This is a genomic window from Streptomyces sp. NPDC002701, assembly GCF_042889045.1.
GTDB lineage: Bacteria > Actinomycetota > Actinomycetes > Streptomycetales > Streptomycetaceae > Streptomyces.
On sequence record NZ_JBIAQL010000015.1, the window covers coordinates 134,344 to 188,080 of the forward strand.

Consider the following 53,737-nt stretch of genomic DNA (forward strand, 5'->3'; position numbering starts at 1 on the left):
CGCCCTCTACAAGGGCGGCCCCCACTGGACCTGGCTGAAGCAACGCGGCCTGCTCGGCGAACTGGCCCCGCTCCCGCCCCTGGAAGCCGCCCGCCTGCGCCTCCACCACCACGGCGCCCTCCGCCGCATCCCACCCCTCGCCATGCTCAGGATCCTCCGCCGGACACCTCAACAGGCGCCCGTCAACCAGGATTTCGCGTCCTGGGCCACGGCCGTCGCCGGCCCCGAGGGCGCCGCGGCGGCGGCGAACTATTCCGCCGTCGCCCTCTTCCACCACGACCCCGGCTCCCTCTCCGCCGCCTTCGTCCAGGAACGCCTGCGCCGCGCCACGAAGCTCCCCCCGGAGGCGCACTACCCGCGCGGCGGCTGGGCGGGCGTCGTCGACAGGATGGCGGCCCGGGCCTGGAACCTGGGCGTACGCGTGGAGACCCTGGCCCGCGTCGACGCGCTCCCCACCGGCCACGGCGAACGCGGCCCGGTCATCGTCGCCACCTCCCTCGACGCGGCCCGCGCCCTCCTCCGGGACAGCTCCCTGACCTGGCCGAGCGGCCGCACGGCCCTGCTCGACCTGGCCGTCCGCACCCGCAGGGGCGACGCGTTCGCCGTCTCCGACCTCGACGCCCCCGGCTGGATCGAGCGGTTCACGGCCCAGGACCGGACCCTCGCCCCGCCCGGCGAACAGCTGTTCCAGGGGCAGTTCCCGGTCGCCCCGCACGAGTCCCGGGCGGACGGGATCGCCCGGGCCGAAAAGCTCCTCGACCTCGCCGCCCCGGGCTGGCGCGACCGGACCACGTACCGGCGCGAGGCGCTGGCGAACGGCCGCACGGGCGCGGTGGACGTCCCCGGCACGAGCTGGCGCGACCGCCCGCGGGTGGACCGCGGCGACGGCGTCTATCTGGCGGGTGACCAGGTCGCGGCCCCGGGCGTGCTCTCCGAGGTGTCGTTCAACAGCGCGCTGGAAGCGGTGTCCCTGGCCCTTCGGATCCGCAGCAGGGCGGGCCTTGACCTCAAGCATGCTTGAGCTTGAAGACTGGGCCCGGTCCAGGCCACCGCACCACACGGCGGCCCCCCACTCCACCCCGAGGAAGCCGCATGCACGCCATCCGCCTCCACGCCTTCGGCCCGGCCGAGAACCTCACGTACGAGCAGGCGCCGTCCCCCCACCCCGCCCCCGGCCAGGTGCGTATCGCGGTCGCCGCGGCCGGCGTACACCTCCTGGACACCGCGATCCGGGAGGGCGTCAAGGGTCCGCTGCCGGAACTCCCCGCCCTGCCCACGATCCCCGGCCGCGAGGTGGCCGGCACGGTCGAGTCCCTCGGCGAGGGCGTCGCCGCCCTGTGGCTCGGCAGACGCGTCGTGGCCCATCTGGGCTTCGCGCCGGGAGGGTACGCCGAACTCGCGGTCACCGACGTGGACCGCCTCCACGAGATCCCCGCGAACCTGGACTTCGCACAGGCGGTCGCGATGATCGGCACGGGCCGTACGGCGATGGGAATCCTCCAGTTCGCCGACCTCACCCCCGACTCCGTGGCCGTGGTCCCGGCGGCCGCGGGCGGCATCGGCACCCTCCTCGTGCAGTACGCGAAGCACGCGGGCGCCACCGTGATCGGCCTGGCGGGCGGCCCGGACAAGGCCGCCCTCGTCGAGAAGAACGGCGCGGACCTCGCCGTCGACTACCGGGACCCGGGCTGGCCGGACCGGGTGCGGCGGTTCCTCGGCGACCGCCGGGCCACCGTCGTCTTCGACGGCGTGGGCGGCGACGCGGCCCGCGAGGCGGTCGCACTCCTCGCCCGCCCCGGCGGCAGGCACCTCGTCTTCGGCTGGTCGGCCGCGGGTCTGCGCGACGGCGCCCCGTACCTCGTGGACGGGGTGTCCGAGTCGGTCCTCGGCCCCGCGATGATGCGCAGGTCCGGCGGGCCCGACCCGATCCGCACCCTGGAACTGCGCGCCCTCACCGAAGCCGCCGAAGGCCGGTTGGTCCCGGCGGTCCACCGCTTCCCCCTCGCCGAAGCGGCCACCGCCCACCACGCACTGGAAACGAGGGCGACCACCGGCAAGGTGGTCCTGGAACCCTGACCTGACCTGGCCCGTCCTGACCGGCCCGCCCCGGCCCCCTCCCCCGGCGATGCTGCCCTCAGCCCTCAGCCGCCAGCTCTCCGTGCCTCCAGCCCTCCGGCCTTCGCGCCCAGCTCCGCCAGCGCCCCGTCCGTCAGCCGGTACACCGACCACTGGTCCTGCCGCCGCGCCCCCAGCGCCTCGTAGAAGTCGATCGACGGCTGGTTCCAGTTGAGCACCGCCCACTCCAGGCGCTCGTACCCCCGCTCCACGCAGATCCGTGCCAGCTCCCCGAGCAGCGCCTTCCCGTACCCGGCGCCGCGTGCCCCGGGCCGTACGTACAGGTCCTCCAGGTGGATGCCGTGCACCCCGCGCCAGGTCGAGAAGTTCAGGAACCACAGCGCGAAGCCGGCCGGCTCGCCCTCCGGGGACTCCGCGAGGTGCGCGAACGCGGCCGGCCGGTCCCCGAAGAGCGCGTCCCTCAGCTGCTCCTCGGTGGCCCGGGCCTCCGCCGGCACCTTCTCGTACGTGGCCAGTTCACGGATCATGGCGTGGATCACGGGCACATCAGCGGGAGTCGCCGTACGAATCATGCGGGCAGGCTACGACACCCGTACCCCGGCTCTCCGTGCGTCACCGCCCCAGCAGCATCCGCGCGACGGCCACCTGCTCGGCGTCCGGTTCCCCGCCCTCCTCGACCAACCACAGCGAGTTCTGCAGGACCCGCCCCAGCGTCCAGGCGCGCGCCCGCTCCCGGTCCAGGCCAAGCGTCTCCGTCAGCAGGTCGAAGCGGCGCGTCGACGCGCCCTCGCCGAACCGGCTCCAGAGCGCGGGCAGCAACTCGAAGCACGGGTCCCCGGCGAGCGGCTTCGGATCGATGACGAGCCAGGGTTCACGGTCGGCCGCGAGGATGTTCTCGAAGTGCAGGTCCCAGTGCAGCAGCCGGTCCCCCGGCTCGTCCGCGACCTCCCGCACGGCCGCCGCGCAGTCCGTCAGCAGCCGCCGGTCGTCGTCGGCCGCGAGTGAGGCGAGCACGGCGGGCAGCCGCTCGAACATGTCCGCCGTGATGTCGTCGAGACGCCGCAGTCCCGGCGGCGCCGGTACGGCCGTGATCCGTGCCAGCAGCCCGGCGAGGACCGCGGTCGCCTCCATCACGTCCGGCACGGCGGCCAACGGCCGGTTCTCGTCGAGCCGTTCCAGCAGCAGTGTGCCGGTCTCCGCGTCCTCCGCCAGCAGCCGTACGGTCCCGTCGCCGCCCCAGGTCCGCAGGGCGAGCCCCTCACCGGCCGTCTCGTCGTCGAGGTCCTGCAGTTTCAGCGCGGCCCGTGTGCCGTCGTCACGCACCACGGGCAGCACGACCGAGACCCGCCCGCTCATCGGCGGCCCTTCCTGCCACAACCCCCACCGTTCGAGAAATCGCCCGCCCCGCGCCGTCAGCCGCCCGTATCGCACCTTCGCCCTCACCCGTCCTTCCAGAACCACGGAATCCGAAGGAGACACCCACCACCCCGAGAAGCTAACGTCCCGCGCATGAGCAGCACCGAGAACGCGGACAGCGCGTCCGGCACGGACCACACGGCACACCCGCCCCACGCGCCCCGCACCGTGGTCAACGGCGGCATTTCGTTCTGGTACGCCCAGGAGGGCCTCCCCTCCCCCCGCGAACCCCTCCCGGGTGACGCGAGCGCCGACGTGGTCGTCGTCGGCGGCGGGTACACCGGCCTGTGGACCGCGTACTACCTGAAGAAGGCCGCACCCTTCCTGCGCATCACCGTCCTGGAGCAGAGGTTCTGCGGGTACGGCGCCTCCGGCCGCAACGGCGGCTGGCTCTACAACGGCATCGCGGGCCGCGACCGGTACGCGCGCCTGCACGGCCACGAGGCCGCCGTACGCCTTCAGGAGGCCATGAACGCCACGGTCGCCGAGGTCGTGCGGGTCGCCGCGGAGGAGGGGATCGAGGCGGACATCCACCGGGGAGGCGTACTGGAGGTCGCCTGCACGCCCGCCCAGCTGGCCCGGCTGAAGGCGTTCCACGAGACGGAGCTCTCGTACGGCGAGAAGGACCGCGAGCTCTACGGCGCCCGCGAGACCGCCGAGCGCGTTCGCGTCGCGGACGCGGTGGGCTCCACCTGGACCCCGCACGGCGCCCGCCTGCACCCGGTCAAGCTGCTCAAGGGCCTCGCGGCGGCCGTCGAGGCGCTCGGCGTCACGATTCACGAGTCGACGCCCGTCACCGAGATCAGGCCCAAGCACGCCGTCACCCCGTACGGCACGGTCCGCGCTCCGTACGTACTGCGCTGCACCGAGGGGTTCACGGCCTCCCTGAAGGGCCACAAGCGCACCTGGCTGCCCATGAACTCCTCGATGATCGCCACCGAACCCCTGACCGCCGCCCAGTGGGAGTCGGTCGGCTGGGAGGGCCGGGAGACCCTCGGCGACATGGCCCACGCCTACCTGTACGCCCAGCGCACCGCCGACGACCGCATCGCCCTCGGCGGCCGCGGCGTCCCGTACCGCTTCGGCTCGCGCACGGACAACGACGGCCGTACGCAGCCGGCGACGGTCGAAGCCCTGCGCGAACTCCTCGTCCGCCTCTTCCCCCAGCTCTCCGGCGTCGCCGTGGCGCACGCCTGGTCGGGCGTGCTCGGCGTACCGCGCGACTGGTGCGCGTCGGTCACCCTCGACCGCGCCACCGGCCTCGGCTGGGCGGGCGGCTATGTGGGCTCCGGGGTGGCCACGGCCAATCTCGCCGCACGTACACTCCGGGACCTGATCCAGCGGGACTCGGGCCAGTCCGGCGAAACGGACCTCACCCATCTCCCCTGGGTCGAACACAAGGTCCGCAAGTGGGAACCCGAACCTTTCCGCTGGCTCGGGGTACACGGCATGTACGCGACGTACCGAGCGGCCGACCGCCGCGAACTCACCACCCGTGCCGCACAGTCGTCCCGGATCGCGCGTATCGCCGACCGGGTCGCGGGCCGCTGAGACAAGGGGAACACCATGAGCACCGCAGTCATGGACACCGTCCGTTACTCCTCCGACGGTCAGCTCCTCGACATCCATCGCGCCGCCGCCCCGGACGCCCCGACGGTCCTGCTCTGGCACGGCCGCGGCCCGGCCGAGCGGGACGTCCTCGGCGCACTGGCGGCCGAGGTGGCGCGCCTGGGCGCCACCGTCATAGTCCCCGACTGGCACCCGGACGCCCCCGACGGCGGCCGCCCCCAGCTCGCCGCGTCCCTCCGCTTCACCTGGGACTTCGTACGGGACCCGGCGGAGGTCGTCCTCGTCGGCTGGTCCCTCGGCGGCCGAGCGGCGATGGCCACGGCGCTGCGCCCCGACCCGCCGGAGGGCTGGCGTCCGGCCGCCGTGGTGGGTATCGCCGCCCGCTACAACCAGCCCGAACCACTGCTCGGCCTGCCGTCCCCGATGGACGTCTGCGCCACCGCCCCGCCGCTGCCGATCCACCTCGTGCACGGTACGGAGGACACGGTGTGCGACTTCGCCAACGCGGGCGAGTTCCAGCGCGTCCTGGCCGAGTGCGGCCGCAGGGCCCAGCTGACGGAACTCGCGACGGACCATCCGGGCGCGGTGATGGCCGAGTACTCCCCCGAATGGGGCCGCTGCCGTCCCGCGCACACGGGCTCCGCCCACCGGGAGGGCCTGCGCACGGCCCGCGTCATCGCCCACGCGGCGGGCATCCTCCCCACGCAAAAGGCCCAGGCCACAAAGTGACCTGAGCCTTCCGACACCGCTTCCGGAGCCCCCTGTCGGATTCGAACCGACGACCTACGCATTACAAGTGCGTTGCTCTGGCCGGACTGAGCTAAGGAGGCATGCACGCGGGCGTGCTGTGCGTGCACGCGGGCACGCCCGATGCAGTGTACCCACGTCACAGCGGTGCCCCGGCGAGAATTTCCTCGAACTTCATTCCCCGCCGAGTACTGACAGAACGCGTGAACGCGGGGTAGCGTCCTGACCCAGTCCGCTCGTGTGGACTACACCACTACGGAACGTTCCGTGGTGGCACACCACCTTTACAACGGATCGTCCGGCACGTTCCTGCCGGTGAAGGGGGCCCCTCACCATGGCCACTGTCTCGTTCAACAAGGCGACCCGCATCTACCCGGGTGGCGACAAGCCCGCCGTCGACCAGCTCGAGCTCGACGTCGCGGACGGCGAGTTCCTCGTCCTCGTCGGTCCCTCCGGCTGCGGAAAGTCCACCTCCCTGCGCATGCTCGCGGGTCTTGAGGACGTCAACGGCGGTTCGATCCACATCGGTGACCGCGACGTCACGCACCTGCCGCCCAAGGACCGGGACATCGCCATGGTGTTCCAGAACTACGCGCTGTACCCGCACATGACGGTCGCGGACAACATGGGCTTCGCGCTCAAGATCGCCGGCGTCAACAAGGCCGAGATCCGCCAGAAGGTCGAGGACGCGGCGAAGATCCTCGACCTCACCGAGTACCTCGGCCGCAAGCCGAAGGCGCTCTCCGGCGGTCAGCGCCAGCGTGTCGCCATGGGCCGTGCCATCGTGCGTGAGCCCCAGGTGTTCCTCATGGACGAGCCGCTGTCGAACCTCGACGCCAAGCTCCGGGTCTCGACCCGTACGCAGATCGCGTCGCTGCAGCGCCGCCTCGGCATCACCACGGTGTACGTCACCCACGACCAGGTCGAGGCCATGACGATGGGCGACCGCGTGGCGGTCCTCAAGGACGGTCTGCTCCAGCAGGTCGACTCGCCGCGCAACATGTACGACCGCCCGGCGAACCTCTTCGTGGCCGGCTTCATCGGCTCCCCGGCGATGAACCTCGTCGAGGTCCCGATCACCGACGGCGGCGTGAAGTTCGGCAACAGCGTGGTGCCCGTCAACCGCGAGGCCCTCAAGGCCGCCTCCGACAAGGGTGACCGTACGGTCACCGTCGGCGTCCGTCCCGAGCACTTCGACATCGTCGAGCAGAACGGCGGCGCCGCGGCGAGCCTGACGAAGGAGGCCGCGGACGCCCCGGCCGGTCTCGCCGTCACCGTGAACGTCGTCGAGGAGCTCGGCGCCGACGGCTACGTCTACGGCAGCGCCAAGGTCGGCGACGACCTCAAGGACCTGGTCGTCCGCGTCAGCGGCCGCGCGGTCCCGGAGAAGGGCGCGACGCTGCACGTCGTGCCGCGCGCGGGCGAGACCCACGTGTTCTCGACCTCCACCGGTGAGCGCCTCACCGACTGATCCCGCAACTCTCCCGTTCTGCCGGGGGGATGTCGGAGAATTCACCCGAGGTGACGAAGAAGGCCCCGCAAGCTGCTGCGGGGCCTTTTCCGTTGTCGACAAATACCCCGGCAGACCGGTCATTTCGACCGCTGTTCGTCAACATCAAACTCGAAAACGAGCACATCCCCGTCCCCCGAACTGATTACTAAATGTCGCCAAATCATTACCCCGCGCTACCCTCTCTCGCGTGAAGCACTCCACTAACCACCCGACGCGACACGGCCGCGGCTCCGCCGACCGACCGACACGACACGGCCGCGGTCCGGCCCGCCGGATCGGCCGTACCCTCGCCCTCGTTCTGCCCGTCGTCCTGGTGCTCTCCGGGACGCTCGCGGTCACCCGGGTCAACTGGTCGGGGGACGACTCCTCGACCTCGGCACTCGCCGCCTCCTCCGAGGACGTCTCCCGACGCGCCTCGCCCCGCGCCCCGCAGGACGTGCTGCGCGACAAGCTCCTGCTGGAGCTGGAGGAGAAGAACCCGGGGGTCGCCCTCACCAGCCTCCAGGAGGCCGTGAACGGCCGCCCGTCCCTCGGCAGGCACTGCGCCTCCATCGCCCGCGCCCTGGGCCGCGCGGCGGTACTCGCGTACGGCCCGACCCGGGCCCAGTCGTTCGCCCGCCCGGTCTGCGACACATCCTTCGCAACGGGCGTAGCAGCCCAGAACAACTGAGCCCATGTGGGGGCGCAGGGCCGGGCCCCGGTCTCTTCAGGGGCGCGGGGAACTGCGCGCCCAGCCCCCACCGACCTGCAGCTCCCCCTCCCCCGCGCCCCGCACAAACCCCGGCGGCCGATCCCGCGGAGCGCGACGTACAGTTCGGGCATGACCGATCCGAACGCAGCGTCGCGCCCCGTTCAAGCCGTCGTCCTGGCCGGCGGCCAGGGCTCCCGACTGCGTCCCTACACCGACGACCGCCCCAAGCCGATGGTCGAGATCCCCGGCACCGGGACCCCGATCATCGGCCACCAGCTGGCCTGGCTCGCGGAGGAGGGCGTCACCGACGTCGTCGTCTCCTGCGGTCATCTCGCCGAGGTCCTCCAGGACTGGCTGGACTCCGCCGACCTGCCCGTCTCCGTGACCACCGTGGTCGAGTCGGAGCCCCTGGGCCGTGGCGGCGGCCTCAAGTACGCCGCCAAGCACCTGCCGCACCCCGACCGCCCCTGGTACGCGACGAACGGTGACATCTGGACCCGTTTCTCGCTGCGTGAGATGGCGGACTTCCACACCGAGCGCGACGCGGTGGCCACCCTCGCGCTGGCCCGCCCCCGCATCCCGTGGGGCGCCGTCGAGACCGACGACTTCGGCCACATCACGGACTTCATCGAGTCCCCGCCGACCGCGTACGGCATCAACGCGGGCGTGTACGTCTTCTCCCCCGAGTTCGCGGACCTGCTGCCCGCCCTCGGTGACCACGAGCGCTCCACGTTCCCGCGCCTCGCCCGTGAACGCCGGCTGGCCGGCTACCCGATCCCGCAGGGCGCCTACTGGCGTGCCATCGACACCGCCAAGGACCTCACGGAGGCGGCCAAGGAGCTGGCGGCGCTGGGTCGTTGACACCCCGCCCGCGCGCGGTCCGCCCCGCGCACGGACCACGCTGGGCACGGCCGCCCCGCGCACGGCCCAACCCACCCGGCCTGGCTCACACACGGCCCGGCCCACACCCGGCCTGGCTCACACACGAGCCGGCCCGCACGACCCGGCTCACACGCCGATGGGGCCCCGCACCTGAGTGGTGCGGGGCCCCATCGGCGTCGTACGGGCTCCTCAGCGCAGCAGGCCGCCCACGAGCCCGGAGCCGCCGCCGGACCCTCCGGAGCCGCCCGACCCGCCTGAGCCACCCGAGCCGCCGCTGCCGCCCGTGCCGCCGCCCGAGCTCGTACCGCCACCGGAACCGCTGCCGCCGCCGCTGCCGGTGCCCGCGCCGCCACCGCCCGTGGTGCCGCCCGTGGTGGCCGGTCCCGCGGTGGTGCTGGGCGCCTGCGGCGGCGCCGACTGCTGCGGGGGTGCCTGGCCGGAACCCTGTGTCTGGCTGGGCAGGCCCGCGCCCGCGCCGGCCGTCTCACGGGCGCTCGCACCGGGCGAGGCCGCGGCGTCCGAGGGGTCGGCCGACGTCGCGTCACGGCTGGGCGCGTCGGAGGCCGACGGGCTCTGCCGGTCGCGGCGCGCGTCGGGGTCCTCCGGCAGCGCGGAGCCGGGCAGTTCGTTGCGCGGGGCCTCGCCGGGGCCGGGGACGACCACGCGGTCGGAGTCGCGGACGGCGCCACCGAGCAGCGACCCGATGAGCAGCGTGAGTCCGACGACGACGGTCGCGACGAGCGCGCCACGGCGCAGGACGCGCCGGCGCAGCTCCCAGATCTCGGTGCGCGGCCCGAGCGTGCGCCATGCCTCGCCCGCGAGGCGGCCGTCGATGGAGTAGACGGGGGCGCCGGCGATGATCAGCGGCGACCAGGCCGCCAGGTAGATGATGTCTGGCGCGTCGTAGACGGGGACGGACTTCCAGCTGACGGTGAGCAGCAGCGCCGCCGACAGCAGGACTCCGACGACCGCCGCGACCCGCTGCCACAGCCCGAGGACGGTCAGGACGCCGACGATCACCTGGAAGAAGGCGATGAGGAGTCCGGCGCCGACGGGGTGCTGGAGCGCGAACTCGCGCAGGGGCTCGGCGAGTTCCCAGGGGTGCAGCGAGTTCAGCCACTTGACCATGGAGCCGCGCTCGCCGCCGTCGAAGTAGACGGGGTCACAGAGCTTGCCCATGCCGGCGTAGATCGAGATGAAGCCGAGGAAGACGCGCAGCGGGAGCAGGACGACGCCGAGGTTCATCCGGCGGCCGGGGTAGTAGCCGTGCCGGACGGGGGCGGCTCCGTGCCGCTTGCGCACCCCGTCGTCCTCGTCCCGGTACTCGTCGTCGTAGGAGTCGTCGTCGAACCCGCCCTCGGCGTACGCGCGTTCGTCGAGCTCCTCGTACGCGCTGCCCGCGCTGCGCATCTGCTGGGGCAGGAGGCGGGTCTCGGGGCCGCGGACGGTGGGGGTCTCGACGGTGGCGTCGATGTCGTACTCCGGGCCGCCGCCGTCGACACGCGGGATGACCTGGGTCGAACCGCCGTCGCCCACCGGTTCCTCGGCGCCGTGCCGAAGACTCGTGCTCCGTGCGGCCTGCAACAGCCGGGTGGCGCCGGTGTCGTCGGGGGCGGACCTCCCGCTCCAGACGACGGGCGCCTGGCGGCGGGTGCCTGAGGTGGTTCCGACGACGGGGCCGCGCGCGCCGCCGGCGCCCGAGCCCAAGTGCCGCTCGGCGTGCGGCGACTGGGCCCGGGGCGCGGCGCCCCACTGCACGCGGAAGCTCGCATGGTTGACGATGACCTGCGCCGGATCGCTCGGCACCTTCACCATGTTCAGTGCGGGAACGTCGTCGAACCCCGACGGGTGGTCCCCCGTGGGTGTGCGGGGTGTTCTGGTGTCCACACTCATCTAACCGAGTGATGTGTGTTTAGGACACTGCCTTGACTGCCCGGATCTGTCCGGACCCCGTCAAGATCAACGGGCCGCCCCGGGAGGCAGCCGATCCCGGCTCAGGCCCGTCGCCGCGAAGCCTCGTACAGCACAACTCCCGCTGCCACGCCCGCGTTCAGCGACTCCGTGCCGCCCGGCATCGGAATGCGGACCCGGAAGTCACAGGTCTCGCCCACGAGTCGGGACAGCCCCTTGCCCTCACTGCCGACCACGATGACCACGGGCCCGCCGAGGGCCTCCAAATCACCGACCTCGGCCTCGCCGTCCGCGGCGAGACCGACCACGACGAGCCCGGCCTTCTTGTACGCCTCCAACGCGCGCGTCAGATTGGCCGCGCGGGCGACGGGCGTACGGGCCGCGGCCCCTGCGGACGTCTTCCAGGCACCGGCGCTCATGCCGGCCGCGCGCCGCTCGGGGACGACCACACCGTGACCGCCGAAGGCGGAGACGGACCGGACGACGGCACCGAGGTTGCGCGGGTCCGTCACCCCGTCGAGGGCGACGATCAGCGGGTCGGCACCCTCGTCGTACGCGGCGGCCGCGAGGTCCTCCGGGTGCGCGTACTCGTACGGCGGGACCTGGAGCACGAGCCCTTGGTGGTTGAGCCCGTTGGTCATGCGGTCCAGCTCGGGGCGGGGGGCCTCCATGAGGTGGATGCCACCGCGGTCCGCGGCGAGCTGGAGCGCCTCGCGCACCCGCTCGTCGTTGTCGATGAACTGCTGGACGTACAGCATCGTCGCGGGTACGCCCTCGCGCAGCGCCTCGACGACGGAGTTGCGCCCGACGACCATCTCGGACGTGCCCTTGCCGCCCCGGCCGCCGCGCGGCGAGGGCTTGCGCACGATCTGCTTGGCCTTCGCGCCGGCGATGCGGTTCTTCTTGTGTCCCTTGCGCGCCTCGGCGGGCGGGGTGGGGCCCTTGCCTTCGAGGCCCCGGCGCCGCTGGCCGCCACTGCCGACCTGCGCGCCCTTCTTGCCGGACATGCGGCGGTTGTTAGCGGCCATGACCTACCTGTCTGTGTGAACGCGCACGGATGGCGCGTACGGGTGTACGTCTATGCAGTGTGCCGTCCGGAGACCCGGACGGCACAATCGATCAAGGATCGACGGTGGATCGGACAGCGGGACTCAGCGCGGGCCGAGGGTCCAGCGCGGTCCCTGGGGACCGTCCTCGATGACGAGCCCGGACTGGTTGAGCTGGTCACGGATGGCGTCGGCGGAGGCCCAGTCCTTACGGGCCCGGGCGGCCTCGCGCTGCTGCAGCACCAGCCGTACGAGCGTGTCGACGACCCCGTGGAGGTCCTCGCCGCGGTCGCTCTCACCGGCCCAGTGCGGGTCGAGCGGGTCGAGACCGAGGACGGCGAGCATGGCCCTGACCTCGGCGAGCCGGGCGACGGCCGCCTCCTTGTCGTCGGCCGCCAGCGCGGAGTTGCCCTGCCGGACCGTGGTGTGCACGACGGCGAGGGCCTGGGGTACGCCCAGGTCGTCGTCCATCGCCTCGGCGAACGCCGGCGGCACCTCGGCCGCGGGGTCGACCACGCCGCCCGCCTTCTCCACCACGCGCTGCACGAAGCCCTCGATCCGCGCGAACGCCGACTCCGCCTCGCGCAGTGCCTCTTCGCTGTACTCGATGGTGGAGCGGTAGTGCGGGGTGCCCAGGTAGTAGCGCAGCACGATGGGGCGCCACGCCTTGACCATCTCGCTCACGAGCACGCTGTTGCCGAGCGACTTCGACATCTTCTCGCCGCTCATGGTGACCCAGGAGTTGTGCACCCAGTAGTGCGCGAACTCGTCGCCGTAGGCCACGGCCTGGGCGATCTCGTTCTCGTGGTGCGGGAAGATCAGGTCGATGCCGCCGCCGTGGATGTCGAAGGCGGAGCCCAGGTACTTGTGCGCCATGGCACTGCACTCCAGGTGCCAGCCCGGCCGGCCGCGTCCCCAGGGCGTCTCCCAGGACGGCTCGCCCGGCTTGGCCGCCTTCCACATGGCGAAGTCCCGCGGGTCCCGCTTGCCGGTCTCGCCCTCTCCCGAGGGCTGCCGCAGCTCGTCCAGGTCCTGGTTGGAGAGGGAGAGGTAGCCGGGCAGGGACCGTACGTCGAAGTAGACGTTCCCCTCGGCCTCGTACGCGTGCCCGCGCTCGATGAGTCCGCGCATCATCTCGACCATCTCGGTCACGTGTCCGGTGGCCCGCGGCTCGTACGTCGGCGGCAGGCAGCCCAGTGCCGTGTAGCCGTCGTCGAACGCGCGCTCGTTCTCGTAGCCGATCGACCACCAGGGCCTGTCCTGCTCCGCGGACTTCCCGATGATCTTGTCGTCGATGTCCGTCACGTTGCGGATGAACGTGACGTCGTAGCCGCGGTACTCGAACCAGCGGCGCATGATGTCGAAGTTGAGTCCGGACCGGATGTGGCCGATGTGCGGGGCCGCCTGCACCGTGGCGCCACACAGGTAGATCGAGACACAACCCGGCGTGATCGGGGTGAAGTCGCGAATCTGCCGGGCGCTGGTGTCGTACAGGCGAATAGTCACCACACCAGGGTAGTGGCCGACGACCAGTGCCCCGCGACCCTTGTCCCCCATGGGACACGTATTCGTGACATCAGCCCCCCGTCCTGCCCTGGGGGCTGCGCCCCCGGACCCCCGCATCGCGCTTGCGCGCTCGTCCTCGGGCGCCGGACGGGCTGACACATCAGCCCGTCCGGCGCCCGAGGACCGGGGTTCGGGGGCGGAGCCCCTGAGTCAGGGTGGGGAAGGGGGGCAAGGGCGGCGGGGGCGGAAAAGGCCCGCTCAGCCCACGCGGGCGACCAGCGCCGTGGCGACGGCCATCAGCCCCTCGTCGCGCCCCGGAAACCCGAGCCCGTCGGTCGTCGCGCCGGACACCGACACCGGCGCCCCCACGGCCGCGGAGAGGACCGCCTGCGCCTCGTCCCGCCGTTTCCCGATCTTCGGCCGCGGTCCCACGACCTGCACGGCCACGTTGCCGATCGTGAACCCGGCCGCCCGCACGATGCGCGCCGCCTCCGTCAGGAGCGTCACCCCGGACGCCCCGGACCACTCGGGTCGCCCGGTACCGAAGTGCTGTCCCAGGTCGCCGAGGGCCGCCGCGGAGAACAACGCGTTGCACGCCGCGTGCGCGACGACGTCCGCGTCGGAGTGCCCCGCGAGCCCGGCCCCCTCGCCCTCCCACTTCAACCCGGCGCACCACAGCTCACGGCCCTCTTCGAAGGCATGGATGTCGGTGCCGACACCGACCTGCGGCAGCACGACGGCCGCGGGACCCGCCTCAGAACCCATCGTTCAGCCTCCGCCGCGCCAGGACCGCCTCGGCGAGGATCAGGTCCAGTGGACGGGTCACCTTGAACGCCTCCTCGTGCCCGGGCACGACGACGACCCGCAGCCCGAGCTGCTCGACCATGCTCGCGTCGTCGGTGACGTCGTGCGTGACCGTCGTGTGGGCCCGTACGAGGGTGTCGCGTTCGAAACCCTGCGGCGTCTGCACGGCACGCAGCAGCGACCGCTCGGGCGTGGCGACCACGGGCTCGGGCTCCCCGGCCGCCCCGGCGGGCTCGACCTGCTTGACGGTGTCCGTCAGCGGGAGCGCGGGCACCACGGCGGGAGCGCCGTCGCGTACGGCCTCGATGACGCCGTCGACCGTGTCGACGGGTACGAGCGGACGGGCCGCGTCGTGCACGAGCACGATGTCGATGCCGGGCGGCAACGCCTCCAGCCCGAGCCGCACGGACTCCTGCCTGGTGTCACCCCCGGGCACGACGAGGAACTCGGTCCGCTCGGGCAGCGCGTGCGCGTCCAGCAGCGTCTTGACCTCGGCGGCCCCGTCGGGCGGAGCGACGACGACGACCAGGGAGACGGCACGCGAGGCGGCCATGGCACGCACCGCGTGGATCAGCATCGGGGTGCCGCCCAGCGCGCGAAGCGCTTTCGGAGCACCCGGACCGAGGCGTACGCCCCGGCCTGCGGCCGGAATCACGGCCGCGGTACGGGCCCCGGGAGGCGAGGGGCGCGAATCGTCAGACATCGGTTCCTGTCAGGTTTGTATGCTCGGCCGACGTGGGTATGGCCTGGGCGTACCCCGGCCGACGGGCTGGGGGAGTGCCGGGCGCGACGCCTCGACCGGACCCTTCCGTGAAGATGGTCGAGCCGCTGTCCGGGCCCGGCACTCCGAGTACACGAAAATTTCCGAGTACCGGAGTGTCTCGGTATCCACGCATCGGATTCCCTGATCCTCTGCGGTCCTCTGCAGTGTCAGGGCTGTCCGAGTGCGCGAATGTACGGGGACGGATCCGCCCCGGCCATATACACGCTCCGGGCACGGACATGCCGCAGCGCCCGGCGACAGTGGATATGTCATCGGGCACCGCGGCATTTCATGGCGCCGAACAGCTCTTTTCGTTTCTGGTCACAAAAGCGATCAGAGCGTGCTGGGCATCAGGAGGCGAGGACCTCGTCGAGCAGGGCCTCGGCCTTGTCCTCGTTCGTGTTCTCCGCGAGGGCGAGCTCGCTCACCAGGATCTGGCGGGCCTTGGCGAGCATGCGCTTCTCGCCGGCGGAGAGTCCACGCTCGCGCTCACGACGCCACAGGTCACGGACTACCTCCGCCACCTTGATGACATCGCCGGAGGCGAGCTTCTCAAGATTTGCCTTGTAACGACGGGACCAGTTCGTGGGCTCCTCGGCGTACGGCGCGCGCAGTACCTCGAAGACCCGGTCCAGCCCGTCCTGACCGACCACATCACGTACGCCGACGAACTCCGCATTGTCCGCTGGCACACGCACTGTCAGGTCACCCTGGGCGACCTTCAGCACCAAGTAGGTCTTGTCCACGCCTTTGATCTGGCGAGTTTCGATAGCCTCGATCAGCGCGGCCCCGTGATGGGGATAGACCACGGTGTCGCCAACCTTGAACGTCATGTGACAGGTACCCCTTCCGTGGCTATCCAGGGTAACACGGAAACCGCGTGTTCTGAATGGTGTTTTCGCAGGTCAGGGCATATCTCGGGGCTTGACAATCGCAACAGGAACGTGCTTCGGAGGGGTCGCGGGCGACGGTATTCGCAGGTCGGAGCGGCTCTCCCGGGGGAGGGAAACGCGCACGTTACAACACCCCGGAACCCCGCCCACGTGCCCGAACGTCCGGATTTGTCGGGTTCCGGGAGCCCCTCCTCCGCTACTCCGTTCGGTGCTCGCAGCCACGTACGAGCCGAATCCGGAATTGATCACGCGGTCTGAAGATCAGCCGGCGATCTACCGGAGATCAGCCGAAGACCAGCCGGAGATCAGCCAGAGGTCCCGTCAGGGATCCGTCGGAGTTCGGGCGCAGATCCACCGGAGATCAGCCGGAGATCGACCGGAGATCAGCTGAAGATCAATTCTCCGGACCGCCATGCATTCCTTACGGAAAACCCGCAACCCCGCGCCGCGGCCTTAGCCGAGGGCTCTTATGTGAAAGACGGACGGGCAGACGGCGAATGGTCGACTACTGGTCGACGACTCGTCGATGATGACGCGACCGGGCGGTGGTCGTCGACGTGGGCGCGGACGCGTCGGCGGGCCCTAGGGGCGGGTCGGGTGCGGCGGCGCGGGAACGGCTGGGTAACCTGAGGCCGCTGACTGACCCTTAGGGCGGCTTTGTACGAGGAGCCGCTCTGTTTCGCCCACGTTCTAGGAGTTGCCGCCGCCGTGAGCAGCAGCCTTCGACGCGGCGCCCTCGCCGCCGCCGCCATCGCGTTCTCGATCGCCTCGCTCGCCGCATGCGGCGCCGGCAACCAGGCCCAGACCCTGGAGATCAAGCCGGACAACGCCGCCGCCAGTGTCGGCGACATCAAGATCCAGGGTGCCGTCGTCGTCACCCAGCCCGACCTGGAGTCGACGGGCCCGGCCGTGGTCACCGCGACCCTGTTCAACAGCGGTCCGACCGACCAGACGCTGGAGTCCGTCAAGGTCGAGGGCATCAGCGGGCCGGCGGAGCTCAAGCCCGCGAAGGGCTCGGGGAAGCTGACGGTCCCGGCCGGCGGTTCGCTGATCCTCGGCGGCAAGGACAACGCCGCCGCCGTACTGGAGAGCAGCCGCGAGGCGTTCAAGGACGGCGACGCGCAGCCGGTGACCTTCACCCTCAGCAAGACCGGTGCCGTGCGGCTGGAAGCGTTCGTCGTGCCCGCCGAGGGCTACTTCTCCGGGTGGGGCCCGACCGAGGTCCCGGCGGCACCGAGCACCGAGCCCTCCGCCTCGGAGTCCGAGTCCGGTGCGGCCTCCGGGTCGCCTTCGGGTTCGCCCTCCGCGTCCGCGTCGGGCGACACCGGGGAGACGGGTGAGGCCGGGGAGACCGGCGAGGCGGGCAGCCGGCCGACGGACGCCGCCTCGGCCAGCGTCGACGCGGCGGAGTCGGCAGCGGGTCACTGAGCGGCTCACGACCGCCGTACGACGAAGGGCGGGACCCCTTTCCAGGGGTCCCGCCCTTCGTCGTACGGCGGTGCCGTGTCCGCGGTGCCGTGTCCGCGGATGACGCATACGCGCGTGACGTATGCGCGGGTGACGTATGCGGTTTACGGCTCGAACTTGTAGCCGAGGCCGCGGACCGTGACCAGGTAGCGGGGCGCCCCCGGGTCCGGCTCGATCTTCGCCCGCAGACGCTTCACGTGGACGTCCAGCGTCTTGGTGTCACCGACGTAGTCGGCGCCCCACACCCGGTCGATGAGCTGCATACGCGTCAGGACGCGCCCGGCGTTGCGCAGCAGCATCTCCAGGAGGTCGAACTCCTTGAGCGGGAGGTCGACCTTGGAGCCGGAGACGGTGACCACGTGACGGTCGACGTCCATCCGGACCGGGCCCGCCTCCAGGGCGGCCGGGGTGACCTCCTCGGGCTCGCCGCGGCGGCGCAGGACGGCCCGGATACGGGCGACCAGCTCACGCGACGAGAAGGGCTTGGTGACGTAGTCGTCGGCTCCTATTTCGAGCCCCACGACCTTGTCGATCTCGCTGTCCTTGGCGGTGACCATGATCACCGGGACGTTCGAACGGCTGCGCAGCTGGCGGCACACCTCGGTGCCGGGCAGGCCGGGCAGCATCAGGTCGAGGAGGACGAGGTCGGCGCCGTTGCGCTCGAACTCGTCGAGTCCATCGGGCCCGGTGGTCGCGATGGCGACCTCGAAACCCTCTTTGCGGAGCATGTAGGACAGAGCGTCGCTGAAGGACTCCTCGTCCTCGACGACGAGCACTCGGGTCACGGATGGACCTCCGGGGCAGAAAAGGGTTCGTACGGGGATGAGACGGTGGTCGTCCCGTCGGTCTGACCGGTCCCGACTTCTTCGTCGAGGCCGGGCGTCTGGTGGCCGCGAGCACGGGCGCGGGCCGCGCCCGCCTCCGGCAGCCGCAGGGTGAAGGTGGAGCCCTGACCCTCGGAACTCCACACCGTGACCTCCCCGCTGTGCGAGGCGGCCACGTGCTTGACGATCGCGAGCCCGAGACCGGTACCGCCTGTGGCGCGGGAACGGGCCGGGTCGACGCGGTAGAAGCGCTCGAAGACGCGCTCCTTGTCCTTCTCGGAGATGCCTATGCCCTGGTCGGTCACGGCGATCTCGATGAGGTCCCCACCGGGCGCCGTCACCCGGCGCGCGGCTATGCCGACCCGGGTGCGGGCGGGCGAGTAGTTGACGGCGTTCTCCACGAGGTTGCCGAGCGCGGCGGCCAGCTGGCCCCGGTTGCCCCACAGCCGCAGCTCGGCGGTGCCGCCGGCGGCCATGGTGATCTGCTTGGCGCCGGCCTGGTGGCGGCAGCGGTCGATCGCCTCGGCGACCAGCTCGTCGACGCGTACGGGCTCGGCGTCCTCCAGGGGGTCGTCGTTCTGGACCCGGGAGAGGTCGATGAGCTCCTGTACGAGGTTGGTGAGGCGGGTGGCCTCTATCTGCATGCGTCCGGCGAAGCGCTCGACGGCCTCGGGGTCGTCGGAGGCGCCCATGACGGCCTCGGAGAGGAGGGAGAGGGCGCCGACCGGGGTCTTGAGCTCGTGGCTGACGTTGGCGACGAAGTCGCGTCGTACGGCTTCGATCCGCCGGGCCTCGGTGAGGTCCTCCACGAGGAGCAGTACGAGCCGCGAGCCGAGGGGCGCGACACGGGCGGACACGGCGAGGGCCTCGCCCCGGCCGGTGCCGCGCCGGGGCAGGTCCAGCTCGACCTGGCGTATCTCCCCGTCCCTGCGGGTGTCGCGGGCCATCGCGATCATCGGCTCGACGGCCAGCTTCCCGCCGCGCACGAGTCCGAGGGCGTACGCGGCCGAGCTGGCCTTGACCACGGCGTCGGCCTCGTCGAGGACGACCGCGGAGGAGCGGAGCACGGACAGAACCGTGTCGACGCCCGGCGGGAGGACCGGGTCCGTGTGCAGAGAGGTGCGGGTGGGGCGTTTCTGTTCCCGCTCACTCCAGCGGAACGCCAGCACGGCGATGACGCCGGTGAGTACACCGGCGATCGCTGCCGCTGCGGCGACCGCCGCGTTCACGTCCATGGCCCCAGGTTAGGCACGGTGTACGCCCCGGTCACAGCCGTCCGAGGGTGGACTCGAACACTCGTCGCCCAGAGTTCACCCTGGGGACCGTGCTGGTTCACTTCGTGCGCCCGGCTCCGACGGCTCTCCCACCAGCGAGAAGAGGCTACGTCGCCCAGAATTCACCTGGGTGCCGGTGATGGTTCATTTGAGGTGGCGGAAACCGTCGCGTTCAGGCCGGAGCGTGGGAGCGTGGGGTTCACGAGCCCCTGTGAACCCCCGAAGCAGACGTAGGAAAGGGACATCCTGATGCGGGACGCGTACCACGAGGAACTTGACTCGATCGGCGAGGGCCTGGTCGAGATGGCCCGCCTCGTCGGATCGGCGATCGGTCGCGCCACGACGGCGATCCTCGACTCCGACCTGAAGCTGGCCGAAAGCGTGATCGCGGCGGACCAGAAGGTCGACGATCTCCAGCACGACCTCGAAGCCAAGGCGATAGCCCTGCTGGCCCGGCAGCAGCCCGTGGCCACGGACCTGCGGATCGTCGTCACCTCGCTCCGTATGTCCGCCGACCTGGAGCGCTCCGGCGACCTCGCCCAGCACGTGGCGAAGCTGGCCCGGCTGCGCTTCCCGGAGCGGGCCATTCCGCAGGACCTGCACGCCACGATCCTGGAGATGGGCCAGCTCGCGCAGCGCCTGATGGCGAAGGCGGCCGAGGTCATCGTCACCAAGGACGTCGACCTCGCCCTCCAGCTGGAGCAGGACGACGACGCGATGGACCTCCTCCACCGCACGCTCTTCCAGCACCTCCTGGACGACCGCTGGAAGCACGGCATCGAGACGGCGGTGGACGTGACGCTGCTGGGCCGCTACTACGAGCGCTTCGCCGACCACGCGGTCTCGGTGGCGAAGCGGGTGGTGTACCTGGTGACGGGCGAACACGCCGACGAGCTGCAGACGACGACGCCGGTCGAAGGGGCGTAGGCGTCCGGTGGCGGACCGACCGGCGGGCCGGCCTGTCGCCGCCCGGCCGCCTGACCGCTCGGCTCGCCCGGACGGCCCTCCACCGGGGGGCGCATCGTACGTTCGCAGGGGCGCGAAAGCCTCTGTGCGCCGTTGATGCGCCCGACCTTGTGGGAATAGCAATGGGAGTAGGCACAAGCCTTCGAGGAGGGACCCATGGCAGATTCCCCCACCACACCCGACCCGACCCAGGAACGCGAGACGCAGCAGCCCGCCGAGATCAAGACCCTGCCGCTCTTCGGCGCCTGCGGCTGCGGCTCGGGCTGCGGCTGCGGCTGCCAGTCCGGCAACCCGTGCCAGTGCGGCTGACCAGCGCGGCCATGCCCCAGGGACCCGACGCGCAGACGCCGCCCGCGTACCGCTGAGGACCAGCAGAACACAGACCCGAAAGGGCCCCGCTTCAGGTGCGGGGCCCTTTCGTCCGTCCGCAACGGGGCAACGACCGAACGACAGCCTCCGACTTGCGCGTAGGGCGCAGGACGCAGGTCGGGAACGTGGTCGCGCCGGCTACGGGATCAAGAGAGCTGCCCGTCCTCGTGGAGCGCGTCGAAAGCCATTCCGTCGACGGCTGAGACTCGGTCCCGATCTGCGTAGCGGAACCACGCCTTCTCTGCGATCTCCCTCGACGGGGACAGCTCACCGCAGTGATCGGCGGTGTAACAGATCATCCGGAAGGGGTCGTGATCCGGATGCCCCTCGCCGATCTCGAAAGTGCCGAAGTGCACCATGGAACCGGGATCGATCGACGTCCGCAGTTCCTCGTCCATCTCCCGCACCAGCGTCTCGCCGTCGGACTCGCCCAACTCACGATGCCCGCCCGGGAAGTAGAAGCGATCCCTGCCGTGACTACGCGTCACCAACACCCGGCCGTCCCGAACCAGGACCCACGCCACTTTCTCCGGCACACCGCTGCCATCCGCCATGGCTCAGGAACGTATCGGAGGGCACCGTCTGCGTCACGCGCCGACGCAACCGCCGACATGCACCCGGCCGAGGAACGGCCCGGACACAACAAAAGCCCCCTACCGGCGGACAACCCGCAGGTAGGGGGCTCCATCAATATCGGCTACTTCTTCTTGCCCTGGTTCTTCACGGCCTCGATTGCCGCCTTGGCTGCCGCCGGGTCCAGGTACGTGCCGCCGGGGTTCAGTGGCTTGAAGGAGGCGTCGAGTTCGTAGGTCAGCGGGATGCCCGTCGGGATGTTCAGGCCCGCGATGTCCTCGTCCGAGACGCCGTCGAGGTGCTTGACCAGGGCGCGCAGCGAGTTGCCGTGGGCCGCGACCAGGACCGTGCGGCCCGCCAGGAGGTCCGGGACGATGCCGTCGTACCAGTACGGGAGCATGCGGACGACGACGTCCTTGAGGCACTCCGTGCGGGGGCGCAGCTCCGGGGGGATCGTCGCGTAGCGCGGGTCGTCGGACTGGGAGAACTCCGTGCCGTCCTCGAGCGGGGGCGGCGGCGTGTCGTACGAGCGGCGCCACAGCATGAACTGCTCCTCGCCGAACTCCGCGAGGGTCTGCGCCTTGTCCTTGCCCTGCAGCGCGCCGTAGTGACGCTCGTTCAGGCGCCAGGAGCGGTGAACGGGGATCCAGTGGCGGTCCGCCGACTCGAGGGAGAGCTGCGCCGTGCGGATCGCGCGCTTCTGGAGGGAGGTGTGGAGGACGTCGGGCAGCAGACCGGCGTCCTTGAGCAGCTCACCGCCGCGGACTGCCTCCTTCTCGCCCTTCTCGGTGAGGTTGACGTCCACCCAGCCGGTGAACAGGTTCTTCGCGTTCCATTCGCTCTCGCCGTGGCGGAGGAGGATCAGCTTGTACGGTGCGTCGGCCATGGGCCCGAGCGTAATCGACGCCCCGCGGCGTTCGCTCGCCCGCCCGGGAGGCGGACACCCGCACGGCACCGGCGGCGGGAGAGCGCCGCCCGCCCCCTCCGTCACTTGACGACTTCTGTTAATTGACTGGCTGCCCCCGAACCCACCCTCGTAAGTTGTGCTCGCCGCAAGCACCGCTTACCTGCGCCTGCAAGCGCCGCTTACTTTGCCAAGCACCGCTTACCTGCCGCATACCTGAGCTCCGCTCAGCAGAACCTGGGGGTCCCCGATGCCGTTCACGTCCCTGAGCGTGAGACGTGCCGCCCGCGAGACCGTCTCCGGGCTCCCCCGCGAGTTCTGGTGGCTGTGGACCAGCACGCTCGTCAACCGGCTCGGCGCCTTCGTCGCCACCTTCATGGCCCTGTACCTCACACTCGACCGCGGCTACTCCGCCTCGTACGCCGGACTCGTCGCCTCGCTCCACGGGCTCGGCGGAGTCATCTCCTCCCTCGGCGCGGGGGTGATGACCGACCGGCTCGGCCGACGGCCCACCCTGCTCATCGCGCAGTCGTCCACCGCGGTCTCCGTCGCGCTGCTCGGCTTCGTGCACGACCCGGTCTCGATCGCGGCCGTCGCCTTCCTCGTCGGCATGGCCAGCAACGCGTCCCGTCCCGCCGTGCAGGCGATGATGGCCGACATCGTCCGGCCGGAGGACCGGGTCCGGGCCTTCTCGCTCAACTACTGGGCCATCAACCTGGGTTTCGCCGTCTCCTCCACCGCCGCCGGGTTCATCGCGGAGTACAGCTACCTCGCCGGCTTCCTCATCGAGGCCGCGATGACGATGGCCTGCGCGGTCGTCATCTTCGTGAAGCTGCCCGAGTCACGGCCCGAGCAGGTCCGCAAGGAGCCGGGCGAGCCCGAGGTGGGCCTTCGGACAGTCCTGCGCGACGGGCGGTTCATGAGCGTCGTCGGGCTGTCCTTCCTCGTCGCGCTGATCTTCCAGCAGGGGTTCGTGGGCCTGCCGGTGGCGATGGGCGCGGCAGGGTTCACGCCCGCCGACTACGGCCTGGTGATCGCGGTCAACGGCGTCCTGATCGTCGTACTCCAGATCCCGGTCACCCGTCTCATCCAGCACCGGGATCCACGGCGGCTGCTCGTCGTCTCATCGCTCCTGGCCGGGTACGGGTTCGGGCTCACCGCCTTCGCCGGCTCGGTCGGCGTCTTCGCGCTCACCGTCTGCGTCTGGACCCTCGCCGAGATCGTCAACGCGCCCACCCAGACCAGCATCGTCGTCCGCCTCTCCCCCACGCAGGGCCGCGGCAGGTACCAGGGCATGTACACGATGTCCTGGTCCGTCGCCGCCCTCGTCGCGCCCCTGATGTCCGGCGTCGTCATCGACCGTTACGGGGCCGAGTGGCTGTGGGGCGTGTGCGCGGTCGTCGGCACCGTGGCCGGCGCGGGGTACGGGTTCCTGATGCGGCGGCTGCCGGACGAGGAACCCCCCACCGACCTGCCCCTCCCCCCGCCCCTGCCCCCCACCGCGGAGCCCGCCGCCGACCTCCCGCTGCCTCCCCCGTCTCCCCCCTCGGAAACCACCACCGCGAAGCCCGGGGTCAGCGCCCCGTAGGACCGCGGGCCGTACACCCGTACACACGTACACACGTACGTCCACAGCCACACCCCGTACGCCTCAGTGGTGCATCCGCGCCCCCTTCACCACCTTGTCCACCGCGTTGCGCGGGCCGTACACCGCGAGGCCGACCAGGTCCAGCTCCGCGGTCGGTACGGCCCGTACGGCCGCCCGGTTGTCGCGGTCGTTGCCCGTGGAGAACAGGTCGGAGGTGAACAGCGCGCGGGGCAGGGCGCGGGACAGGGCCTTGGTGTGGGCCGCCTTCAGCGTCTCCTTCGTGCCCTCGAAGACCAGCACCGGCTGGCGGAACATCGGCAGGTAACCGACACCGTCGGCGTCCGCGTACGGCTCTCCCACCACCTCGGGGACCGACGGGCCGAGGCCGCTCACGAGGAACGCGGTCACGTTCAGCCGCTGCCACGGCTCGAGGTCCTCCCGCAGCAGCACAGCGATCTTGGTGTCGAAACGGATGGGGGCCTGGGCGTTCTCAGGGGTCTCGCTGCTCATACGGTGAGACTGCCGACCGGCGTACGGGAACGTCTTGTACGTTCTTTGCATGGTGGTCCGGCGTGAGGTCTCCGCCTGGCGCCCGAGCGTGCCAGGCGTCGTGGAGGTCTTCCACGCCCACTTCACCGAGTACGCGTACCCGATGCACGTCCACGACGCGTGGACGCTGCTGATCGTCGACGCCGGTGCGGTGCGGTACGACCTCGACCGGCACGAACACGGCACCCCCGACGGCACGGTCTCGCTGCTCCCGCCGCACGTCGCGCACAACGGCTCGCCCATCACCGCGGACGGCTTCCGCAAACGGGTCCTGTACCTGGACCTCAGCCGGCTCGACGAGACGTACATCGGGCCGGCCGTGGACACCCCCGACTTCGTCGACCCCGTGCTGCGCCGGCGCGTCGGGCAACTGCACACCGCTCTCGCCCGCCCCGGCGACGAGCTGGAGGCGGAGAGCAGGCTGACGCTGATCGGGGAGCGGCTGCGCGGTCATCTGCGGCCCGCAGTCGTCAAGGACGCACCCGACGCCGACCCCCCGCTCGCCCACCGACTGCGCGACCTCCTCGACGAGCGCCTCCTGGACGGCGTGACCCTCCGGGAAGCGGCGGGACTCGTCCACGCGCACCCCGCCCACCTGGTGCGCGCCTTCAGCGGCGCCTTCGGGATACCGCCGCACCAGTACGTGATGTCGCGGCGGGTGGAGCGCGCCCGCCGGCTGCTGCTGGAGGGCCGCACTCCGGGGGACGTCGCCGCGGAGACCGGCTTCTACGACCAGTCGCATCTGACCCGCCACTTCAAACGGCTGGTCGGGGTGGCGCCGGGACGCTACCGCGCGGCCTCGCGCTGAGCTTCGTACAGGTTGCGGGGGTGTACCGCGTCCCTCGTCCCGTACAGCTCCAGACGGGAGTGCGGCGGTCCGGCGAAGTCGGGTACGTCGATCTGGTCGAACTCCGTCACCTCGTTGATGCCGACGGTGGTGCTGTACGGGGCGAGGCCGTCGATCCTCATCAGGCCGGCCCGGCCGTTGGTGACGCGGATGTTCCAGTGGGTGAAGCGGGCGCCGAAGAGGGGGCCCGCGCTCGCGTCACCACCGTGGCGGCCGTCGTTGTGGACGGTGATGTCGGTGCGGACGTTCGCGAAGGGCATGCCGCGGTGCGAGTCGAAGGTGCCCATGCGCATGTCACCGCGCGACGGGTGCCACCGGGAAGGATTGCCCCAGTCCGTTGGTCAGGCGGTGATCAGGCGGTAATCAGGCGGTGATCAGTCGGTCGGACGCTGGGTCAGGTTGGTGAACGCGTCGAGATTGCGGGTGGACTCGCCGCGGGACACCCGCCAGGCGTACTCCTTGCGGATCGCGGACGCGAAACCGAGTTCCAGGAGGGTGTTGAAACTGCCGTCGGCTGCTTCCAGGACCGAACCGAGCAGCCGGTCGATCTCCTCGGGGGTGACCGCGGCCAGCGGCAGCTTGCCCGCCACGTAGATGTCGCCGAGCGGGTCGACGGCATACCCCACGCCGTAGAGCTTGAGGTTGCGCTCCAGGAGCCAGCGGTGCACCGCGCCCTCGTTCTCGTCCGGGTGCCGGATCACGAAGGCGTTCAGCGACAGGGAGTGCCTGCCGACGATCAGCGAGACGGTCGTGGACAGTTTCCGGGTGCCGGGGAGCTTCACCACGAAGTGACCCGGTTCCGGGCTCTCCCACTCCAGTTCGGCGTCCTTGAGGACCTCCTCGACGGTCTCCGCCGCCCGCGCCGCCCGTGCCGCGCCCTCCATGTTCGCCGTCTCAGCCATGGTGGGAGCGTACGTGACGACGGTGTTCGTGCACCGCCGCCGTGTAGACGTCGGCGGTGGCCGCGGCGGCCGTGTCCCAGCCGAAGGACTGCGCGTGCCAGGCGGCGGCCGCGCCCATGCGGTCCGGGAGCGCCCGGTTGTCGGCGAAGTCGCGCAGCACGCGCGCGTAGTCGACGGGATCGTGCCCCTGCACCAGAAAGCCTGTCTCCTTGTGGCGGACCGCGACCGGCAGGCCGCCCACCGCGGCCGCGAGCACCGGTGTGCCCGCCGCCTGCGCCTCGATCGCGACGAGCCCGAAGGACTCGCTGTAGGAGGGCATCACCAGGACGGACGCGGCCCGGAACCAGTCCGCGAGCTGTTCCTGGTCGACCGGCGGCCGGAAGCACACCACGTCGGCGATGCCCAGCCGGGCGGCGAGTTTCTGCAGCCCCTCGGGCTTGGCGAGGCCGCTGCCGCTCGGGCCGCCCACCACGGGCACGACGATGTTCGAGCGGAGCTCGGGGCGCTCGTCCAGGAGCACGGCCACGGCGCGCAGCAGCACGTCGGGCGCCTTCAGGGGCTGGATACGGCCCGCGAAGAGCGGTATGAGGGCGTCCTGCGGCAGACCGAGCCGGGCCCGGGCGGCGGCGCGTCCGTCCGCCGGGCGGAAGCGGTCGAGGTTCACGCCGGGATGGACGACCGCGACCTTGCCCTGCTCGGCCTCGTAGTGCCGTACGAGCTCGTCGGCCTCTTCGGAGGTGTTGGCGATGAGCCGGTCGGCGGCGCGGACGATCTGGGTCTCGCCGATGACGCGGGCGGCGGGCTCGGGGGTGTCGCCCTCGGCCAGGGCGGCGTTCTTCACCTTCGCCATCGTGTGCATCGCGTGCACGAGGGGGGCGCCCCAGCGTTCGGCGGCCAGCCAGCCGACGTGGCCGGAGAGCCAGTAGTGCGAGTGCACCAGGTCGTAGTAGCCGGGGCGGTGGCCGGCCCATGCCTGCATCACGCCGTGCGTGAAGGCGCACAGCTGGGCAGGCAGGTCCTCCTTGGCCAGTCCTTCGTAGGGGCCAGCGTCGACGTGCCGGACCAGGACACCGGGCGCGAGCTCCACCTTGGGCGGCAGGGCGCCGGTCGTCGCGCGGGTGAATATCTCGACCTCGATGTTGATCGCGGCGAGGCGCTGGGCCAGCTCCACGATGTAGACGTTCATGCCGCCCGCGTCGCCGGTGCCCGGCTGGTGCAGGGGTGAGGTGTGCACGGAGAGCATCGCCACGCGGCGGGGCCTGCGGTACGGGCGGAGCCTCGCGGAGGCCGCCGGAGAGCGGCGCCCGAGCCTGCTCACGTACTGGCTCACGTGGCGTTCCTCCTTCTACGGCCCCGTACGGACCGTGCAGCGGGCATGCCGGTGGCCGGGCATGGAATGCCCGCCAAGTCCTGGAACGCCGGAAGACCCCGCCTCATTTCCTCTTTGCCGAATCATTGCCGTTACTCGCTCAACCGTTCGAGCACGTTCTGCGTACCGGTCGGCTCCGCCGGGTCGTCCCGCCCGCACACACCAGCACGGGGGGGGCCGGAACACCGGCGACCACGGCACGGGCAACACCTGACAGGCAACAACTGACGGGTGACAACTGCACGGGCAGCCACGGCACGGGTAACCACGAAAGGCGCCGCATACCCTGGACCCATGAACGCCCGCGCAGCGAAACCCGTGGGGACGGTCACGCGCGGGACCACCAACCCGAACCGCCTCCGCCGCATGGACCGCTGGATCACGGCCACCCACGGCGCCGAGCTGCGCCGCGCCGATGACCCCGTGGCGGTCGACCTCGGATACGGAGCGGCCCCCTGGACCGCCGTCGAACTGCTCCAGCGCCTGCGTACCACCGCTCCACACGCGCGCGTGGTGGGCGTCGAGATCGACCCGGCCCGGGTCGCCGCCGCGCAGCCGTACGAGCGCGACGGCCTCACCTTCCGGCACGGCGGCTTCGAGATCCCGCTTCCCGCCCGGCCGACGCTGATCCGCGCGGCGAACGTGCTGCGGCAGTACGACGAGGCCGAGGTCGCCGCCGTGTGGGCCCGGCTGTGCGGGCGCCTGGCACCGGCGGACGCCACCTCCCGCGGCGGGCTCCTCGTCGAGGGCACCTGCGACGAGATCGGCCGCCGCCACGTGTGGGTCGCCCTCGGCCCCGAGGGCCCGCGGACCGTCACGTTCGCCACCCGCCTCGGCTCCCTGGACCGGCCGTCCGACCTCGCGGAACGCCTTCCCAAGGCCCTCATCCACCGCAACGTCCCCGGCGAGCCGACGCACGCCTTCCTGCGCGACTTCGACCGCGCGTGGGCGGCCGCCGCCCCGTACGCCTCGTACGGCGCCCGTCAGCGCTGGGTCCGGGCGGTCCGCGACCTGACGGCCGACTGGCCGGTCACGGACGGGGTGACGCGCTGGCGGCAGGGCGAAGTGACGGTGCGGTGGGAGGCGTTGGCGCCGGCCGCGTGACGGAATCGCACGCGGCGGGAACGATCTCACTGAGTCGTTCGTCACATGGGCGGGGAACGCGAGGGAGATCGCCGCCGGACGGGCGGTGAGAGGGGAGGCACGGGCCGCGGAGAGGGGAGTTCCCGCCCGCCGGGAGAGCTCCGGTCCGCCGGGAGGGAGTTCTTGCCCGCCCCTGTCGTATGACGCGCCGACATGGCACGATCCCCGGGGCGCTCGTAGGTTACTGACGGTGTATCAGTTCAAGGGGGTCGGTCCATGGGATCCGGCGTACGGAGCGTGACCACTACGGCCATCGCCCTGGCCTGCGCGGCAGCCATCCTGTCCGCGCCGGGGGTGGCATACGCGGCCCCCACGACGCCGACACCCATACCGACACCGGCACCGACACCGGCGCCGACGTCCCCGGGTACCAAGGATCTTGAAGCGGTCCGCATGAAGCTGGACACGCTCTACCACGACGCGGCGGCCGCCACGGACGCCTACAACCTCGCCGAGGAGCGGACCGGCAAGCAGTCCGCGCAGATCGTCGGACTCGCCCGCGAGATCGTCGAGGGCAAGGCCCGGCTGGACGATCTGCGGGAGCGCGTGGGCGCCGCGGCCCGCGCCCAGTACCGCGCCGGCGGACTGCCGGACGAGGCCCACCTGATGCTCAGCGACGACCCGCGGGAATTCCTGGACGGAGCCGGCCGGATCCGCCAGGGCGATCAGGCGACCAAGGGCCTGCTCGCCGAGATGGAGCGCACCCAGAAGGACTTGGAGCAGTACGCGCGCGACGCGGCGGCCCAGTGGAAGAAACTGGAGGCCAACCGCGAGGCCAAGGCCAAGGCCAAGAAGAAGGTCGAAGAGCGGATCGCCGCCGCCGAGAAGGTCGAGTCGGAGCTGGAGACGGAGGAGAAGGAGCGCCTGGCGAAGCTGGAGCAGCAGGCGGCGCACAGGGCGCAGACGGCCTGGCTGGACTCCGGCGTCCTCGACGACGCCGGCGGCAGTGCCTCCACCCAGGGCGAGAAGGCCGTGCGGTACGCGACGGCCCAGATCGGCAAGCCGTACGAGTGGGGCGCCGAGGGGCCGAAGACGTTCGACTGCTCCGGGCTCACCTCGCAGGCGTGGGCCGCCGCGGGGCAGGGCATCCCCCGCACCTCGCAGGAGCAGTGGAAGCAGCTCGACCGCGTCGCCGTCGGGGCCATGCGCCCGGGCGACCTCATCATCTACAACTCCGACGCCAGCCATGTCGCGCTGTACATAGGCGACGGCGCGATCATCCACGCGCCGCGCCCCGGCCGTACGGTGACGATCGCGGGGGCGGGCTCCATGCCGATACTCGGGGTCGTACGGCCTGACAAGTAGGGCGCGCTTGTTCCGGCTCAGCCGGTTCCGTCGATGGGGCCGGTTCGGTCCATCGAACCGGTTCGGTCGATTCGACCGGTTCGGTTGATGCGGCCGGTTCGGTTGCTTCGGGTCGGGGCGCCGTCGGTCCGTCGGCCGGTAGGGGCGCGCGGTGCCGTGCGTGCGCCTGTCGGCCGCGAGCGCGCCGTCCGGCTGCGGAGGCGCGGGGCGAGTACGGTCACGCCGGGCGAGTGCGAAGGCGCCGGACGTCACTCCTGTACGGGTACGCCGCCGGTACGGCCCCGTACCGGCGGCGCGCCGTCCACGCCGTGACCTGCGGCACGTGATGCGCGGCACGTCCACGGCGGGGGCTCAACCCTCGGGGCGTGATGTACGTCATCCCGCACAAGCGCACATCCCGCCCAATTGCGGTACAGGATGCGGCATATGACGGCGGCTGTTTTCCCCGCGTCCGCCCTGCCGCCATTCCTTTGTGACGGCGCCTGACGCTATGGTCCCCGTCGGTGGATCGAGATCCCTCGACCCGTCATGCCCTCGGGGGGAGGGAAGGAACCCAAGACGATGCCCGTACCCGTACCGCGGCAGAGAGCGATCCCCGCCGTGGAAGGTGGTCAGGCTCACGCCGCTGCTTCACCCGGCGGACCGGCACAGGCCGCGCCCGTACCCGGCGCCCTGTCCGGCCACGAGCCGTCCTCGACGAGGCGCGGCACCGACGGCGACGCCTCCCACGGCGACACCGGCCACCGCGGCGGTGTGCCCCGCGGCGCCGCCGACGCCGCCCCGCTGACGCTGCTCGTGATCGAGGACGATCCGGCCGGCGCGCTGACCGTGCCCGAACTGCGGGACGCGGCCGGCCGGCAGATCCGGGTCCGTACCGCCCGCAACCTCACCGAGGCCGAGCGGCTGCTCACCGACGACGTCCAGTGCATCCTGCTCGACCTCGCCCTGCGGACGCCCGGCCCGGCGGCCGGCTCGATGGCCGGCCCGGTGGTGAGCCCGGCGGCCGGCCCCACGGCCACGTCGGAGGATGCGGCGGAGACGGAGTCAGCGGCGGACGACGAGCTCGCCACGCTCAAGCACGTGCTGCGGCTCGCGCCCCGGCACGCCGTGCTCGCGCTCACGCCCGCCGAGGACACCGACCTCGGCACGGAAGCCGTACGCGTCGGCGCCCAGGACTATCTCTTCCACGACGAGCTGGACGGCCGGCTGCTGAGCCGTGCGATCCGCTACGCGGTGGAGCGCAAGCGTTCCGACCGGGCCGAACGACGGCTGACCGAGTCCACCCTGCGCGCGCAGGAGAACGCGCGGCTGGAGCGGGGCCTGCTGCCCACGCCGCTGCTGGAGGGCTCCTCGCTGCGGTTCGCCGCGCGCTACCGGCCCGGCCGCTCGCGCGCGCTGCTCGGCGGCGACTTCTACGACACGGTCCGCACCCCCGACGGCACCGTGCACGCCATGATCGGGGACGTCTGCGGGCACGGCCCCGACGAGGCCGCGCTGGGGGTGGAGCTGCGGATCGCCTGGCGCGCGCTGACGCTGGCGGGTCTGTGCGGCGACCGGCTGCTGTCGACGCTCCAGCAGGTCCTGGAGCACGAGCGCGACAGCGACGAGATCTTCGCGACGCTGTGCACGGTGGACATCGCACCGGACGGCCGCCGCGCGGGCCTGTGTCTGGCAGGTCACCCCGCTCCGCTGATCTCGCGCCCGGCCCGTTCCCGGGCCCTGGTCGGCGCCGAGGGAACCGGAGGGGCCGAGGGGGCCGGGCCGCCGCCCGTCGCCGAGCTGCTGCCGTACGAGAACGGCGGCCCGGCGCTCGGTCTGCTGCCGAACGCCCGGTGGCCGCGCCAGCAGGTGGAGCTGGGCGGCGAGTGGAGTCTGATGCTCTACACGGACGGCCTGATAGAGGGCCGGACAGGCGAGGGCAAGGAGCGGCTCGGCCAGGACGGGATGGTGGACATGGTCCGCCGCCAGCTGGCCGAGGGCCTGCGCGGCGAGGAACTGCTGCGGGCCGCCGTCAACGAGGTACGGGACCTCAACGGCGGCGAGCTGACGGACGACGTGGCGGTCCTGCTGCTGGACCGCGTGGCGTAGGGCTCCGCGTGGCCGGCGGCGTGGGACGTGGCGACGGTGGCGGGCTCGGGGGCGAACGGTGACGGGCTCCCGGGGCGGAGCGCGGCTCGACCCGGTCGGTCGGGCCGCGGTCCCTCGGAAGGGCCCCGGCTCGGGATCAGCGCCCGCCGTTGTACGGCCCGTACGGGCCGTCGCTGCTGCTTCCGCCGCGACCGCCGCGGCCGCCGCCCGACACCTGCCTGAGGGCGGGCCGGACGTCCACGAAGAAGACGATCGTGGCGACGAGGAACGCGATCTGCAGGAAGAGCATCGGCACCAGCAGGTTCACGGTCACTGCGAGCCCAAGGATGATCAGCCAGAACATCTTGCTCTGCTTGCCGGCCGCGCGGTAGGCGTCCTCACGGGCCAGACCGGCCATGACCAGCGCCACCACCGCCAGCACCAGCATGGCGGTGAAGAGCAGCCACATGAGGCCGCCGAATGCCGTCAAGAGCACTTTGCCCACCACCCGAGTCGAGTCGTCGTCCCTACGCGGTCACCGTACCCGCAGAACGGGCCGGGAACTCCGATAGTGCCCGGAGCGCCCGGCCCGTTCTCGTGACACGGATCCGCCGTCATGACGTACGTGAGTCAAGCGACGACGTACGTGAGTCAGGCGATGACGTACGTCGCCCGCGGCCCGCCCGGCCGCGTCGGCGCCCTACTTGGCGGGCGGCGTCGACTTCTTGGCCGTGACGGGAGTGGCCTTGCGGGCGGCCGGAGCCTTCTTGGCCGGGGCCTTCTTCGCCGGGGCGGGCTCGGCCGCGACCACGACGGGCTTCTCGATCGTGCCCGCGGCCGGCTCGGGGCTGCCCTCGACGGCGATGGCCAGCTCCTCGATCTCCTCGGCCGCCTCGCCGCGCCAGGTCTTCACGGTCTGCTCGCCGTGCTCGGCGACCTTCTCGTAGGTCTCGCGCGCCTTCACGGCGTACTCGGCGGCGACGCCGACACCGCGCAGGGCGATGTCCTGAGCGGTTTCACCGATCTTCTTCAGGTCGGTGTCCAGAGTGCTGATGAAGCCGGTCACCCTGGTCTGGATGGTCTCCTGCGCCTCCTTGGCGCGGGCGGAAGCCTTCTCCTGGACGGTGTTCGGGTCGATGCCCCGAACGGCCTCGATACGGGCCGGCGCCTCGGCACGCAGCTGCTCGACGATGCCCGGCACCTTCTTCGCCTGCTGGATGGCCAGGTCGGCGGTGCCGGCGGCGAAGTAGAGGGGGGTCGGGTCGCTGAGCGTCTTGCGCAGGTCGTCGGTGATGGCCATGGTGATGGTCCTCCCGGAATCGCTATCGCGTGGTGCGTGAGGGTTTTGTCTGTCGGGGCTCCGCGGCCGACCGGACCGTTCCGAACGGGGCACGGTCGTGCCCCGTCCGGCCGTGCCGGCTCCGGTCAACTCGCGGAGGACTGCTGGTCGTGCGGGTTCTGCGGGTCCTGCGGGTGGAGCGGATCGTTCTTCGCGGCATCGGCATCACGGCCGTCGGCGTCGTCAACGCCGTCCAGAGCGTCCTCGACAGTCTTGATCTCGAACTCGTTCTCCTTGCGGAACGACTCGTAGATCTGCAGCAGCACCTGCTTCTGCCGCTCGGTGAGCGTCGGGTCGGCGAGGATGACCGCACGCGTCTCCACCTCGTCCCGGTCCCGCTCGGCGTCGAGGATCCCGGCACGGACGTACAGCGTCTCCGCGGAGATCCGCAGCGCCTTGGCGACCTGCTGCAACACCTCCGCGCTCGGCTTGCGCAGCCCGCGCTCGATCTGGCTCAGATACGGATTGGACACCCCGGCGGCCTCGGCGAGCTGCCGCAGACTCAGCTGCGCGTTGCGCCGCTGGTCCCGCAGGTACTCACCGAGATTGCCGACGTTGAGCGATGCCATGCCCCCACCGTGCACCACCCGTGCTAACTATTGCAAGCAGGCGCTTGCAAAAGTGCGCTAGACCACTCTTTCGGAGGGCGGGCAACCTGAGGCGCCGACACGCGGTCGGCGGGCCGCTCGGCTACCAGATGATGATCCCGCCGCCCACGTCCGACGCCCGGCGCGCCGCGTCCAGGATGTTGTCCAGGTAACGGCTCACCTCGTCGGCGTGCCACTCCGCGGACGTGCCCGGCCCCGCCAGTCCCGTATTCGGCCCCGCCTCTGGCTCTGCCTCTGTCCCTGCCTCTGTCCCTGTCTCCGGTCCCGCCCCCAGGTGTTCCGCGATCCGCGCCGCGTGCGTACGGACGAGGTCGCACTCGGCGATGAAGGCGGACACCTCGTCCGGCGCCACGGCGAGGTCCTCGATGGCCAGCCGCGGAAGGAAACGCGCGCCCAGCGAACGGACCGGTTCGGAGCCCCACACCTCGGTGCGCCAACTCTCCCGGCCCGCCGCGTCGGAGCGCCCGGGCGGAACGTCCAGCACCTCGATGCCGCCCTCCGCACGGGGCACGTACACATCGACCGACAGACTCATGGCAGGGAGTCGACCACGGACGGGTGCCGGCGGTCCACCATGACCCGGTTCCGGTCCCTGTCCCGGCCCCCTTCCCCTTCCCGTTTCCCTTCCCCGCCCCTCCCTCTTCCCTGCCTCTTCTCCCCTCCCCTTCTCATTCCGTTCCTGTTTCTGTCCCGTTCCGAGAGAACGGGCATTGCCTGTTCGCGCGTATTCCCCTAGCATTTCCGCCGTGACTGCCGGGTCGGCCTTGGGCCAACGAACAGTAGGGTTCCCGGCCTCCGAGTGAGGCCCGGGCGGGCCAGAGGGCCGCCCTCAGTAATGCGCTGCCGAGTACCGCGGTACTGAGCACCGCTCACACACGCGTGCCGTGCGCCGCGCCATGACGCCGCCGGGCGTGCAACCTCCCTGCGGTCTCCGACCGCCGCATACCCGCGCGTCCGCCACGCCATCACCTCGACCTTCACCCTCACCTTCACCACTTTCCGCGCGCCCGCATCGGCGCGCGCGGACTTCCCGCGGGCGCCTTTCGCATGCGCCCCGTGGCGATTCCCCATGCCCTTTTCCGCGGATTCCGCGAATTCAGCGACTCCACCACAAAGAAAGAAGAGAATGCCCAACGACTTCAACCAGCAGGTCATCGAGGAATTCCGAGCCAACTCCGGGGAGGTCGGCGGCCATTTCGAGGGCGCACGGCTGCTCCTGCTCACCACCACGGGGGCCCGTTCCGGTGAGCGGCACACCACCCCGGTCGGCTACTACCACGACGGAGACGGCACCGTGCTGGTCATCGCCTCGGCGGGCGGTGCGCCGAAGCATCCCGACTGGTTCCACAACCTCGTCGCGCATCCGCACGTCACCGTCGAGACGGGGGTGTTCACGTACGACGCCAAGGCCGAGGTCCTGCGGGGCGGCGCACGCGACGCGGCCTTCGCCCGCGCGGTCGAGGCCGACTCCGGCTGGGCGGAGTACCAGGCCAGGACCAGCCGGGTGATTCCGGTGGTCGCCCTGCACGAGATCGCGAGCGGTGGCCCGCCGAACGTCAACGCGTCCTCGATGAGCGAGTACGTCAAGGCGATCCACGACGCCTTCCGCCGCGAACTCACGCTGATACGCGGCGAGTTCGACCAGGCGGGTTCGACCCTCGGCGCCCAGCCGCGTATCAACTGCCTGACCTTCTGCCAGGGTCTGCACAACCACCACACCGGCGAGGACATCGCCATGTTCCCGTTCCTGGCCGACCGCCACCCCGAACTCGAACCGGCCCTGGACCGCCTGCGCGAGGAGCACGAGCGGATCGCGGTCCTGATCGCGGAGTTGCAGCAGGTCATCGGCATGGATTCGGCCGACACCGAGCACGTACGCGCCGAGGTGGAGCGCCTCACCACCGCGCTGGAGGCGCACCTGACGTACGAGGAGGAGCAGTTGATCCCCGTACTCGACGTGCCGAACGAGTCCGTCCACCGGGAGGCGGATCCCACCCGCTAGGACACGGAACCCGCGCCCGGAGGGGAGGGGGCAGGGAAAGGGGCAGGGGAGCGTGCGGTCGGGCTCATTCGAAGGGCAGCGGCCGCGCGTGGACGACGTCGAGCCTGGACACCGCGCGCGTCAGCACGACGTACAGCTGGTGCAATCCCCGCCCTCCTCCCCCTCCCTGCTCTCCTTCCGCGCCTCCCCCTCCTCCCCCGCTTCCTCGTTCCTCCGCGATCGTCGCCGGCTCCACGGCGACGACGTGGTCGTACTCGAGCCCTTTCGCCACCGCGGCCGTCAGCACCGTGACCCGCGCGCCGAGCCGGTCCACGTCGGCGGCTTCGATCCCGGCGGCGCCGAGCGCCTCCCGTACCCGTACGACGTCCGTGCCGGCCGTGATGACGCCCACCGACCCCTCGTTGGTGAGCGCTCGGCGGACGGACTCGACCGTCTCGTGCAGCACGTCGTCCGTGCGGCGGATCCGCAGCTCGCCGTCCGTGCGCAGGGACCGCCCCGGTGGCACCGCCACGTCCAGCCGGGCCAGCACCCGGTTCGCCAGGGCGACCACCGCCTCCGGAACGCGGAACCCGGTCGTCAACGGCACCACCGACGCCTCGGGCTTGCCGAGGTGCGCCAGCAGTTCGCCCCACTCCCGCGCGGCCCACGGCGTGGTCCCCTGGGCGAGGTCACCGAGGACCGTGACCGACCCGAAAGCGGCGCGCCTGCCGATCGCACGGCACTCCATCGGCGACAGGTCCTGGGCCTCGTCGATGACCAAGTGGCCGTACCCGGCGGGGTGTTCGATCAGGCCCGCGACCTCGTCGAGCAGGACCAGGTCGGCCGCGGACCATCGGGCGGACTTCCAGGAACGGGGTGGCCGGGCCCACAGGAGCGCCTTCTGCTCGTCCGCGTCCAGCACCCCGTCCGCCGCGGCGGCGAGCGCGGCCGGGTCGGTGAGGAGTTCCGCGACGACCTCCTGCGGCCGGGCCCTGGGCCACACCGCGTCGACGTACGCGCCGACGGGCCGGGCCCGCGAGACCTTCTGCAGCCAGGCGTTCGTCCGGGGGCCGGCCCGTCGCTCGGCCCGCTCCTGCACGTACCGCACGACCCGGGTCCGTACGCGCTCACGTCCGACGGCGTACGGCGGTTCCTCGGCCCGTACGTCCGCCACGATCCGCCCGAGCGTGTGGGCGGGCACCCGCCAGTGGTACGAACCGTCGGGCACGGTGAGGTCGCCGGATTCGCCTGCGGCGGCCGGGTCCACCCTGGCGTACAGGGCGCGTCGCAGTACCTCGGCCATGCGGGCGTCGTGCTTGACGACGGCGGCGCGCTCGTCGTCCTCTCCGCCACCGGTGCCCGTGCCGATCCCGATCTCGATCCCGAGCTCGTGCGCGATCTCGTTGCCGATCGTCGACTGGCGTACGCCGGTCTCGCCGAGTGCGGGCAGCACCTGGGAGATGTAGGAGAGGAAGGTGGGGTTCGGCCCGAGGATCAGCAGTCCGCTCCGCCGCAGGCGCTGCGGATGGGTGTAGAGGAGGTACGCGGCCCGGTGCAGCCCGACGGCCGTCTTGCCGGTGCCGGGTGCGCCCTGTACGCAGACGGAGACGGCGAGGCCGGCGCGTACGAGGTCGTCCTGGTCGGGCTGGATGGTGGCGGCGATGTCACGCATCGGGCCGACCCGGGGCCGCTCGATCTCGCTCGCGAGGATGCGGCTCCGCGCGCGAGGGGACCGGAAGGGCTCGCCCTCGGCCCTCTCGGACCCCTCGTCCCCGAGGCGCTCCTTGCCGAGGTGCTCGTCCTCCAGCCCGGTCAGGTCGGCGGACTCCCCCCGGCTCCCGGGCGCCCAGCCGAACCGCCGCCGCACCTCCACACCCTGTGGATCACGGGCACTCGCCTGGTAGAAGGCGCGGGAGACGGGGGCACGCCAGTCGACGACGAGGGGCGGGGCCGCGGGATGCTCGGTGATCCTGCGCCGCCCCACGTGGTAGCGCTGCCCGGCATGGTCACCGGCGGCCCGCGCGTCCCGCCCGAAATCCAACCGCCCGAAGAACAGGGGCCCTTCGGGCAGCTCCCGCATCTCCTTCGCCCGGCTGCGGAGGCGGCGGCCGAGCACCTCGGCGTCGGCACCGGACGCGGACACGTCCTCTCCGGTGACCACGTGCCGCCGCGCGCCGTCGACCATCGCGGCGAGGGCGGCACGGCAGAGGTCGTGGTACGCGCGTTCGCCGCGGAGGGAGGCGGCGAGGGCGGGGTCGGCGGGCGTCATTGGAGCGAGGGTACGCCAATATAGTGACCGAGTTAAAGTTTTTACCCTGTTGCGTATGCGGTGAGCCCGCTGCCCAGCCTGGCGAAGGCGCCCTCCGCGGCGGTGACGGCGTCCCGCTGCACCTGCGCGACGTCCTCGCCCCTCGCGATGCGCCGCCAGTTGTCCATCGCGAGAATGCGCTGCACGGCGACGATCTGGCCGGCGGCGAGCCGCGCTTCGAGGGTTCCGCCCAGGGCGGCGGCGAGGGCGGCCTCGGACCGCTCCAGATACTCGTACAGCCGTGCCACGAGCGACGGGGTCCCGTACAGCAACTGGTGGAAGGCGAGGATGTGCGGATCGCCGTTGACGCCGGTCACGGGGTCGCCGCGCTCGATCCCGGCCAGGTAGTGCAGGCGCAGCGCGTCGAGCACGGACTGTCCGGGCGCGCGGTCCCCGACCACGCGCGCGGCGTCGGTCTCGTGATCGGCGAACCGGTACAGGACGAGGTCCTCCTTGGAGGAGAAGTACCGGAAGAGGGTCGGTTTGGAGATCTCGGCCGCGGCGGCGACCTCCGCGACGGAGACCTTCTCGAACCCCTTCTCCAGGAAGAGCGAGATGGCGATGTCGGAGACATCGCGGTACATCCGGAGCTTCTTGCGTTCCCGCAGTCCCATGGCGCCCACGGCGCCCACCATGCTTCTCACACCGGACGCACCACTACCACCGGCGGCGTCCGTCGCACCCGTCTCGCCCATGACCCCGAGCCTACGCACCTTCCGGACTCCCGCCCTCCCCTTGGAGGCAACGAGAATGCGGCCCCGGAATGGTCCCCGCACGTTCCGGGCCGCACCCCGACGGACAACGTCACTTTTCCGGCAGTGCCATGGCTCCGTCCGGCAGCGCGCGGACAAGGTAGGGGTTCGACAGTTCCCTCGGGGGCAGTCCGAGTGATCCCTGAGCGGCCCGCAACGTCATCCCGTACGACCGCACCGCGCGATTGACGTTGGGGGCGTCGAGGCTCGCGCCCGTGACCAGCCGGTCGAGGTCCACGTAGGCGGACCGGATGATCTCGATCCGCCGGTAGACCTGCCAGTCGCGCTCCCAGTCCTTCGTGTGGGTGCTGGGCAGTTGGGCGACCCAGCGGCGGAACATCCGGTCGCGAATCTCCGGCAGGGTCGGTGTCAGGTGCATGTGCCGGACCACGTCGTACAGGGGATCGCCGACCAGCGCCATCTCCCAGTCGATGATGGTCAGCGCGTACGCGTCGTCCCGGCGTACGAGGTTCCAGGGATTCAGGTCGCCGTGCAGCAGCGTCGGCTCCCGCGGGGTGACCCGGTGCCGGGACAGGAGCTCCCCCAGCCGGTACGCGTCCGGCAGCCCCAGCTCTCTGGCCAGTTGCCGGGACTCCTTGTCCAACCCGCCGACGAGTACGACCAGTTGCCCGCTGAGCCACTCGTAGAAGGTCCCCTCCTGGGCCAGCCCGGTGGCCAGCGGATCCACCGACAGCGGGTCGACCTGCGTGAGTGCGCACAACTGGTCGACGAGGCCGTCCACCTCGTGGGGCAGGAGACCGTTCACCGGATGGCTGGGGGGCTGGTCGCCGCCACGCGTGCCCTCGTAGGTATGGACGGCGAACGGATCCCGCGTATGGCTCTCGCCCAGCGCGAGGACCCTCGGTGCCGTCACGGCGACGCCGAAGCGCTCGATGGCATCGAGGACGGCGTGTTCGCTGAGGTAGCCGCGTTCGAGGCGGCGGACCGACGGCAGGCCGCGCCGCACCACCACGGGGAAGCCGACACCCGGCACACGTACGACCGTGTTCAGATGGGCTGTCCCCTTGAACACGTGCTCCGCCGACGCCGCTCCCTCGGCGATCAGGGCGTCGAGTACGGACGGGCGGGGAAAGTCGGGGTGCTCCGGCACCCGCTCGTCCGGCGTCCAGCTGTGCACGGTGTCCGTCCTGCGGCCGCGCGGCCGGCGATCGTGGCGGGACGCCTGCCACCGCACCAGTACGCGTTCGACCTCGGCCTCGTCCGGCACGCGAACGAGTCGCAGCGGATCGGCGGCGGCTCTGAGAGCCCTGGTGACCGACGCGGTCGCCTGGACCAGACTGTTCTGGTCGAGCGAGTACTCCAGCGATTGTGCCGCCCGCATCACGTCCGGGTAGACGGACTGCGCGCGCTCGAACGCCACGTAATGGCGGAGATCCCTGGCGAGGCCGTTCACGGCCATGGGCCGGGTGTCCTGGATGGCCGTCGCCCAGGAGTCGATGACCTCGTCCCACTGGAAATCCGGATACCGCATCCGGACCAGATGCGTGGCCAGGTCGTGCAGTGGGTCACCGTACGTCGCGAGTTCCCAGTCCACGCAGATCAGCGGCGGCTCACCCCGGTAGGTGACGATCACGTTGTCCCGGTGGAGGTCCGCGTGGAGCAGGCTGTAAGGGCGACGGGCCATGGCGGGGACCCGCTCGGCCAGCCGCACCAGGGCGTCGTCGGGGATGCCCAGTGCGGCGAAGAGGCCACCGAAAGCCGTCCAATTGGGCTGACGGATCTGGCGGTCCGCAAGGTGCGCCAGCGTGCGCAGAAAAGCCTGACTGTCCTTGTCGTTGAACGGCCAGTCGGCGGGCAGGCGGGGCAACGCCTCTCTGCGGACCCGGGACATCTGCGCCAGGAGGTCGGCCAGGGCACCGATCAGCATGCTGTCGACGGGCTTGCCGTTCGGGCAGACCGTGGAGAGCGGGACGCCTTCCACGTAGCTGTGGACCGCCGAGCCGTCCTGCTGGGCGAGACACTGCGGCACATGCGGCAGGGCATCGCCGATGGCGGCGAGGATCTCCGACTCGTGCTCCCAGGTCCTGATGACGACCGGCACCACCTCGGGCCGACGGATCCGGACGGTCACGTTCGTGCCCGGCTCACGTCCCACGCGACGTGCCATCGCCTCGCTGAGCGGTAACACGTAGTTACGGTTGTGATGGCCGCCGCTCATCACTCCGACACTCTTCGCCTGTCCCACGAAGTCGTCGTAGACGGTGTCCGCGACAGGATCGACGACGCGAAGCCCTCGCCTGGCACACGTGGGCTCCGGGGGTGTGCCCACGGGCAACTCCTGTAACTGAGGTTGCGCAAACCCTAATCGGCATCAGATACGTCTGTCGCGCCGGATTCGTCTCAATGAAGTAAACGTCGAGCAAGGCACGAGGATGCGGCACACCCTGCATTCGCCCGTATGGGCGCAACTGGGTTCACGTCGCGAGCAGGTTCCAGACGGAGTTGAACCAGGACTGCATGGTGTCGGCGAAAACCGATCCGGTGGAGCTGGGGTCTTCTCGCGGCTCGGGCTCGGGCTCGGGCTCGGGCTCGGGCTCGCGGGGATCGTCCTGATGAGTCTTCTGGTGGTCGGCGTGCGGGCCGGCCACCCCCGATGGGCCTGGTGGTCGGCCGGGCTCTTCTTCCTGCTGACGTTGCAGCTTCAGACCTGATTCCGGAGGATCCTCAGCACCGGTTCCAGCGACGCCACCACATGCTCCGCACCGGCGTCCCGCAGCAGCTTCTCCTTGTCGCCGTTACGCGCGTAGCCGAGGAACGGGACGCCTGCCTCCTCGGCCGCCAGGTAGTCCGACGGGGCGTCGCCGATCATGAGCGTGGACCGCGGGGCGGCGCCGAGGGCGTTCATGGCGCGGTTGAGGCAGTGCGGGTGGGGCTTGAGGTGGTCCAGGTCCTGGGTGCGGCCGTAGACGTTCGGCATGAAGCAGTCGGCCAGACCTCGACTGTCCAGGTAACGGGCGGCGGTGCGCGGGGAGTTGTTGGTCGCCACGGCCAGCCGCGCCCCGACCGCGCTCCAGGTCCGTATCAGCGGATCCGCGAACTCGGTCGGCCAGGCGGAGGGCACCGCCTGGAGCTCCTGCTGGGTGAGGCGTTCCTCCAGTTCGACCACGAGATCGCTGCGCGGATGCCGGCGGTTGACCGCGTACAGGACCACCATCGGGTCGGGGTGGACCCGTTCCTCTTCGGTGAGCAGTCCGCGCAGGCCCTGCCGTTCGAGCCACCTCACCAGGTCCTTCGCCACGCCCTCCGCCGAGTGCCCCGCGAAGAGCCGGCAGATAGGGCCGTCGAAGTCGAAAAGGACGAAACGGGCTCGTCGGATCACCGCATGAAGGTTCTCTGTCTCGGTAGCCACCGGACCAGTCTGCTTCGTATCAGAAGTCACTAGGAGAGTGTCAGGTCCGTCGTGATGGTTTCCCAGAGGCCGTCGAACCACTTCTGCGACTCCTCCACGAACGCGGCGTCACGCTGCCCCGACCGCGTGAGGAAGGAGAAGAGGAGGGACGCGGAGCCGAGCGCGTCGTACATCTCCAGCGTCTGGCTCTCGTACGGCTCCTCCCGGCGGGTGAGGACGTAGTAACCGATCAGCGCCTCCTGCCCGTTGAGCAGATAGAGCTTCACCGGCGGGGTGAACGGCAGGGCGCGGAAGGTGACGTTCACGTCGATGCCGTGCGAGGAGCGCAGGGACTGGAGGTTGTGCCGCAGGACGTGCGCCTGGGCGTTGCGCATGTCCAGCCAGCGCTGGTGGACCGGGTCGTCCTCGGCGCTGCCGTCGACCGAGACGGGGAAGGCGAGGGTGATCTCCCGCGAGGGCACCAGGATGCGGACGTCGACCGACTCGGGGCGCAGGGTGCCGTCGTGGATGCGGCGGACCGGATCGCCGATGGCCAGCATCAGCGTCTCGGCCGTGTGACACACGACGTCTATGCGCACGCGCTGCGCGCCGAACGCGTCCACCAGTCGCGGTGCCAGCCCCACCATCGTCGGCTGGGGCTCGTCCGGGGTCGGGGTCACCTCCGCTATGCGGGGCGGGCTCCCCTTGCTCACGTTGCTGAGCAGGCCGTCGTCCTGGAGGGCCCGCAGGGCCTGGCGGACCGTGCCGCGCTCCACACAGAACTCGTCGGCGAGCTCGGCCTGGGTGGGCAGGCGGTCGCCGGCCCGCAGGTCACCCGCGCGGATGCGGTCCCGCAGGATGTCGGCGATCTCCTGCGGTGAGAGTTTTCTGCTGCCGTTCACTGCCACGTTCTCCTGCGCGTTCTGCTGCCGTTCACTGCCACGTTCTCCTGCGCGTTCTGCTGCCGTTCACTGCCACGTTCTCCTGCGCGTTCTCCTGCACGTTCCCCTTGGTCACGACCAAACGCTACAAGCTTGGCCCATCTAACGGGAGTTGTTTGAAAGTTGTTTGCGGACGACTACCAACTGGGGATAACTTATCCATAGTTGGTTGCCAACTTGGTGAAGATGGCGGAAGTTCCTCCTCCTCTTGCCAGTAGTTGGCAGCCAGGAAGGCACCGCAGCGTGACACAGCACCATCGCCCTCCTTGCACCGGCTCTCGCACCGGCCCTCGGCCCGCCTGGCCGGTCCGGAGCGCACAGCGCGTCCAGCCCGCACCAGACCCGAAGGAGGATCCACCATGCCCGCCATAGCTCTTCTGTCCGCCCTCTTCGTCGTCGGCTTCGAGCAGTTCGTCGAGTGGCGGTACGGCCCGAGCGGCGCCGTCGGACTGCTGCTGCTCACCGTGGGACTCAAGGTCCGGAGCCCCACCTGCAGCTCCATCGGGGCCGTCGTCCTCGCCCTGATGTTCGCGGGACCGGCTCTGTGACCTGCACGAACCGCCCCGCAAGCCCCGCGCCGACCACCCCGCGCCACCCGCCCGACCCGGTCGGCCCGACCCTGCCCGTTCGACCCGTTCCAACCCGTGGGAGATCTCAGCCCGTGAGCACGAGCTCCGAGCTGATGGTCTCCCACAGTGCGTTGAACCACAGATGCGACTGCTCCACGAACGTCGTGGCCCGCAGCCCCTCCCCCTGCTCGAAGGCGAACAGCATCGACTGCGTGCCCTCCGCGTCGTACGTCTCCAGATACTCCTGGTCGATGTGCTCGCCGCGCCGCTCCAGCGTGTAGTACGCGAACAGCGCCTCCGCCTCGTTGAGCAGGTACAACTTCACCGGCGGGGTGAACGGCAGCGCCCTGAACGTGATGTGCACGTCGATGCCGTGGGTCGCCCGTAACGCCAGCAGGTTGTGCTTGAGGACCTGTCCCTGGGCATTGCGCTGGGCCAGCCAGCGGCGCCGCACCCGCTCACCGTCCTCCGTCGCGTCCACCGCCGCCGGGAAGGCGAGGTCGATGTCGCGGGACGGCAGGAGGACGCGGACGTCGATCCTGGCCGGTTTTGTTCGGCCCTCGTGGATGAGACGCAAGGGCTCGCCCATCGCGAGGGTCAGGGACACGGCCGTCAGACACAGGGCGTCGATCTCCACGTGCGGCACCGAGAAGGCGTCCGCGATGCGTGGGGCCAGTGCCACCATGGTGGGCTGCGGTGGGGCCGCCGGCCCGGTCAGCGTCTTGTCCACGTCCTCGGCGACGGTCGCCGGGCTCCCCTTGGAGACGTTGGAGAGCAGGTTTTCCGACTGCAGGATGCGCAGCGCCTGCCGGACGGTTCCGCGCTCGACCCCGAACTCGTCGGCCAGCCTGGCCTGGGTGGGCATGCGCTCGCCCGCCCGCAGCCCGCCCGACAAGATCCGGCTGCGCAGCGCGTCGGCCACCTCTTGGTGTGACATCTGTGACCGCTGTGACCTGTTCCGTCCATTGACGGCGGCATGTTCCGGGTCCACAGCCGAACCCTACAACTTCGCGCCATCTTTGGGCAGTTACAGAGAAGGTGGTTATGAGACGCATCCAAGAGGAGATAACTTCAAAGAAGTTGGTCACCAACTTGAGCAACATGGTCAAACAACCGGGGGGTTGGCCGCCAGAGTCGGAACCGTCGACCAGGTGGATCGGTCCCAGCGGGGGTTCGCCTCCCCCGCCGTCCCGAAGGAGGGACCGCATGCCGCTCATCGCCATCGTCGTCGCCGCCCTCGTCATCGGCCTGGAGCAGTTGCTCCAGGTGAAGTACGGGGTGATGGGGGTCATCGCCTTCGTCGCCCTGGCCATCGGGATCAAGGCCAAGAACTCGATGATAGGCGGCATCGGAGCAGTGCTCCTCGTGATGCTGCTCGCCCAGTCCGGCTGATCGGACCTCACCGTCCGGGACAGTCCGGCCGACCGGGTTCCCTTCCGGAGGGGAGCCGGGAGCCCGGTCGGCCCGCACCACCGCGAACCCGGTCCGCCGGCCGCGGAAGCACGGAAACGACAACTGAACAGCTACGGAACCACACGGCAGCCCAAGTCGCCGGCAGCGGAGGGGAGACAGCACCCGGCGCACGCAGGATCAAGGATCAGGAATCAGAAGATGTCCGGGCACCACGGTCGCCTGGACGTACGCAGCAGGGCGTCGGCCACCACGGCGGCGCCCGCTCGTTCTTCCCGGACCCGGCCCAGCGCCGTCAGCCGGACCGCGGACTGGTCCCCGAGCCACAGCGCCCCCAACTCACCGACCGGCAGCGTGAGATCGGCGTCCTCGGTGGTCCACGTACAGCTCGCGCCCTCGGGTGAGGCGTCCAGGCGGTACCGTCCCCCGGCGAGCCCGGCCCCGTCCGCCACCTCCAGGACGAGGGCGCCCGTCGCCCCGTACGTACGCGTCTCCAGCGCCGCCACGACGTCCAGGATCCGTACCCACAGCCAGTCGGCCTGCGTGACGATCCGCGCCGCGCGCGGGTCGGGCAGGAGGTGCGGCAGCAGGTCGTCCGGAGCCCGCCCGCCGGACTTGACGGCCGTGACCCAGTCGATGGAGCAGAGGTACCGCCACAGGGCCCGCTCGGCGGCCGGCGAGACGGCGATCAGGTCCTTGACACTCGCGGTCTGGAGCGGCTGCTTGGCGTCCCCCCAGTGTTCGTCCACCGTGTACGTGAGCAGGCCCTCGACCTCCCCCCGCGCGGTGCGGTACACGGCATGGAAGGGCTCGGTCCACGCGCCGGGGTCCGGGACCCTCCCGCCGGTGGCGAGCTGCCACCACCGCTCGTCCCGGTCGATCGCGCCCGGCTGCATCCGCCGGAACCGCCCGTGCAGCTCGGGCCCGGTCTTGCGTACGTCGTCACCGTCCACGATGTCGGTACGCCCGCCGTCGTCGGGGCCCGCCCATCGGGGGTCGAGCCCCGCCCGCGGGACGTCGATCGTCCACTCGGTGACGGTCGTGGCCGCCCCGAACCCGTACCGCCCGTAGATCGGGTACTCCGCGGCGATCAGCGTCGCCACCACGTCTCCGCGGTCCTTCGCCGCCGCCAGGTCCCGCGCCATCATCCGCGTCAGGATTCCCCGGCGGCGGTGGGTGGCGGTGACGGTCACGCTCGTGATCGCGTCCGCCTGTACGGCCGCGCCGCCCACCGCGGTCACCTCCTGCGGGAACGACCGGTAGGTCCCCACACACCGCTCGCCCTCGAACGCCCCGAGCGTCCGCTCGGGCACGACGTAGGTGCGGCGGTCCGCGAGGTCCGCCTCCGACACGGTCGGCGGCCGCAGGAACCCGGTCTTCGCCGCGCGGATCCACACCGGGATCTCATCGTCACGGATGGGGCGTACGTCGATGTCCTGGCGCGAGCTCATGCCGCCACGCTAGGCATGCGGGGCGCGGGGTGTCCTGCGGATTTTCTCAGGACCGGTCCACAGGCCCCCCGAACCGGCACACCGAGCCGCCCGACCCAGCCGCCTGACCGCCCCGCCTACATGAGCAGGTCGTCCACCTGGGCCTCGCCCTCGCGGTATCTGCGGGCGATCTCCGCGCTGCAGTCGTCGGCCGTCCGCTGCAACTGCTGCCGCCGCCCCGAGACCTGCTGCTCGTACCGTACGAGCCGCCCCATCGCGGCATGCAGCTCCGGGTCCGTGCGCGCCTCCAGGTCGGACAGCTCGACCTCGGCGAGCATGTCGGCGGCCAGCCGCCGGTACTCCTCGCCGTGCGGCGTCCCGACGGTCACGTGCCGTGCCGACGAGCGGTGCCTGGCGGGCGCGTCCGTCAGGATCTCCGACAGCCGCGTGACGACGGAGGCGGCCTCGACGACCGGCGTCCCGTGGTCGCCGGCCGGCCCCCCGCCCCGGGGATCCGTACGCCGCCCCAGCTCGGCCCGCAGGATGTCGATCCGTCCCTGCAACAGCCGCCGTACGTAACTCAGATCGGCCTCGTCCCGCTGCGCGTCCCTGCGCAGGGTGCGCAGTTCGGGCAGGCGCAGGGCGCCCAGGTCGGACGTGGGATCCGGCACCGGACTGTCCGATCGCTGGGCGGGCGCACGCATCGGTGCGAGTGACGACGGTGCCGACAGCGACGACGACGCCGATGCCGATGCCGATGCCGACGGTGCCGACGGTTCCCCTCGGATCAGCGAGACCAACCCCGGTGCCTGCCCCGTACTCGGTGTGCTCATGTGCCTCAATCGTCCCCTCGACCGGCGCGTGTGAGCATCGTGCCACCCCAAGTGGCCACTATGTGACCGAGTGCCCCCGATCGGCCCCAGATGGGGGGTTAAGGAACCATCAGAAAGAGCTTGTTCGGAGGGCGGCCGGACGCACGGCATGATGGTCCGCATGCGTGCGGTGGTGCAGAGGGTGGACGGCGCGAGCGTCGTCGTGGACGGCGAGACGGTCGGGGAGATCAGCGGTGAGGGACTGTGCGTCCTCGTCGGGGTGACCCACGAGGACACGAAGGAGAAAGCGGCCCAACTGGCCCGCAAGCTGTGGTCCGTCCGGATGCTGACGGACGAGAGGTCCTGCTCCGACATCGACGCGCCGCTGCTCGTCATCAGTCAGTTCACCCTCTACGGGGACGCCCGCAAGGGCCGGCGCCCCACCTGGAACGCGGCGGCCCCCGGTGCGGTGGCCGAACCCCTCGTCGACGAGGTGGTGGCCCAACTCCGTTCGCTGGGCGCCACGGTGGCCACGGGCAGGTTCGGCGCGAAGATGCGCGTCTCCCTGACGAACGACGGCCCGTTCACGGTACTCATCGACATGTGACCCCCACCGGACGGACACGGCCCAGGGCCGGCCTAGGGCTCGACCACGACCTCCTGGGCCGCGGCCGTCGTGTCGGCCACCAGGCGGGCGTCCACGGGCACGTTGCGCTTGACGAGCGCGAGGGCGATCGGGCCGAGCTCGTGATGCCGTACGGACGTCGTGACGAAGCCGACCTTCCGTCCCTCGGGGCCCTCGTCCGCGAGGCGCAGCTCCGTGCCCTGCGGCGGCAGATGGACCTCGCTGCCGTCCAGGTGCAGGAAGACGAGCCTGCGCGGCGGCTTGCCCAGGTTCTGGACGCGGGCGACGGTCTCCTGGCCGCGGTAGCAGCCCTTCTGCAGATGCACCGCGCTGCCGATCCAGCCCAGCTCGTGCGGGATGGTGCGGTGGTCGGTCTCGAAGCCGAGCCGCGGGCGGTGCTGCTCGACGCGCAGCGCCTCGTACGCGAGCAGTCCGACCGCCGGGCCGTGCTTGACTGCGTCCCCGTCCCGCGCGAACGCCTCCAGGTCCGCACGCGGCAGGAAGAGATCCCGCCCGTACGACGTCTCGCGTACGACGACACCCTCGGGGACCTCGGCGATGGAACCGGCCGGCAGGTGCACGACCGCGAGGTCGCCGGTCCGGTCGGTGACCTCGACGCGGTAGAAGAACTTCATCGACTCCAGGTACGCGATCAGCGCGTCCTGCGTGCCGGGCTCGACGTGCGCCCAGGTCGTCGTCCCGTCGTCGACGAGGTACAGCGCGTGCTCGACGTGTCCGTTCGCGGAGAGGATCAGCGCCTCGGTGGCCCGGCCCGCCGGGAGGTCGCTGACGTGCTGGGTGAGCAGCAGGTGCAGCCAGCCGAGCCGGTCGTCACCGGTGACGGCGACCACCCCGCGGTGCGAGAGGTCCACGAAACCGGTGCCGTCGGCGAGGGCACGCTGTTCGCGGAACAGGTCGCCGTAGTGGGCGGCTACGCCTTCGTCCACGCCCTCGGCGGGCACGGCACCGGGCAGGGACAGCAGAGGGCTCTTCATATCCACACAGCCTACGACCGAGTGGCCGCCCGATTTATTTCCCCGCCTCCGGCTGCGCCGCGCACTCCTCGGCCGCACAGTCCGCACAGCGTCCGAAGATCGCGAAGTGCTTCATGTCGGTGACGAAGCCGAAGGTCTCGCGGAGTTTGGCGGTGAAGTCGGCGGCGACCTCGATGTCCGCCTCGATGACGTTCGTGCAGTCGCGGCAGACCAGATGGATGTGATGGTGCCGGTCCGCGAGGTGGTAGGTGGGCGCGCCGTGCCCCAGATGCGCGTGGGAGACCAGCCCGAGCTCCTCCAGGAGCTCCAGGGTCCGGTACACCGTGGAGATGTTGACCCCCGACGCCGTCTTCCGTACTTCTCCGAGGATGTCGTCGGGAGTCGCGTGCTCCAGGGTGTCCACCGCTTCGAGCACGAGCTGTCGCTGGGGCGTCAGCCGGTAGCCGCGCTGCCGCAGGTCGCTCTTCCAGTCCGCGCCCGTGCCCGTTCCGGTGCCTGTGCCTTCGGTGCTGCTTCGAGTGCTCACCACACCCGAAAGTCTAGGACTACTTGAAGAAAGCGATCCCGTCGTCCGGCATGTCGTCCGGGAGGGCCTTCGCCCAGCGCTCGACGTCCTCGGGGCTGACGACCTTCTTGAGCTGGGCGGACATGTACGGGCGCAGCGAGACCTCGGGGGTCTGCTTCTCGCCGACCCACATCAGGTCGCTCTTGACGTAGCCGTACAGGCGCTTGCCGCCGCTGTACGGGCCGGAGGCCGCCGTCCGCGCGACCGCGTCCGTGACCAGGTCGATCTGCGGCTTCTTGTCGGCCAGCTCGCCGTACCAGACCTCGACCACGCCGTCGTCGCGGACCATCACGACCTCGACCTTGCGGTCCTTGTCGATGCGCCAGAAGCCGGACTCGGACTCCAGCGGGCGCACCTTGTTGCCCTCGGCGTCGAGGACCCAGGTGTGCGAGTGGTACTCCAGGAAGTCCCGCCCGTCGTGGGTGAAGCTGACTTCCTGGCCGAAGTTGCACTTCTCGTCGCCGGGGAAGTCGTGGACGCCCGCACCCGTCCACTGCCCGAGCAGGAAGACGAGCGGTACGAGGTCCTTGTGCAGGTCGGACGGGATCTCGATCATGAGGTCGGCAGTTCCTTGATGGGGGTCAGCGCTGGCCCTGGTACAGCTTCTTCACGGCGAGCCCGGTGAAGGCGAGGACGCCGACACAGACCAGGACCAGCAGAGCTTCGAAGAAGTACTCAAGCACGGGGTGCTCCTCGGGTGACGCGGTGGTGGGCGGTACAGAGCCGGTACCCACTCTAGTCGGGCCGGGACCGGACCTCTCTGCGAGGTGGGCCTACCATTCGCCGCATGGCGAAGAAGCTCGTGATCAAGGTGACGGCGGGGGCCGACGCCCCCGAACGCTGCTCGCAGGCGTTCACGGTGGCGGCGGTCGCCGTGGCCAGTGGGGTGGAGGTCTCGCTCTGGCTGACGGGGGAGTCCGCGTGGTTCGCGCTGCCGGGCCGTGCCGCCTCCTTCGAGCTGCCGCACGCGGCGCCGCTGCCCGGCCTGCTCGACTCGATCCTGGCCGGCGGCCGCCTCACCCTCTGCACGCAGTGCGCGGCCCGCCGCGACATCGCGGAGAAGGACGTCATCGAGGGCGTACGGATCGCGGGCGCGCAGGTCTTCGTGCAGGAGGCCATGGCGGACGACACGCAGGCGCTCGTCTACTGAGGGACCGGCAGCCGCTCCACCGAGCGAACAAAAGCCGCCTCAGCACCTCCGCCGCTGCCCCCGCCGCCGCTACCGGGGGCGTTTCCTGCCGTCCAGCTCGTCCCACCACTCGTCGGACCCGGCGTCGCCCGAGGGGGCGTCCCACCAGCGGTCGTCGGGGCCCCGCCGGTTGGCCGTCATCGCCGCGATCGGCGGGATCACCATCGCCACGACGCACATGCCCACGGCCACCGGGACCGACCAGAGCCGCACGACCGCCCAGGCCAGCACGAACAGCCCGATGCACGTCCCCATCATGGCGAAGTAGACGTGCCGCCTTCGCGCATACATACGTCCAGCGTAGAACGGTCCGGGCGGATCCGGGCGCCGGGTGGATCCGGGCGGACCGAAGGACCGCACCCCGTACCGGAAAGCGTCCAACCCCCGGGGGTGCGGCCCTTCGGCCGTTCATACGGTGCGAACCGCTCGACGGTTCAGATCGTCCGGACGGTGCGGCCGGTTCAGACGGCGATGGCCACCTCGGACAGGCCGCCCGTCCGGGCGACGACCGTACGGTCGGCCGTGCCGCCCGGAACGAGGGCGCGAACGGTCCAGGTGCCCTCGGCCGCGTAGAAGCGGAACTGTCCGGTCGCCGAGGTGGGGACCTCGGCGGTGAACTCGCCCGTCGAGTCCAGGAGACGGACGTAGCCCACCACCGGCTCGCCGTCCTTGGTCACCTGACCCTGGATGGTGGTCTCACCGGGCTTGATCGTCGAGGCGTCGGGGCCGCCGGCCTTCGCTCCACACATGTTTCGTTTCCGTCCTTGAGGCCGTGAGGGTTACTTGTTGGCGCCGAGCTCGATCGGCACACCGACGAGGGAGCCGTACTCGGTCCACGAACCGTCGTAGTTCTTGACGTTCTCGACGCCGAGCAGCTCGTGCAGCACGAACCAGGTCAGCGCGGAACGCTCACCGATGCGGCAGTACGCGATGGTGTCCTTGGCCAGGTCGACCTGCTCGTCGGCGTAGAGCTCCTTGAGCTCGTCGTCCGACTTGAAGGTGCCGTCGTCGTTGGCGTTCTTCGACCACGGGATGTTGCGGGCGGACGGGACGTGGCCCGGACGCTGCGACTGCTCCTGCGGCAGGTGCGCCGGGGCGAGCAGCTTGCCGCTGAACTCGTCGGGCGACCGCACGTCGACGAGGTTCTGCGTGCCGATAGCGGCGACGACGTCGTCACGGAAGGCCCGGATCGCCTTGTTCTGCGGCTTGGCCCGGTACTCGGTCCTCGCGCGGGTCGGTACCTCGTCGACCAGGTCACGGGAGTCGAGCTCCCACTTCTTGCGGCCGCCGTCGAGCAGCTTCACGTTCTCGTGGCCGTACAGCTTGAAGTACCAGTAGGCGTAGGACGCGAACCAGTTGTTGTTGCCGCCGTAGAGCACGACCAGGGTGTCGTTGGCGATGCCCTTCTCCGACAGGAGCTTCTCGAAGCCCTCCTGGTCGACGAAGTCACGGCGGACCGGGTCCTGGAGGTCCTTGGTCCAGTCGATCCGGATGGCGTTCCTGATGTGGTTCTTGTCGTACGCGGACGTGTCCTCGTCGACCTCGACGACGGCCACGTTCGGGTCGTCCAGGTGCTCCTGGACCCAGTCGGCGTCTACCAGGACGTCACTGCGGCTCATGCTCGTTCTCCTCCGGGGCAGTTACGGCGGGGCGGTGCGTCGGTGCGGGGTGCTGGGTGCGGGTACGCGCTCGGCGGCCATGGCCGTACGGGCGTACGCGGCGCGGGAGTGGCCCTGACGAGAGAGGTCCAAGGGCCGGATCGCGGAACGGCGGATGCTTCCGCTCAGAAAGGGCGACAGAGCATGGCGGCGACGCGGCACAGGTCTACTGCCCGCCGCTTCGTGAGGTCCGCCTGTCGCTTCATGGCGTCGATCGTAAGGAGGGACGGGCGGGCATGTCACCGGCGTGTCGCATGGTGAGACGCGATCGTCCGCCATGTGGGACACGCCTGGTGGCGCCCGGGACGCGGAGGGAGCGCGGAGGGGACGGAAGGGGCGGGCGACCGGCCTCGCACGCCGTTTTGCGCCTGTGCGTCCCTGGTCGGATCACTCGTACGGCTGCCGCGCGCACGGCTCCGTCTCGCGCTTCGGACGCCCGTCCGCCTCTCGGGCGTTCCGGCCGGACCTCCCGCCACCTACCCGACGAGGTCGACGTCCGAACCCTTCACACCGATGTCGACGCCCTTGTCGGCCGCCTCGACCTTGTCGATCTTGATGCCGCCCGGGAGGCCGTCGATCCTCTGCCGGATGTCGGTGATGGTGCGGACCTTGTCCTCGGCGAGGTCCACGCCCAGGTTGGGCAGGGAGTCCGCGTGCACCTCGACGGTGTCGCCCTTGACGCTGACCGAGCTGAGTACGGAGATCGGCTGGGGGAGCTTGCGGCCGAGCACGGTGGCCTCCACCTCGACCTTGATCTTGCCGTTGCCGCCGTCGGAGAGGCCGACCACCTGGGCCGTGACGCCGGTCGCGACGTCCACGGGCTCGGCCTTCGCCGTCTTGAGCAGCTCGGCGTACGAGATCGTGGCCGTGCCGGTGGCGGAGGCGGCCTTCGCGGAGCTGTAGTCGCCGGAGAACGCGACACCGCGCATGTGGGCGGTCAGGTTGTCGATACGGATCGTGTCGGGTGTGTCGGCGGCGTCCGTGCCGGTCGTCGCGCCGCTCGTGTCGGCGTCGTAGTCCTTGATGCCGACCTCGACCTCGTCCAGTTCGCCGCCGGCCACCTGGGTGAGGAACGGGAAGCCCTTGATCGAGACGTCCGGGGTGCTGGTGAGGCCCTCGTTGGTCCGCAGCCTGTCCGCGGCCTCGTCCTCGGCGAAGCCGACGGCCACACGGTCGGCGATGACGAAGAGTCCGCCCAGGACGACGGTCACGATCAGAAGTATTCGCAGTGCTCGCATGTCT

Annotated in this window: 57 protein-coding genes, 1 tRNA gene and 1 pseudogene (1 of these 59 cut by a window edge); 22 read left to right on the forward strand and 37 right to left on the reverse strand. The window is 71.0% G+C overall.

Annotated elements, in window-relative coordinates:
* Together ACFYXC_RS30400 and ACFYXC_RS30405 are read left to right on the forward strand one after the other, a co-directional pair.
* Positions 1–1,021 carry the 3' portion of an NAD(P)-binding protein gene (locus ACFYXC_RS30400; protein WP_389555189.1) on the forward strand. 215 nt of this gene lie to the left of the window's left edge, so the window shows 1,021 of its 1,236 coding nt (coding positions 216–1,236); its start codon lies beyond the left edge, outside the window; its stop codon occupies positions 1,019–1,021.
* Positions 1,022–1,092: 71 nt separating this feature from the next.
* Positions 1,093–2,076, forward strand: a complete 984-nt coding sequence (locus tag ACFYXC_RS30405; protein WP_389555190.1) for a zinc-binding dehydrogenase — start codon at positions 1,093–1,095, stop codon at positions 2,074–2,076.
* Positions 2,077–2,141: 65 nt separating this feature from the next.
* Here ACFYXC_RS30405 and ACFYXC_RS30410 read toward each other — a convergent pair whose 3' ends face one another.
* Positions 2,142–2,648: a GNAT family N-acetyltransferase gene (locus tag ACFYXC_RS30410; RefSeq protein WP_388912995.1), complete on the reverse strand. Its 507-nt coding sequence runs from the start codon at positions 2,646–2,648 to the stop codon at positions 2,142–2,144.
* A 40-nt stretch (positions 2,649–2,688) separates the two neighbouring features.
* Positions 2,689–3,537 carry an aminoglycoside phosphotransferase family protein gene (locus ACFYXC_RS30415; RefSeq protein ID WP_389555193.1) on the reverse strand — a complete coding sequence of 283 codons (849 nt, stop codon included), beginning with the start codon at positions 3,535–3,537 and terminating at the stop codon, positions 2,689–2,691.
* Positions 3,538–3,585: 48 nt separating this feature from the next.
* On the opposite strand from ACFYXC_RS30415, the gene ACFYXC_RS30420 reads away from it, so the two are divergent.
* Both ACFYXC_RS30420 and ACFYXC_RS30425 read left to right on the forward strand, forming a co-directional pair.
* The gene (locus ACFYXC_RS30420; RefSeq protein WP_389555195.1) at positions 3,586–5,043 is read left to right on the forward strand and encodes an NAD(P)/FAD-dependent oxidoreductase; all 1,458 of its coding nucleotides are present in this window, start codon (positions 3,586–3,588) and stop codon (positions 5,041–5,043) included.
* A 15-nt stretch (positions 5,044–5,058) separates the two neighbouring features.
* Positions 5,059–5,790, forward strand: coding sequence for an alpha/beta hydrolase (locus ACFYXC_RS30425; protein WP_388912987.1), 732 nt, complete (start codon positions 5,059–5,061; stop codon positions 5,788–5,790).
* A gap of 26 nt (positions 5,791–5,816) precedes the next feature.
* On the opposite strand, the gene ACFYXC_RS30430 is transcribed toward ACFYXC_RS30425, so the two are convergent.
* Positions 5,817–5,891 (reverse strand) — tRNA-Thr (locus tag ACFYXC_RS30430).
* 251 nt (positions 5,892–6,142) lie between these two features.
* Between ACFYXC_RS30430 and ACFYXC_RS30435 the strand changes: the two genes are divergently transcribed.
* The 3 genes from ACFYXC_RS30435 to ACFYXC_RS30445 all read left to right on the forward strand — a co-directional run bounded on the left by ACFYXC_RS30435 (position 6,143) and on the right by ACFYXC_RS30445 (position 8,873).
* On the forward strand, positions 6,143–7,279 hold the full coding sequence (locus ACFYXC_RS30435; RefSeq protein ID WP_388912975.1) for an ABC transporter ATP-binding protein: 1,137 nt from the start codon (positions 6,143–6,145) through the stop codon (positions 7,277–7,279).
* 229 nt (positions 7,280–7,508) lie between these two features.
* The gene (locus ACFYXC_RS30440) at positions 7,509–7,991 is read left to right on the forward strand and encodes a hypothetical protein (RefSeq protein WP_389555197.1); all 483 of its coding nucleotides are present in this window, start codon (positions 7,509–7,511) and stop codon (positions 7,989–7,991) included.
* A 150-nt stretch (positions 7,992–8,141) separates the two neighbouring features.
* On the forward strand, positions 8,142–8,873 hold the full coding sequence (locus ACFYXC_RS30445; RefSeq protein ID WP_389555199.1) for an NDP-sugar synthase: 732 nt from the start codon (positions 8,142–8,144) through the stop codon (positions 8,871–8,873).
* Between the two features lie 210 nt (positions 8,874–9,083).
* On the opposite strand, the gene ACFYXC_RS30450 is transcribed toward ACFYXC_RS30445, so the two are convergent.
* The 6 genes from ACFYXC_RS30450 to ACFYXC_RS30475 all read right to left on the reverse strand — a co-directional run bounded on the left by ACFYXC_RS30450 (position 9,084) and on the right by ACFYXC_RS30475 (position 15,757).
* Entirely contained in the window at positions 9,084–10,787 is a 1,704-nt protein-coding gene (locus ACFYXC_RS30450; RefSeq protein ID WP_389555201.1) for a DoxX family protein, read from the reverse strand.
* 101 nt (positions 10,788–10,888) lie between these two features.
* A complete protein-coding gene (rlmB, locus tag ACFYXC_RS30455; RefSeq protein ID WP_389555203.1) occupies positions 10,889–11,833 on the reverse strand; it encodes a 23S rRNA (guanosine(2251)-2'-O)-methyltransferase RlmB in 945 nt (314 codons plus the stop codon).
* Between the two features lie 123 nt (positions 11,834–11,956).
* Positions 11,957–13,357: a cysteine--tRNA ligase gene (gene cysS, locus ACFYXC_RS30460; RefSeq protein ID WP_388912960.1), complete on the reverse strand. Its 1,401-nt coding sequence runs from the start codon at positions 13,355–13,357 to the stop codon at positions 11,957–11,959.
* 258 nt (positions 13,358–13,615) lie between these two features.
* A complete protein-coding gene (ispF, locus tag ACFYXC_RS30465; protein WP_388912957.1) occupies positions 13,616–14,122 on the reverse strand; it encodes a 2-C-methyl-D-erythritol 2,4-cyclodiphosphate synthase in 507 nt (168 codons plus the stop codon).
* Positions 14,112–14,864 carry a 2-C-methyl-D-erythritol 4-phosphate cytidylyltransferase gene (gene ispD / locus ACFYXC_RS30470; RefSeq protein ID WP_388912954.1) on the reverse strand — a complete coding sequence of 251 codons (753 nt, stop codon included), beginning with the start codon at positions 14,862–14,864 and terminating at the stop codon, positions 14,112–14,114. Before ispD ends, ispF begins: the two co-directional genes overlap by 11 nt.
* Before the next feature lie 410 nt (positions 14,865–15,274).
* Positions 15,275–15,757 carry a CarD family transcriptional regulator gene (locus ACFYXC_RS30475; RefSeq protein ID WP_003953493.1) on the reverse strand — a complete coding sequence of 161 codons (483 nt, stop codon included), beginning with the start codon at positions 15,755–15,757 and terminating at the stop codon, positions 15,275–15,277.
* A gap of 768 nt (positions 15,758–16,525) precedes the next feature.
* On the opposite strand from ACFYXC_RS30475, the gene ACFYXC_RS30480 reads away from it, so the two are divergent.
* Positions 16,526–17,245 (forward strand): DUF461 domain-containing protein, encoded by a 720-nt coding sequence (locus ACFYXC_RS30480; RefSeq protein WP_389555206.1) that lies wholly within the window; start codon positions 16,526–16,528, stop codon positions 17,243–17,245.
* Between the two features lie 143 nt (positions 17,246–17,388).
* Here the strand turns inward: ACFYXC_RS30480 and ACFYXC_RS30485 are convergent, their stop codons facing one another.
* The gene (locus tag ACFYXC_RS30485) at positions 17,389–18,069 is read right to left on the reverse strand and encodes a response regulator transcription factor (RefSeq protein ID WP_033322296.1); all 681 of its coding nucleotides are present in this window, start codon (positions 18,067–18,069) and stop codon (positions 17,389–17,391) included.
* The gene (locus ACFYXC_RS30490) at positions 18,066–19,343 is read right to left on the reverse strand and encodes a sensor histidine kinase (RefSeq protein ID WP_388912947.1); all 1,278 of its coding nucleotides are present in this window, start codon (positions 19,341–19,343) and stop codon (positions 18,066–18,068) included. The genes ACFYXC_RS30485 and ACFYXC_RS30490 overlap by 4 nt, the downstream gene beginning before the upstream one ends.
* A 288-nt stretch (positions 19,344–19,631) precedes the next feature.
* Here ACFYXC_RS30490 and phoU point away from each other — a divergent pair, with 288 nt between their 5' ends.
* Together phoU and ACFYXC_RS30500 are read left to right on the forward strand one after the other, a co-directional pair.
* Entirely contained in the window at positions 19,632–20,309 is a 678-nt protein-coding gene (gene phoU / locus ACFYXC_RS30495) for a phosphate signaling complex protein PhoU (protein WP_221348264.1), read from the forward strand.
* Positions 20,310–20,504: 195 nt separating this feature from the next.
* Positions 20,505–20,657 carry a hypothetical protein gene (locus ACFYXC_RS30500; RefSeq protein ID WP_388912944.1) on the forward strand — a complete coding sequence of 51 codons (153 nt, stop codon included), beginning with the start codon at positions 20,505–20,507 and terminating at the stop codon, positions 20,655–20,657.
* A gap of 206 nt (positions 20,658–20,863) precedes the next feature.
* Here ACFYXC_RS30500 and ACFYXC_RS30505 read toward each other — a convergent pair whose 3' ends face one another.
* Both ACFYXC_RS30505 and ACFYXC_RS30510 read right to left on the reverse strand, forming a co-directional pair.
* Positions 20,864–21,271, reverse strand: a complete 408-nt coding sequence (locus ACFYXC_RS30505; protein ID WP_389555208.1) for an NUDIX domain-containing protein — start codon at positions 21,269–21,271, stop codon at positions 20,864–20,866.
* A 143-nt stretch (positions 21,272–21,414) separates the two neighbouring features.
* A complete protein-coding gene (locus tag ACFYXC_RS30510; RefSeq protein WP_388923044.1) occupies positions 21,415–22,176 on the reverse strand; it encodes a phosphoglyceromutase in 762 nt (253 codons plus the stop codon).
* Between the two features lie 268 nt (positions 22,177–22,444).
* On the opposite strand from ACFYXC_RS30510, the gene ACFYXC_RS30515 reads away from it, so the two are divergent.
* Entirely contained in the window at positions 22,445–23,782 is a 1,338-nt protein-coding gene (locus ACFYXC_RS30515; RefSeq protein ID WP_389555210.1) for an MDR family MFS transporter, read from the forward strand.
* 63 nt (positions 23,783–23,845) lie between these two features.
* Here the strand turns inward: ACFYXC_RS30515 and ACFYXC_RS30520 are convergent, their stop codons facing one another.
* Positions 23,846–24,292 carry a DUF2000 family protein gene (locus ACFYXC_RS30520; protein WP_389555212.1) on the reverse strand — a complete coding sequence of 149 codons (447 nt, stop codon included), beginning with the start codon at positions 24,290–24,292 and terminating at the stop codon, positions 23,846–23,848.
* A 49-nt stretch (positions 24,293–24,341) separates the two neighbouring features.
* Between ACFYXC_RS30520 and ACFYXC_RS30525 the strand changes: the two genes are divergently transcribed.
* Positions 24,342–25,139: an AraC family transcriptional regulator gene (locus ACFYXC_RS30525; RefSeq protein WP_389555214.1), complete on the forward strand. Its 798-nt coding sequence runs from the start codon at positions 24,342–24,344 to the stop codon at positions 25,137–25,139.
* Here ACFYXC_RS30525 and ACFYXC_RS30530 read toward each other — a convergent pair.
* The 3 genes and pseudogenes from ACFYXC_RS30530 to mshA all read right to left on the reverse strand — a co-directional run.
* Positions 25,118–25,483, reverse strand: a pseudogene (locus ACFYXC_RS30530) (hypothetical protein); the annotation flags it as partial. The gene ACFYXC_RS30525 and the pseudogene ACFYXC_RS30530 sit on opposite strands and share 22 nt — an antisense overlap.
* A gap of 69 nt (positions 25,484–25,552) precedes the next feature.
* The gene (locus tag ACFYXC_RS30535; RefSeq protein ID WP_389555216.1) at positions 25,553–26,080 is read right to left on the reverse strand and encodes a YbjN domain-containing protein; all 528 of its coding nucleotides are present in this window, start codon (positions 26,078–26,080) and stop codon (positions 25,553–25,555) included.
* Positions 26,073–27,410, reverse strand: coding sequence for a D-inositol-3-phosphate glycosyltransferase (gene mshA / locus ACFYXC_RS30540; RefSeq protein WP_388923027.1), 1,338 nt, complete (start codon positions 27,408–27,410; stop codon positions 26,073–26,075). Before mshA ends, ACFYXC_RS30535 begins: the two co-directional genes overlap by 8 nt.
* Positions 27,411–27,743: 333 nt before the next feature.
* Between mshA and ACFYXC_RS30545 the strand changes: the two genes are divergently transcribed.
* The 3 genes from ACFYXC_RS30545 (at position 27,744) to ACFYXC_RS30555 (ending at position 31,985) form a co-directional block, all read left to right on the forward strand.
* Complete coding sequence (locus ACFYXC_RS30545) at positions 27,744–28,553, forward strand: class I SAM-dependent methyltransferase (protein ID WP_389555218.1); 810 nt, start codon at positions 27,744–27,746, stop codon at positions 28,551–28,553.
* A 255-nt stretch (positions 28,554–28,808) separates the two neighbouring features.
* Positions 28,809–29,897, forward strand: coding sequence for an NlpC/P60 family protein (locus tag ACFYXC_RS30550; protein ID WP_389555219.1), 1,089 nt, complete (start codon positions 28,809–28,811; stop codon positions 29,895–29,897).
* A 561-nt stretch (positions 29,898–30,458) separates the two neighbouring features.
* Entirely contained in the window at positions 30,459–31,985 is a 1,527-nt protein-coding gene (locus tag ACFYXC_RS30555) for a PP2C family protein-serine/threonine phosphatase (RefSeq protein ID WP_389555221.1), read from the forward strand.
* A gap of 136 nt (positions 31,986–32,121) precedes the next feature.
* Here ACFYXC_RS30555 and ACFYXC_RS30560 read toward each other — a convergent pair whose 3' ends face one another.
* The 4 genes from ACFYXC_RS30560 to ACFYXC_RS30575 all read right to left on the reverse strand — a co-directional run bounded on the left by ACFYXC_RS30560 (position 32,122) and on the right by ACFYXC_RS30575 (position 34,446).
* Entirely contained in the window at positions 32,122–32,460 is a 339-nt protein-coding gene (locus ACFYXC_RS30560; RefSeq protein WP_388923015.1) for a DUF2516 family protein, read from the reverse strand.
* Positions 32,461–32,664: 204 nt separating this feature from the next.
* A complete protein-coding gene (locus tag ACFYXC_RS30565; RefSeq protein ID WP_388923012.1) occupies positions 32,665–33,264 on the reverse strand; it encodes a hypothetical protein in 600 nt (199 codons plus the stop codon).
* A 125-nt stretch (positions 33,265–33,389) separates the two neighbouring features.
* Positions 33,390–33,872: a helix-turn-helix domain-containing protein gene (locus tag ACFYXC_RS30570; RefSeq protein WP_389555223.1), complete on the reverse strand. Its 483-nt coding sequence runs from the start codon at positions 33,870–33,872 to the stop codon at positions 33,390–33,392.
* A gap of 121 nt (positions 33,873–33,993) precedes the next feature.
* A complete protein-coding gene (locus ACFYXC_RS30575) occupies positions 33,994–34,446 on the reverse strand; it encodes a hypothetical protein (RefSeq protein WP_389555225.1) in 453 nt (150 codons plus the stop codon).
* A 591-nt stretch (positions 34,447–35,037) separates the two neighbouring features.
* On the opposite strand from ACFYXC_RS30575, the gene ACFYXC_RS30580 reads away from it, so the two are divergent.
* Complete coding sequence (locus ACFYXC_RS30580) at positions 35,038–35,913, forward strand: nitroreductase/quinone reductase family protein (protein ID WP_389555227.1); 876 nt, start codon at positions 35,038–35,040, stop codon at positions 35,911–35,913.
* Positions 35,914–35,977: 64 nt separating this feature from the next.
* Here ACFYXC_RS30580 and ACFYXC_RS30585 read toward each other — a convergent pair whose 3' ends face one another.
* The 3 genes from ACFYXC_RS30585 to ACFYXC_RS30595 all read right to left on the reverse strand — a co-directional run bounded on the left by ACFYXC_RS30585 (position 35,978) and on the right by ACFYXC_RS30595 (position 41,242).
* On the reverse strand, positions 35,978–38,161 hold the full coding sequence (locus ACFYXC_RS30585) for a HelD family protein (protein ID WP_389555228.1): 2,184 nt from the start codon (positions 38,159–38,161) through the stop codon (positions 35,978–35,980).
* A gap of 41 nt (positions 38,162–38,202) precedes the next feature.
* Positions 38,203–38,823, reverse strand: a complete 621-nt coding sequence (locus ACFYXC_RS30590) for a TetR/AcrR family transcriptional regulator (RefSeq protein WP_389555278.1) — start codon at positions 38,821–38,823, stop codon at positions 38,203–38,205.
* A gap of 181 nt (positions 38,824–39,004) precedes the next feature.
* On the reverse strand, positions 39,005–41,242 hold the full coding sequence (locus ACFYXC_RS30595) for a phosphotransferase (protein WP_389555230.1): 2,238 nt from the start codon (positions 41,240–41,242) through the stop codon (positions 39,005–39,007).
* 103 nt (positions 41,243–41,345) lie between these two features.
* Between ACFYXC_RS30595 and ACFYXC_RS30600 the strand changes: the two genes are divergently transcribed.
* On the forward strand, positions 41,346–41,624 hold the full coding sequence (locus tag ACFYXC_RS30600; RefSeq protein WP_389555231.1) for a hypothetical protein: 279 nt from the start codon (positions 41,346–41,348) through the stop codon (positions 41,622–41,624).
* Here the strand turns inward: ACFYXC_RS30600 and ACFYXC_RS30605 are convergent.
* Together ACFYXC_RS30605 and ACFYXC_RS30610 are read right to left on the reverse strand one after the other, a co-directional pair.
* On the reverse strand, positions 41,615–42,352 hold the full coding sequence (locus ACFYXC_RS30605) for an HAD family hydrolase (RefSeq protein ID WP_389555233.1): 738 nt from the start codon (positions 42,350–42,352) through the stop codon (positions 41,615–41,617). The genes ACFYXC_RS30600 and ACFYXC_RS30605 overlap by 10 nt on opposite strands.
* The gene (locus ACFYXC_RS30610; protein ID WP_389555235.1) at positions 42,352–43,203 is read right to left on the reverse strand and encodes a GntR family transcriptional regulator; all 852 of its coding nucleotides are present in this window, start codon (positions 43,201–43,203) and stop codon (positions 42,352–42,354) included. Before ACFYXC_RS30610 ends, ACFYXC_RS30605 begins: the two co-directional genes overlap by 1 nt.
* A gap of 398 nt (positions 43,204–43,601) precedes the next feature.
* On the opposite strand from ACFYXC_RS30610, the gene ACFYXC_RS30615 reads away from it, so the two are divergent.
* Complete coding sequence (locus tag ACFYXC_RS30615; RefSeq protein ID WP_388922990.1) at positions 43,602–43,790, forward strand: hypothetical protein; 189 nt, start codon at positions 43,602–43,604, stop codon at positions 43,788–43,790.
* 106 nt (positions 43,791–43,896) lie between these two features.
* On the opposite strand, the gene ACFYXC_RS30620 is transcribed toward ACFYXC_RS30615, so the two are convergent.
* Positions 43,897–44,748: a winged helix-turn-helix domain-containing protein gene (locus ACFYXC_RS30620; protein ID WP_388922987.1), complete on the reverse strand. Its 852-nt coding sequence runs from the start codon at positions 44,746–44,748 to the stop codon at positions 43,897–43,899.
* A 269-nt stretch (positions 44,749–45,017) separates the two neighbouring features.
* Between ACFYXC_RS30620 and ACFYXC_RS30625 the strand changes: the two genes are divergently transcribed.
* Positions 45,018–45,203, forward strand: coding sequence for a hypothetical protein (locus ACFYXC_RS30625; RefSeq protein WP_388922984.1), 186 nt, complete (start codon positions 45,018–45,020; stop codon positions 45,201–45,203).
* Positions 45,204–45,415: 212 nt separating this feature from the next.
* On the opposite strand, the gene ACFYXC_RS30630 is transcribed toward ACFYXC_RS30625, so the two are convergent.
* Positions 45,416–46,672, reverse strand: a complete 1,257-nt coding sequence (locus tag ACFYXC_RS30630) for a GNAT family N-acetyltransferase (protein ID WP_389555238.1) — start codon at positions 46,670–46,672, stop codon at positions 45,416–45,418.
* Positions 46,673–46,788: 116 nt separating this feature from the next.
* Positions 46,789–47,355 carry a hypothetical protein gene (locus tag ACFYXC_RS30635; protein WP_389555240.1) on the reverse strand — a complete coding sequence of 189 codons (567 nt, stop codon included), beginning with the start codon at positions 47,353–47,355 and terminating at the stop codon, positions 46,789–46,791.
* Here ACFYXC_RS30635 and ACFYXC_RS30640 point away from each other — a divergent pair.
* Together ACFYXC_RS30640 and dtd are read left to right on the forward strand one after the other, a co-directional pair.
* Positions 47,309–47,518, forward strand: coding sequence for a hypothetical protein (locus tag ACFYXC_RS30640; RefSeq protein WP_389555280.1), 210 nt, complete (start codon positions 47,309–47,311; stop codon positions 47,516–47,518). The genes ACFYXC_RS30635 and ACFYXC_RS30640 overlap by 47 nt on opposite strands.
* 126 nt (positions 47,519–47,644) lie before the next feature.
* Positions 47,645–48,070, forward strand: coding sequence for a D-aminoacyl-tRNA deacylase (gene dtd, locus ACFYXC_RS30645; protein WP_388922978.1), 426 nt, complete (start codon positions 47,645–47,647; stop codon positions 48,068–48,070).
* A gap of 32 nt (positions 48,071–48,102) precedes the next feature.
* Here dtd and ACFYXC_RS30650 read toward each other — a convergent pair whose 3' ends face one another.
* The 3 genes from ACFYXC_RS30650 to ACFYXC_RS30660 are packed head-to-tail and all read right to left on the reverse strand — an operon-like array spanning position 48,103 to position 50,204.
* Positions 48,103–49,083 carry a YgfZ/GcvT domain-containing protein gene (locus tag ACFYXC_RS30650; protein WP_389555242.1) on the reverse strand — a complete coding sequence of 327 codons (981 nt, stop codon included), beginning with the start codon at positions 49,081–49,083 and terminating at the stop codon, positions 48,103–48,105.
* Positions 49,084–49,117: 34 nt separating this feature from the next.
* A complete protein-coding gene (locus ACFYXC_RS30655) occupies positions 49,118–49,612 on the reverse strand; it encodes a Fur family transcriptional regulator (protein WP_388922972.1) in 495 nt (164 codons plus the stop codon).
* Between the two features lie 16 nt (positions 49,613–49,628).
* Entirely contained in the window at positions 49,629–50,204 is a 576-nt protein-coding gene (locus tag ACFYXC_RS30660; protein WP_388922968.1) for an FABP family protein, read from the reverse strand.
* A gap of 231 nt (positions 50,205–50,435) precedes the next feature.
* On the opposite strand from ACFYXC_RS30660, the gene ACFYXC_RS30665 reads away from it, so the two are divergent.
* The gene (locus ACFYXC_RS30665) at positions 50,436–50,798 is read left to right on the forward strand and encodes a DsrE family protein (RefSeq protein WP_388922965.1); all 363 of its coding nucleotides are present in this window, start codon (positions 50,436–50,438) and stop codon (positions 50,796–50,798) included.
* A 69-nt stretch (positions 50,799–50,867) separates the two neighbouring features.
* On the opposite strand, the gene ACFYXC_RS30670 is transcribed toward ACFYXC_RS30665, so the two are convergent.
* The 5 genes from ACFYXC_RS30670 to ACFYXC_RS30690 form a co-directional block, all read right to left on the reverse strand.
* Positions 50,868–51,128 carry a DUF3099 domain-containing protein gene (locus ACFYXC_RS30670; protein ID WP_388922962.1) on the reverse strand — a complete coding sequence of 87 codons (261 nt, stop codon included), beginning with the start codon at positions 51,126–51,128 and terminating at the stop codon, positions 50,868–50,870.
* Positions 51,129–51,298: 170 nt separating this feature from the next.
* Entirely contained in the window at positions 51,299–51,586 is a 288-nt protein-coding gene (locus tag ACFYXC_RS30675) for a DUF1416 domain-containing protein (RefSeq protein WP_388922959.1), read from the reverse strand.
* A gap of 30 nt (positions 51,587–51,616) precedes the next feature.
* On the reverse strand, positions 51,617–52,456 hold the full coding sequence (locus ACFYXC_RS30680; RefSeq protein WP_388922956.1) for a sulfurtransferase: 840 nt from the start codon (positions 52,454–52,456) through the stop codon (positions 51,617–51,619).
* Positions 52,457–52,620: 164 nt separating this feature from the next.
* Entirely contained in the window at positions 52,621–52,701 is an 81-nt protein-coding gene (locus tag ACFYXC_RS30685) for an Ms5788A family Cys-rich leader peptide (RefSeq protein ID WP_350751515.1), read from the reverse strand.
* A gap of 270 nt (positions 52,702–52,971) precedes the next feature.
* Positions 52,972–53,733, reverse strand: coding sequence for a DUF2993 domain-containing protein (locus ACFYXC_RS30690; protein ID WP_388922953.1), 762 nt, complete (start codon positions 53,731–53,733; stop codon positions 52,972–52,974).
* Between the last annotated feature and the right edge of the window lie 4 nt (positions 53,734–53,737).

Coding starts and splice junctions, on each gene's coding strand:
- ACFYXC_RS30405 (WP_389555190.1), top strand. CDS start 1,093: ATGCACGCCATCCGCCTCCACGCCTTCGGCCCGGCCGAGAACCTCACG.
- ACFYXC_RS30410 (WP_388912995.1), bottom strand. CDS start 2,648: ATGATTCGTACGGCGACTCCCGCTGATGTGCCCGTGATCCACGCCATG.
- ACFYXC_RS30420 (WP_389555195.1), top strand. CDS start 3,586: ATGAGCAGCACCGAGAACGCGGACAGCGCGTCCGGCACGGACCACACG.
- ACFYXC_RS30425 (WP_388912987.1), top strand. CDS start 5,059: ATGAGCACCGCAGTCATGGACACCGTCCGTTACTCCTCCGACGGTCAG.
- ACFYXC_RS30435 (WP_388912975.1), top strand. CDS start 6,143: ATGGCCACTGTCTCGTTCAACAAGGCGACCCGCATCTACCCGGGTGGC.
- ACFYXC_RS30445 (WP_389555199.1), top strand. CDS start 8,142: ATGACCGATCCGAACGCAGCGTCGCGCCCCGTTCAAGCCGTCGTCCTG.
- ACFYXC_RS30450 (WP_389555201.1), bottom strand. CDS start 10,787: ATGAGTGTGGACACCAGAACACCCCGCACACCCACGGGGGACCACCCG.
- rlmB (WP_389555203.1), bottom strand. CDS start 11,833: ATGGCCGCTAACAACCGCCGCATGTCCGGCAAGAAGGGCGCGCAGGTC.
- ispF (WP_388912957.1), bottom strand. CDS start 14,122: ATGGGTTCTGAGGCGGGTCCCGCGGCCGTCGTGCTGCCGCAGGTCGGT.
- ispD (WP_388912954.1), bottom strand. CDS start 14,864: ATGTCTGACGATTCGCGCCCCTCGCCTCCCGGGGCCCGTACCGCGGCC.
- ACFYXC_RS30475 (WP_003953493.1), bottom strand. CDS start 15,757: ATGACGTTCAAGGTTGGCGACACCGTGGTCTATCCCCATCACGGGGCC.
- ACFYXC_RS30490 (WP_388912947.1), bottom strand. CDS start 19,343: ATGGACGTGAACGCGGCGGTCGCCGCAGCGGCAGCGATCGCCGGTGTA.
- phoU (WP_221348264.1), top strand. CDS start 19,632: ATGCGGGACGCGTACCACGAGGAACTTGACTCGATCGGCGAGGGCCTG.
- ACFYXC_RS30500 (WP_388912944.1), top strand. CDS start 20,505: ATGGCAGATTCCCCCACCACACCCGACCCGACCCAGGAACGCGAGACG.
- ACFYXC_RS30505 (WP_389555208.1), bottom strand. CDS start 21,271: ATGGCGGATGGCAGCGGTGTGCCGGAGAAAGTGGCGTGGGTCCTGGTT.
- ACFYXC_RS30510 (WP_388923044.1), bottom strand. CDS start 22,176: ATGGCCGACGCACCGTACAAGCTGATCCTCCTCCGCCACGGCGAGAGC.
- ACFYXC_RS30515 (WP_389555210.1), top strand. CDS start 22,445: ATGCCGTTCACGTCCCTGAGCGTGAGACGTGCCGCCCGCGAGACCGTC.
- ACFYXC_RS30520 (WP_389555212.1), bottom strand. CDS start 24,292: ATGAGCAGCGAGACCCCTGAGAACGCCCAGGCCCCCATCCGTTTCGAC.
- ACFYXC_RS30525 (WP_389555214.1), top strand. CDS start 24,342: ATGGTGGTCCGGCGTGAGGTCTCCGCCTGGCGCCCGAGCGTGCCAGGC.
- ACFYXC_RS30535 (WP_389555216.1), bottom strand. CDS start 26,080: ATGGCTGAGACGGCGAACATGGAGGGCGCGGCACGGGCGGCGCGGGCG.
- ACFYXC_RS30545 (WP_389555218.1), top strand. CDS start 27,744: ATGAACGCCCGCGCAGCGAAACCCGTGGGGACGGTCACGCGCGGGACC.
- ACFYXC_RS30550 (WP_389555219.1), top strand. CDS start 28,809: ATGGGATCCGGCGTACGGAGCGTGACCACTACGGCCATCGCCCTGGCC.
- ACFYXC_RS30555 (WP_389555221.1), top strand. CDS start 30,459: ATGCCCGTACCCGTACCGCGGCAGAGAGCGATCCCCGCCGTGGAAGGT.
- ACFYXC_RS30565 (WP_388923012.1), bottom strand. CDS start 33,264: ATGGCCATCACCGACGACCTGCGCAAGACGCTCAGCGACCCGACCCCC.
- ACFYXC_RS30570 (WP_389555223.1), bottom strand. CDS start 33,872: ATGGCATCGCTCAACGTCGGCAATCTCGGTGAGTACCTGCGGGACCAG.
- ACFYXC_RS30575 (WP_389555225.1), bottom strand. CDS start 34,446: ATGAGTCTGTCGGTCGATGTGTACGTGCCCCGTGCGGAGGGCGGCATC.
- ACFYXC_RS30580 (WP_389555227.1), top strand. CDS start 35,038: ATGCCCAACGACTTCAACCAGCAGGTCATCGAGGAATTCCGAGCCAAC.
- ACFYXC_RS30585 (WP_389555228.1), bottom strand. CDS start 38,161: ATGACGCCCGCCGACCCCGCCCTCGCCGCCTCCCTCCGCGGCGAACGC.
- ACFYXC_RS30600 (WP_389555231.1), top strand. CDS start 41,346: ATGCGGCACACCCTGCATTCGCCCGTATGGGCGCAACTGGGTTCACGT.
- ACFYXC_RS30615 (WP_388922990.1), top strand. CDS start 43,602: ATGCCCGCCATAGCTCTTCTGTCCGCCCTCTTCGTCGTCGGCTTCGAG.
- ACFYXC_RS30620 (WP_388922987.1), bottom strand. CDS start 44,748: ATGTCACACCAAGAGGTGGCCGACGCGCTGCGCAGCCGGATCTTGTCG.
- ACFYXC_RS30625 (WP_388922984.1), top strand. CDS start 45,018: ATGCCGCTCATCGCCATCGTCGTCGCCGCCCTCGTCATCGGCCTGGAG.
- ACFYXC_RS30630 (WP_389555238.1), bottom strand. CDS start 46,672: ATGAGCTCGCGCCAGGACATCGACGTACGCCCCATCCGTGACGATGAG.
- ACFYXC_RS30635 (WP_389555240.1), bottom strand. CDS start 47,355: ATGCGTGCGCCCGCCCAGCGATCGGACAGTCCGGTGCCGGATCCCACG.
- dtd (WP_388922978.1), top strand. CDS start 47,645: ATGCGTGCGGTGGTGCAGAGGGTGGACGGCGCGAGCGTCGTCGTGGAC.
- ACFYXC_RS30650 (WP_389555242.1), bottom strand. CDS start 49,083: ATGAAGAGCCCTCTGCTGTCCCTGCCCGGTGCCGTGCCCGCCGAGGGC.
- ACFYXC_RS30660 (WP_388922968.1), bottom strand. CDS start 50,204: ATGATCGAGATCCCGTCCGACCTGCACAAGGACCTCGTACCGCTCGTC.
- ACFYXC_RS30665 (WP_388922965.1), top strand. CDS start 50,436: ATGGCGAAGAAGCTCGTGATCAAGGTGACGGCGGGGGCCGACGCCCCC.
- ACFYXC_RS30670 (WP_388922962.1), bottom strand. CDS start 51,128: ATGTATGCGCGAAGGCGGCACGTCTACTTCGCCATGATGGGGACGTGC.
- ACFYXC_RS30675 (WP_388922959.1), bottom strand. CDS start 51,586: ATGTGTGGAGCGAAGGCCGGCGGCCCCGACGCCTCGACGATCAAGCCC.
- ACFYXC_RS30680 (WP_388922956.1), bottom strand. CDS start 52,456: ATGAGCCGCAGTGACGTCCTGGTAGACGCCGACTGGGTCCAGGAGCAC.
- ACFYXC_RS30685 (WP_350751515.1), bottom strand. CDS start 52,701: ATGAAGCGACAGGCGGACCTCACGAAGCGGCGGGCAGTAGACCTGTGC.
- ACFYXC_RS30690 (WP_388922953.1), bottom strand. CDS start 53,733: ATGCGAGCACTGCGAATACTTCTGATCGTGACCGTCGTCCTGGGCGGA.